The 57671-nt window shown below is 47.2% G+C and carries 36 protein-coding genes, 1 pseudogene and 1 riboswitch (2 of these 38 only partly in view); of the genes and pseudogenes, 18 read left to right on the forward strand and 19 right to left on the reverse strand.

Going from position 1 to position 57671, the window contains the following annotated elements; translation table 11 throughout:
- Window positions 1–106, forward strand: the end of a protein-coding gene (locus tag FIU95_RS11230; protein ID WP_152453856.1) for a helix-turn-helix domain-containing protein. The gene continues 248 nt to the left of window position 1, outside the view; the window shows 106 of its 354 coding nt (coding positions 249–354); the start codon falls outside the window, past its left edge; the stop codon is at window positions 104–106.
- Between the two features lie 73 nt (window positions 107–179).
- Here FIU95_RS11230 and FIU95_RS11235 read toward each other — a convergent pair whose 3' ends face one another.
- Window positions 180–530, reverse strand: coding sequence for an ankyrin repeat domain-containing protein (locus FIU95_RS11235; protein ID WP_253869109.1), 351 nt, complete (start codon window positions 528–530; stop codon window positions 180–182).
- Window positions 531–561: 31 nt separating this feature from the next.
- A complete protein-coding gene (locus FIU95_RS11240) occupies window positions 562–9663 on the reverse strand; it encodes an RHS repeat-associated core domain-containing protein (RefSeq protein ID WP_152453858.1) in 9102 nt (3033 codons plus the stop codon).
- 1858 nt (window positions 9664–11521) lie between these two features.
- Here FIU95_RS11240 and FIU95_RS11245 point away from each other — a divergent pair.
- Both FIU95_RS11245 and FIU95_RS11250 read left to right on the forward strand, forming a co-directional pair.
- Entirely contained in the window at window positions 11522–13183 is a 1662-nt protein-coding gene (locus tag FIU95_RS11245; RefSeq protein WP_152453859.1) for a nitrite/sulfite reductase, read from the forward strand.
- Window positions 13167–13715, forward strand: coding sequence for a DUF934 domain-containing protein (locus FIU95_RS11250; protein WP_152453860.1), 549 nt, complete (start codon window positions 13167–13169; stop codon window positions 13713–13715). Before FIU95_RS11245 ends, FIU95_RS11250 begins: the two co-directional genes overlap by 17 nt.
- 157 nt (window positions 13716–13872) lie before the next feature.
- Here the strand turns inward: FIU95_RS11250 and FIU95_RS11255 are convergent, their stop codons facing one another.
- The 3 genes from FIU95_RS11255 to FIU95_RS11265 all read right to left on the reverse strand — a co-directional run bounded on the left by FIU95_RS11255 (window position 13873) and on the right by FIU95_RS11265 (window position 16051).
- Entirely contained in the window at window positions 13873–14379 is a 507-nt protein-coding gene (locus tag FIU95_RS11255; protein ID WP_152453861.1) for a hypothetical protein, read from the reverse strand.
- A gap of 362 nt (window positions 14380–14741) precedes the next feature.
- Window positions 14742–15533: a nucleotidyltransferase domain-containing protein gene (locus tag FIU95_RS11260; protein ID WP_152453862.1), complete on the reverse strand. Its 792-nt coding sequence runs from the start codon at window positions 15531–15533 to the stop codon at window positions 14742–14744.
- Between the two features lie 50 nt (window positions 15534–15583).
- A complete protein-coding gene (locus tag FIU95_RS11265) occupies window positions 15584–16051 on the reverse strand; it encodes a hypothetical protein (protein ID WP_152453863.1) in 468 nt (155 codons plus the stop codon).
- 120 nt (window positions 16052–16171) lie between these two features.
- Window positions 16172–16288: riboswitch (TPP riboswitch) on the forward strand.
- 57 nt (window positions 16289–16345) lie between these two features.
- Here FIU95_RS11265 and FIU95_RS11270 point away from each other — a divergent pair.
- The 4 genes from FIU95_RS11270 (at window position 16346) to FIU95_RS11285 (ending at window position 20509) form a co-directional block, all read left to right on the forward strand.
- Window positions 16346–18523 carry a TonB-dependent receptor gene (locus tag FIU95_RS11270; RefSeq protein WP_152453864.1) on the forward strand — a complete coding sequence of 726 codons (2178 nt, stop codon included), beginning with the start codon at window positions 16346–16348 and terminating at the stop codon, window positions 18521–18523.
- Window positions 18524–18683: 160 nt separating this feature from the next.
- Complete coding sequence (locus FIU95_RS11275) at window positions 18684–18947, forward strand: hypothetical protein (RefSeq protein ID WP_152453865.1); 264 nt, start codon at window positions 18684–18686, stop codon at window positions 18945–18947.
- Window positions 18940–19605, forward strand: a complete 666-nt coding sequence (gene pnuC, locus FIU95_RS11280) for a nicotinamide riboside transporter PnuC (protein ID WP_152453866.1) — start codon at window positions 18940–18942, stop codon at window positions 19603–19605. The genes FIU95_RS11275 and pnuC overlap by 8 nt, the downstream gene beginning before the upstream one ends.
- Before the next feature lie 28 nt (window positions 19606–19633).
- Complete coding sequence (locus FIU95_RS11285) at window positions 19634–20509, forward strand: choline/ethanolamine kinase family protein (protein WP_152453867.1); 876 nt, start codon at window positions 19634–19636, stop codon at window positions 20507–20509.
- A 118-nt stretch (window positions 20510–20627) separates the two neighbouring features.
- On the opposite strand, the gene ltrA is transcribed toward FIU95_RS11285, so the two are convergent.
- Complete coding sequence (gene ltrA / locus FIU95_RS11290) at window positions 20628–21899, reverse strand: group II intron reverse transcriptase/maturase (RefSeq protein ID WP_152452240.1); 1272 nt, start codon at window positions 21897–21899, stop codon at window positions 20628–20630.
- Between the two features lie 642 nt (window positions 21900–22541).
- Here ltrA and FIU95_RS11295 point away from each other — a divergent pair.
- Window positions 22542–23003 (forward strand): nuclear transport factor 2 family protein, encoded by a 462-nt coding sequence (locus FIU95_RS11295; RefSeq protein WP_152453868.1) that lies wholly within the window; start codon window positions 22542–22544, stop codon window positions 23001–23003.
- Between the two features lie 182 nt (window positions 23004–23185).
- Window positions 23186–23629 (forward strand): YtoQ family protein, encoded by a 444-nt coding sequence (locus FIU95_RS11300; protein ID WP_152453869.1) that lies wholly within the window; start codon window positions 23186–23188, stop codon window positions 23627–23629.
- Window positions 23630–23722: 93 nt separating this feature from the next.
- Here FIU95_RS11300 and FIU95_RS11305 read toward each other — a convergent pair whose 3' ends face one another.
- On the reverse strand, window positions 23723–26371 hold the full coding sequence (locus FIU95_RS11305) for a putative Ig domain-containing protein (protein ID WP_152453870.1): 2649 nt from the start codon (window positions 26369–26371) through the stop codon (window positions 23723–23725).
- A 999-nt stretch (window positions 26372–27370) separates the two neighbouring features.
- On the opposite strand from FIU95_RS11305, the gene FIU95_RS11310 reads away from it, so the two are divergent.
- Window positions 27371–28033 (forward strand): class I SAM-dependent methyltransferase, encoded by a 663-nt coding sequence (locus FIU95_RS11310; RefSeq protein WP_152453871.1) that lies wholly within the window; start codon window positions 27371–27373, stop codon window positions 28031–28033.
- 34 nt (window positions 28034–28067) lie between these two features.
- Here FIU95_RS11310 and FIU95_RS11315 read toward each other — a convergent pair whose 3' ends face one another.
- Entirely contained in the window at window positions 28068–29246 is a 1179-nt protein-coding gene (locus tag FIU95_RS11315) for a hypothetical protein (protein WP_152453872.1), read from the reverse strand.
- 1090 nt (window positions 29247–30336) lie between these two features.
- On the opposite strand from FIU95_RS11315, the gene FIU95_RS11320 reads away from it, so the two are divergent.
- Together FIU95_RS11320 and FIU95_RS11325 are read left to right on the forward strand one after the other, a co-directional pair.
- Window positions 30337–31467, forward strand: coding sequence for a hypothetical protein (locus tag FIU95_RS11320; RefSeq protein WP_152453873.1), 1131 nt, complete (start codon window positions 30337–30339; stop codon window positions 31465–31467).
- 2 nt (window positions 31468–31469) lie between these two features.
- A complete protein-coding gene (locus FIU95_RS11325; RefSeq protein ID WP_152453874.1) occupies window positions 31470–32297 on the forward strand; it encodes a hypothetical protein in 828 nt (275 codons plus the stop codon).
- A 237-nt stretch (window positions 32298–32534) separates the two neighbouring features.
- Here FIU95_RS11325 and FIU95_RS11330 read toward each other — a convergent pair whose 3' ends face one another.
- Window positions 32535–33542 (reverse strand): zinc-dependent alcohol dehydrogenase family protein, encoded by a 1008-nt coding sequence (locus tag FIU95_RS11330; RefSeq protein WP_152453875.1) that lies wholly within the window; start codon window positions 33540–33542, stop codon window positions 32535–32537.
- A gap of 1019 nt (window positions 33543–34561) precedes the next feature.
- Between FIU95_RS11330 and FIU95_RS11335 the strand changes: the two genes are divergently transcribed.
- Window positions 34562–35434, forward strand: coding sequence for a M91 family zinc metallopeptidase (locus FIU95_RS11335; RefSeq protein WP_152453876.1), 873 nt, complete (start codon window positions 34562–34564; stop codon window positions 35432–35434).
- 272 nt (window positions 35435–35706) lie between these two features.
- The gene (locus FIU95_RS11340) at window positions 35707–36081 is read left to right on the forward strand and encodes a SirB2 family protein (RefSeq protein WP_152453877.1); all 375 of its coding nucleotides are present in this window, start codon (window positions 35707–35709) and stop codon (window positions 36079–36081) included.
- 56 nt (window positions 36082–36137) lie between these two features.
- Here the strand turns inward: FIU95_RS11340 and FIU95_RS11345 are convergent, their stop codons facing one another.
- The 3 genes from FIU95_RS11345 to FIU95_RS21155 all read right to left on the reverse strand — a co-directional run bounded on the left by FIU95_RS11345 (window position 36138) and on the right by FIU95_RS21155 (window position 38988).
- Window positions 36138–37610, reverse strand: coding sequence for a sodium:alanine symporter family protein (locus FIU95_RS11345; RefSeq protein WP_152453878.1), 1473 nt, complete (start codon window positions 37608–37610; stop codon window positions 36138–36140).
- A gap of 317 nt (window positions 37611–37927) precedes the next feature.
- Window positions 37928–38782, reverse strand: a complete 855-nt coding sequence (locus FIU95_RS11350) for a 3-keto-5-aminohexanoate cleavage protein (RefSeq protein ID WP_152453879.1) — start codon at window positions 38780–38782, stop codon at window positions 37928–37930.
- Between the two features lie 50 nt (window positions 38783–38832).
- Window positions 38833–38988, reverse strand: a complete 156-nt coding sequence (locus FIU95_RS21155) for a hypothetical protein (protein ID WP_172975383.1) — start codon at window positions 38986–38988, stop codon at window positions 38833–38835.
- An 87-nt stretch (window positions 38989–39075) separates the two neighbouring features.
- Between FIU95_RS21155 and FIU95_RS11355 the strand changes: the two genes are divergently transcribed.
- Both FIU95_RS11355 and greB read left to right on the forward strand, forming a co-directional pair.
- Complete coding sequence (locus tag FIU95_RS11355) at window positions 39076–41022, forward strand: S9 family peptidase (RefSeq protein ID WP_152453880.1); 1947 nt, start codon at window positions 39076–39078, stop codon at window positions 41020–41022.
- 38 nt (window positions 41023–41060) lie between these two features.
- On the forward strand, window positions 41061–41561 hold the full coding sequence (gene greB / locus FIU95_RS11360; RefSeq protein ID WP_152453881.1) for a transcription elongation factor GreB: 501 nt from the start codon (window positions 41061–41063) through the stop codon (window positions 41559–41561).
- 410 nt (window positions 41562–41971) lie between these two features.
- Here greB and FIU95_RS11365 read toward each other — a convergent pair whose 3' ends face one another.
- Entirely contained in the window at window positions 41972–42883 is a 912-nt protein-coding gene (locus FIU95_RS11365; RefSeq protein WP_152453882.1) for a helix-turn-helix transcriptional regulator, read from the reverse strand.
- A 581-nt stretch (window positions 42884–43464) separates the two neighbouring features.
- Here FIU95_RS11365 and FIU95_RS21465 point away from each other — a divergent pair.
- Window positions 43465–43748: pseudogene (locus FIU95_RS21465) on the forward strand (IS5/IS1182 family transposase); the annotation flags it as partial.
- Between the two features lie 322 nt (window positions 43749–44070).
- Here FIU95_RS21465 and FIU95_RS11370 read toward each other — a convergent pair.
- The 6 genes from FIU95_RS11370 to FIU95_RS11395 all read right to left on the reverse strand — a co-directional run bounded on the left by FIU95_RS11370 (window position 44071) and on the right by FIU95_RS11395 (window position 56178).
- Window positions 44071–45657, reverse strand: coding sequence for an alpha/beta hydrolase (locus tag FIU95_RS11370; protein WP_253868575.1), 1587 nt, complete (start codon window positions 45655–45657; stop codon window positions 44071–44073).
- Between the two features lie 458 nt (window positions 45658–46115).
- A complete protein-coding gene (locus tag FIU95_RS11375) occupies window positions 46116–49628 on the reverse strand; it encodes an amino acid adenylation domain-containing protein (protein WP_253868577.1) in 3513 nt (1170 codons plus the stop codon).
- 1172 nt (window positions 49629–50800) lie between these two features.
- Window positions 50801–52051, reverse strand: coding sequence for an anthrax toxin-like adenylyl cyclase domain-containing protein (locus FIU95_RS11380; RefSeq protein WP_152453884.1), 1251 nt, complete (start codon window positions 52049–52051; stop codon window positions 50801–50803).
- Window positions 52052–52753: 702 nt separating this feature from the next.
- On the reverse strand, window positions 52754–53494 hold the full coding sequence (locus FIU95_RS11385) for a YopT-type cysteine protease domain-containing protein (RefSeq protein WP_152453885.1): 741 nt from the start codon (window positions 53492–53494) through the stop codon (window positions 52754–52756).
- Window positions 53495–54130: 636 nt separating this feature from the next.
- Complete coding sequence (locus FIU95_RS11390) at window positions 54131–55324, reverse strand: enterotoxin (HBL) (RefSeq protein WP_253868579.1); 1194 nt, start codon at window positions 55322–55324, stop codon at window positions 54131–54133.
- A gap of 419 nt (window positions 55325–55743) precedes the next feature.
- A complete protein-coding gene (locus FIU95_RS11395; protein ID WP_152453886.1) occupies window positions 55744–56178 on the reverse strand; it encodes a hypothetical protein in 435 nt (144 codons plus the stop codon).
- Window positions 56179–56505: 327 nt separating this feature from the next.
- On the opposite strand from FIU95_RS11395, the gene FIU95_RS11400 reads away from it, so the two are divergent.
- Window positions 56506–57671: the 5' portion of a hypothetical protein gene (locus FIU95_RS11400; protein WP_152453887.1), read on the forward strand. It continues 415 nt past the right edge of the window; the window shows 1166 of its 1581 coding nt (coding positions 1–1166); its start codon is at window positions 56506–56508; the stop codon falls past the right edge of the window.

Consider the following 57671-nt stretch of genomic DNA (forward strand, 5'->3'; position numbering starts at 1 on the left):
GCCGAAGCTTCTGCGGGAGATCGAGCAAGTGGCCTTGCTCCCCAAGGCCAATCAGAAGTTTGTTAGTGAGATGTTGGAGACTGTGATTCAGCAGGCTAGTCACTGACAAACACCGTCAGATATGGCAAAGCCCCAGCAGATTGCTCTGCCGGGGCTTTGATCGTTTACTGGGACTCTCGTTACTCTTTTATATTGGAAATATATTTTTCTATATCATACTGCTTATATTTTCTTGCTGTTTCCATGGCTGAGAGCCCATAAGAATCCTTTAAGCTGGGCTTAGCTCCTTGCTTAATCAAAAACTTAACTACTTCAAAATTTCCATTTGCTACAGCTGCATTTAAAGGAGTATCCCCTTTAATACTGACAAAGTTAACAGTACCCAATCTGTTGCTATACAGCTCAGCCTCACTTAACGATCCATTGGTGCATGCAATAATCAAATTTATCTCATCATTAATTCTTTTCATTTCAGCACTTTCATCATTTTTAAAGCATCCTACAGCAACAAGAGACATGCCTAGCAACACTACTAGCAAATTGAAACACCTATAAAAGCAATTAAAAATCATAAATAACCTCAGGGATTACTGCGTTTTCATCTCGAGTATTATAAAGGCGGTAAGAAGAGTCAGCCCTGAATCGAGCAGCGTTATCCAGCGCAGCAGGGGTATTAACCTTTTCAAGCAAATTAAAAGGGAAACCATAGCCACCGTTTTTCATTGCGACAAAACATGCCGTTGCACAATTATTATTAAGAAGATCATAACCGGCAGAACTCACCTGCTTAAATGAAGAAATCATCTTCTGAATGTTGTCAGCAGATATTCCCTCGAAAATATAAACATTAACAGGGCTTAATTTAAGCCTATCATTAATATATTCCGCGGTAGAGGAACCGAAAGCATGCTTAGTACCATATGAATAAACACCTTCACCTTCTGCAGCAAATGCTGAATGTCCAAAAGGGTTACCTTTATGGCCAGTATCAATTATCAGCGCGACAGATTTTCCCTTTTGTGCAGAAGGGTGAAGATCATCATTAAAAGCCCTAGCAAAAGCAGCTGTTATAGCCCCATTGGCAAACTTACCACCCGATACCACAGAGGCTGTGCCACCTACGATCGCGGCTGCGATCACCCTCGCCACACTAAAACCAGTATTTCCTGCATCAATCAAGTCGATAGCTCCTGAAAATGCTTGAGCCACACCCGCTGCAGCAAAGCCGTGCTTAAACTTTCCTCCCTGGGCTTCAGACAACAGGCCACCGGCCACTGAGTGGGCAAATACTTTTGCGGCATAACCATACCCATTTAAGCCAGTACCCATAATACCTTTACCAACTACGCCTTTAGTTGCCCAGCTCGCTCCTTGAAAGGCATTACCAATTCCCATAAATGCTACTGCGCTGAAGGCACCAAAGAAGGCCCCCTTAACTGTACCGCTTTGGACTGCTCCAGCGGCAGCACCGCCGGCAGCGGCCCAACCCACGGCTGCAGCACTGTTTCCAGCTTGTAGCGCGGCAAAAGCCTGCCCCCCGGTATAAACGGCAATTACTACCGCAACTACCGGTTTTACTACCGAATCTCTCCACTTATTCCAGGAGCTATACCCTGAAGGATCCGTATAGATCAGCGGATTATTGTGCACATAGGCGTAGCGGTTGTAGCCATGGACCGAGGTGATCCCATCAATCATTGGATCCGCGGAGACAAAACGGGCCAGGGTCGGGTCATAGACCCGTCCATTCATATGGATTAGGCCTACCCCATCCAACATTTCATGGCCGGTATAACCGCGGTTGCTACTCAGGTGATTAAAGGCTCCCACACTGAGGGCGCTAACCGTATTTGCAGGCGCGCCGGCAATCTGCTCCCAGCTTAGGGCATTGCGACGCTTACCCCAGGCATCAAAACTGTAAACCAGTTTGTTACCTGCAGCATCTTTGGCAACCTGACCGGTGCTATCGGTAATAACATCCAGGGAGCCCTGCAAGTCTTTGTGTAAATACTGGGTGTTGGTACTGGCAATTTCATCCGATGCATTCAGCTCGACACGCTCGATAGCAACGCCTGCGATATTACGGCGATAGAAGCTCTTGATATGAGCACCGGAGGCACTGCGCTCAATCACTTTCTCAACGCTGCCAATCTGCAGGGTGGTCACAGTGCCTTTGCCATTGTCGTCCACTCGCTTGTAACGGCTGCGGTCCGGGCCGTAGGTGAAGCGTGTATCGTGGCTGCCCTTAGTGACCAGGCTGGGTTTATCAAAGACGGTATAGTCCAGCGTACGGCTGCTTGAGTCGCTACTCATGTTGCCGTTGTTGTCGTAGTGATAGCTGGTATTACCGGCTTTGGTTACGGCATGAGGGCGTGGGCCATTGTATTCATAGCTACCAACGCCTGTTTTATAGGTGATATTACCGGCATCATCATAGCGAACCTCCTGGGTGGCAGCTTGACTGCCGACTTGATAGAGGCGCGCGTAGCGAAGGCGGTTGAGGCCGTCGTACTCAAAACGTTCCTGAAGGTCCTTACGGTAGCTACCATCACCACTGAGGTCGGTTTTAGAAAGCAGATTGCCGATGGCATTCCAGTCGTAATGCAGATTCTGCACTTGACCCACACCGGGATTGATATCGGTGAGGATACTGGTGAGGCGGTGATGTTGTGGATCGTAGGCATAGGTGGTGGTGAGGCCATTGCCGAGCAATACTTCTTCCACCTGGCCGCGCAGGTTCATGCGCTTAACCCGGTAATAATAACCACTATCTGCGGGGGCGGTTACATCACGCACACCCACTTTAAAACCAAATGGGTTGTAAACCGTTTCTACACCGCGCAAATAGTCCTCATCATTACCCACCTGCTGATTACTGGCATCAAAGCTTCGCTTAGCACGGCTGTATTGGTCGTAGGTGACTTTTTCATAAAAGTCCCCTTCGCCATCCAGTACGCCAAGCACGGTGGTGGTCTCGCCCAGACGACCGTAGATATCGTAGTGCAGCAACTTGAAGTAGCTGACATCCTCCATATTGGCATTGCAGCCTGCAGCAATAGCGACAGGGGCCTGGGCTACAGCGACCAACTTTCCATCGAAACGGTATTTGGAATCACAGCCGGGGTCCTGGTCATAGTACCAGCGGCTGAAGTTCTGCAGAGTGCCCGTTTGGCTGTTACTGTCGAAGCTGGTGTAGTCTGCGCGAGTCACCATGCGGCCGAGGGCATCATAGCTCATGGCGGTGCCCTGCCCCTTGGCGTCCTTCTGCCAGGCCAGCTCACCAAATCCTGTGTAACCGTAAGTCCAGGTGCCCTTATCCGGATCTACCATACGGGTCTTGCGGCCGAGATTATCGTACTCAACAAAAGTTGCTGATGTTTCACCGCCGCCGCTGTTTAGGGTGCGCACCTGTTTGAGATTGCCATCGGCGTAGTAGCTGTATTGCAGTTTACCGCCGATATTATCGGTAACCTGAGCCAACTCACCGAGGACATTCTTCTGGGTAACCTTGGCTTGCTGAGCACAGTTCTTAATAGTTTCCGTCAGACCATTAAAGGTAATCGTACTATCGCACTGGCCACTGGGGGCATCCACTTTGGTGGTGCGCCCGAGAATATCGTAGGAGTATGTAGTCCAGCGTGGAGAGCCGCCACTACTATAAGGTTCGGAGACCCTTTTAACGCGGGACTGTTCATCGTACTGGGTATCGACAAATACCCAATTACCGTGGAAGTCCTGAGTTTGCTTGCGAAGCTCACGGCCCAGGCGATCGTGGTACGTCACGCTCTTGGCCTGCTCTATCCCGCTAGTGGTCACTTTAAAGTGAGACGGCACTCCGGCTATTGTGGGGCAGCCGCCGCTATCAGCGCAGAGTGTGCTCAAGGTAGTAGCATAGCTGCCAGTCTCGTGGTGTTCAAAATAGCGATTGCCGAATGGGGAATAGGCGTAATGCGTTTCCACACCGCCGATATCCAGTACGCGCTGCGGCTGGCCGAAAGGGTCCATCTCCAGAGCTTGTTCGGCGGTCTGTTTAAGTCCGTTCACCCGATTTAATGCGTAGCGGCCATAGCCGTCAAAACCCGTGCGACTGGTACGGTTTTCGCCCTGCGCATTGGTTACCGTGGATGCAACGCGATTGCCGAAGCGGTCGTGCTCATAATGGGTATGTAACTCTTGTGCGCTACCTTTAGCTACCCATTCATCGGTTAACAGGCCAGTCAGGTTATCGTAATCGAAATGCGCGGTTCGCTGGATTTGCGGTGCCGCTAGGGCTCCATACCTCTGAGTACTAACACTACTCTCACGCAAGCGCGCCAAGTGCCAGCGATCACTGTTCACCACATTGTCGTAGGTATTACTTGTGGTTTTGCTCTGCACTAATTTATTAGAAGCATCATAGTGCTTCACCGTTACCGAGCTGACATTGCCATATTTAATATCATTGGCTGCGGTGTAGTTGGTGGTTGTTACCACCTTACCCAGATAACTCCCGCTCAGGCTGTAGGATTTATCCTCTGCCTGACTGATATAGGGCATTACCGTTTTGCCCGATACCGGTACTATGGATTCCAAGGTGTTAATAGAGCAGCTGATCAGGGTGAGCCCACTACCCTCACAGGTAGCCGGGGTTTTGATATTACTGGCATTGGACTCAATCACCTTGGCCGTCTGTGAGGGCATACCAATAAAAGGATAATCCTGGCGGTAGTGGGTAGTGGTCTTCACCTCATTTTGCGGGTCATAAGTAGTGACCGACTCAAAACCGAGGAAACCTCGCCCACCACTCTGCATACGCGCGCCGGCGTAGTGGTAATGGGCCTCGACCGTATTGTTATTGTCATTGGCCGCCGGTGCATCGGAGATTACTTTTTGCACCACGTACATCGGTGAGTACAAATCAAATACCGGCGAGCCGCGTCCGTAGTTCAGCTTAAAGGAGCCCTTCTTACGGGTGTAAACATTCACACTGTCATCATTCAGGCGCGCGTAACGGATTTCTGTTTTTACCCCGAAGCCATTCTCTACAGACTCAAGCACATCCACCGGTTTATCAGTATGCTTGGGCTTGAACACACGTACATACTTGTCTGTAAGGCCCGAACCACTAAAGAAGCCTGAGCGGGTGCGCATATCATCGCAGTGGTTTTCTTGCTCATCGCGGTTCGCACAGTTCTCAACAATTTCAGGGCGACCATCACCAGTCACATCCATCACCAAGTGACTGTGATCATTCGCATCGGCGCCGAACAACAGGCCAGTATCGATAGGACTACCAAAGCCATTGGATTGATTGGGCAGTACATAGAGATACTGGTATTCATTGTTTTCTTTGTCGTTGGCATTGGGGTAGAGAATGTCCACCAGGCCATCCATATCCCAGTCATACAACTGGATATCTTCATCTACTTGCTTAGGCAGGAAACCTGCGGAGACAAATTTTTCTCCGTTAAAGTGCAGCACCCCCCAATCCCAGTTTGCATTGGGGCGGAACAAAAGGTCGGGTAAGCCATCGCCATTTAGATCTGTGATCCGGTGTTCGGCGTCAACCACCTCTCCATTGAGTTCACGCTTGAATACCGCCTCGTGGCGGTTATCACTCTCGGACATCAGCACAACAAAGTGATTGTCAGTTACATGGCTAAGGTTGTTACAATCACTCGCCGCCTCTGTACAAACCCAATCCGTTTGCATAATCGCGGTGAGATCGGCAATACCGTCCCCATTGAAATCGGCCACCATATCCGTATCGCGTAATTTTACCAAGGTAGTGCGCTTAAATAATCCCAAGGGTAAGCCCCCCGGGGCACTAACAGAAGGCAGCGATAGGGTGCGAGTAACCTCAGAGTTTTTGAAAGAAAGCGTTCCATTGTTACTGCGCTGTAGCTCGCGGATTTTCATGGTGGGCGAGTCGCTAACTGAGTGGAGACCGACGGCCGAAGTAAATTTAAGAAAATCCGGCAAACCATCAGCATTAAAGTCGTGCATCTGGCCCAGCTGATCCTTTTGATAGCTGATTGTCGTGGGGCTATCGGTGCTACTAAACCCGCTACCATTAGACAAATTCACGGCCCAATGTGTGCCTACATCATCTATCGGCGCATGCAGTAGGTCGTCCTTGCCATCATTGTTGTAATCCAGCAAGTGCCATTCCCTACGCTCATTGGCACGGATTCGCATTTGTCCCGATTGCAGTGACAATTCACCCCCGGCTGTGCCCAAGGCAACACGAATATAGCGTTTTCCATGACTGCCGTCGTAACGGATAAATACCAGGTCTGTGAGCCCATCGCCATTGACATCCCCGTATTTACCGCCCTCATAACCTGAATGGAAAATATTAGGATTAGCAGCAGTACTCACCATGCCTGATCCAGCCGATTGAGCATAGATAAATACCGTGGGTCTGCGACAGTTACCCTGGACACACTCCTCAACTTCTTCGAGGAGCAAACGTCCTGTAGCGCTTTTTTGGTAGCTGAAGTTGTAGCGGCGCAATTCCACCGAGTCCGCACTGGAAGTAATGGCGGTGAGACGGCGGGTTGCGGCGGTCTTCTGACCGAAGAGGTAGCCATAGCGTTTATCGCTGCGGTTCGTATCGTAGTAGAATTGAATCCGATTCAGCGCTGCATCGTGACCGTTCGCGGAGTAATCGACCGTTTCAATCAGGTGTTCACCGAGTGCGGTGTCTTTCAGGTAATTGTATTCAATACGGTTACCAACACTGTCTTCTTGGGTATTTAAATACCAGCTCTTCTCCTGCTGCGCATCTGCGTTCATACCGTAATAAGAGACAGAGCCATCCTTACGGTACACTTCAAAGCCCTGACCGCTGCCAGTGGCACTCGAGACCAAGCGTACACGCACGAAGCTATCCACACTTGTACGGTACTCACTGCCGAGACTGCCATACTGACCAGACACGAGTTTCAAACGTTGGCCATCCAAACAGAACCGATCAAAGGCACTGCCATTGGTACCGTCTTCTTCAAGCGTTCTACGACAGGCAGTAATGACGGACAGCCCACTGATACCCCAGCCAACCCCTAGAGGGCCGTTATTACCGGAACTGCTGTATGTCACACTGAGCGCCGGTGTACTGCCACCGGATGAAGGACCCACCTGGAGCGGAATGGTATAAGTCGCCGCGCCAGATTCAGTCACGCGGAATTCCCCCGGCAATATGCCGACACGATCGGAGGCCAACACTCGAGGGTCGGTAGTAGACAGTACCGTGGCCTTATAGGGAGGCACCTCCACCGTTACCGGTGGCGGAGTTTGGTCAACCTGAACAATATCTGTTGCAACCGTATTTGAGCAGCTACTGAAACTCGATACCTGGTTGCAGGCACGGACCTGATAGGCGAAGAAGCCGTTATCCAGCGACAGTGATTTGCTCAAATGCTTGAGATCTGTGTGCTTAATTGGGGCGGCTTTACTCCAACTTACTGACCCCTCCGCCGAAGATGCGCTACCGGCAATAATTTCATAGCGCACGATCGCGCCACTGGCACTACCCCAAGTGAGATCAACCTCACCGGAACGCGAGAAACTTGCCGATAGGTTGGGAGATTTGGGCGCACTTGGGGTTTTGGCGACGATGACAGATTGGGCACTGCCGGCCGTGGAACAGGTACGTAAATTACAAGCTATCAAATGGTAGCTGTAGCTGCCGTCATCGCGCTTGAGCGTGGTACCGGTGAGGGGCGCGGGCTTGGTAGAGCTGGTGGTCAACTCTTTAAGGAGCTTGCCGTTCTCGTAAAGTTTGTACTTGTAAACCTGCTGGCTGGAGCGATCGCTCCAGTTCAAATTAAGAGAACCTATAGCACTATTCCCTATGGCATCCAGCGTCGGGGCCGTGGGTACCGGTTGGTTCCGGACAGAAACCCCAACAGGTGTGCTCCAGCTTGCGCTGCAGCCGGAAGAATTACAGTTTTTAGTGCGAAGTTCCCAGCTGCCATCGGCGAGACCGGTGACAGTAAAGGTACTGCTAGTTGCTGTGCTGTAGCTATTATCCGCAGGCCAGCTACTATTTGCTTTACGCTTCTGCCAGTGCACCGAATCTATTGGGCCGGAGCTATTGGAACTCAAACTGACAGAACCGGTGTACGATTTTGCGCTGACGCTAGTAAGAGCAGGTTTATCAGGTGCAATAATGACTGTGGCTAATACCGATACTTTTGCAACAGGATTTGGCTCTGAGCACTTCGGAAAATTACCTTGTAAGCATTCATCGCAGGCGTAATGGTAGTCATAAGTACCACTTTTAGAAAGTGTCTCTGTAAAGGTAGCGCCAGGGTCGAACATTTTACTGCTAACATTAGTATTTCCACGCTTTAATGTGCAACGCTCTGCATCTTGCCAGTTTCCATTAAACAGCAGGGTAACCCTTCCACTCTTAGTAACCGACTGTACCATCAGGTCAGGAAATTTTACACTGACACTCTTCTTTCCTGTCCAGCTACTACAAGACTCAACACCGCTATAAGTTTTACAGGCCCTTACGCGATATGAGTAACTGCTGTTCTTACTTTGACTAAAGGACTTGCTAGTGCCAGCCAAGCTCCAGCTACCAGAGGCGTCACCTGACTGCTCCAATATATACCTGGCCGCCCCAGAAACCGCACTCCAGCTCACAGCATAGTTACCACTGCTACTGGCTGGTACGGCTAGGTTTCCAGGTATACCCGGAGCTCTGGATACTGTGACAGTAGAGGAGGTTTTAAAAGATCCTACTGAAGTGCCTTCGACAGCGGCAACTCGATAGCGATAAGTTCCCGTCCCTCTCCCACTAAAATTACGGCTGATCGAAGTTCCGCTGTAAATCTCGTTCCAGGAACCATTATTCTTTTGTTCCTGCAAAACATACTTATCAGCCCCCGAAACAGAGTTCCAAGAAATATTGACACTACCATTGGTGCTTGAGGCGGGAACCGAAATTGAACCTGGAGTGCGGATAACAGTAATTTTTTTAACTGGGTTAAAGTTAAAACATGCCGTTTTAGAGCTGTAGGCGCTACGATTACAAGCTCTAACTCGATATTCATAGTCTGCAGTCAATTTACCGCTTAAATTCTTACTTTTGGAAGAGGAACTGTGAATAGAGGACCAAGAACCCGAGTCTTTTCGTTCTTGCAGTTCGTAATAATCTACGCTCCCACTGGCTGTACCCCAGCTGATGGAATAGCTACCATCAGTGTCTCTACTCGCAAGACTAATGCCTCCGGGAACGCCGGGGTTCCTGAGCATCTCCACCTCTACCGAACCTAAATATTTAGCGGCATATGCAGAGGGTGCCAGGAAAAACAAGGGGTTTCTTTTGATTTTTTCTAAAAAAGCAAATGGACAGATGGGGTTACATCCACCACCTCCTGGACCTCCTACATTCTCACCAGAGACAACATATTTCCACATGCCATCGGTTCGCCCGGTAACTCGGTAGTTGCCCTTTATCCCTGTGACCTTGATCGATCTTTGCCAAACACCGTTCTTATACTCAATGATTGATACATCTGCATATGAACCCGGCCAATCTATATTGATCGATCCATCACCATATGCATAGGCATTAACACTTGCGTCAGCATTACTGGAAGCCACCATACCCAATAAAAGTATTGGGAAAAGGTTAAAAATTGATATCAAACCTTTTATCGACGAGCTCATCAGAAGAAATAACCCCGTCAGCCTGGTATGAGACAGCGAACCACAACCCTTGAACACAGCGGAAATTCCCTTTTCGTTTTTATGGCTAAACCCTCCCCCCAGTTATACAGCCAGGAATAGGGCGCGCCAGTATACTTACGCGTCAACATTAATCCAAGAATGATTATTAATGTGAACATTTATGTCATAAACGTCAGATAAGGGAGGTGAATATATCCAACTATTAGGTTACTTTTTCAAGTGCCAGACTCCCCTCGCCATCCTTGCTAGGCTACGAATGATTCGAGGCTTAATACAAACACACAAAACGTATCTGCATAGCTTATTCATCAGGGCTTACCCGGTTGACTACAAGCTATTTAGATAACCATCCAGCCCCACTGCAAAAAAGTTTTAAATAGCACGAAGACAAATTGTCTAATTATGGGTACCTCCACACTTTCTATGTGTCTCCGCCATACTCCAGCTAAAAAACATCCCCCAAGGAAAGCCTGCCCCTTCCCACACCTGTAGAACTTTTTGCCTCTAATGACAGTGAAAGGTTTTTTCAGTTAAAGACCTCAACGCCAGCGACTCAAAACTATTGTTGATTTCATAAAATGAAAATAAATGAAAACAGTAAAAAGAATTCTTCAACGAAAAACACTGATGAAAACTTGATATGGAGGGCTCTTTAAGCTGGACTGACAAAACGACCAACCGGGTAAAACCCCAATATTGTAACAATAGTGGATTAGCGGAAACCGCGATTAAAACGTAGGTGCTAATAACACAAGCAAGAATTGGAAAGAAATACTGAAGGAAGTAAAGACTGACGTGTTATGGAGAAGCCAGACCGAGAGGGCTCGGGCGAGTTCTTCACAACCTTTCCTTTCCGGCCGAATGCCAGGAGGGGCCTCAATGGCAGCTTCGAGACTTTTTAAGAATTCTCTAAACTGAATTTCTTTGGTAACAACGGTGAGCCTGTAAGGGCCCCACCTAATCAGAGTCAGTACCAACTGCGGTTGAACCCACTCCGCCATATATACAGCCAACACAGGCTTCCCCCTCCGCTAAAGCCCTCACCAAATACTGATCAGCCAACGCTTTGAACATGGCAAGGGAAATAGGGAGCACTAACGAGAGCGTAGGAATGAAGGGCTAGCATTATCAGCATACCACCCTGCAAGAATCCCATGAGTGGCCCTCATACAACACCCCGGTTTGGCATGCATTATTAAGGGGCCCGCATGTGCTGGAAACTCAAATCAGGGGCGAAGATGCACTCATAATCTATGCTCTTACAAGCGCAGAACAGCTGCGTCAATTTCATACCAATTCTCTCCCTGCCAGTGAGGATGGAATTACTTTCACAGTGAATACGCCGGGGAACCACTTGTAATGCGATCCCCAGTGAGGCGCCATCTTAGCTTCCTGGCCAACAAGATCAGATTCACAGAAATCCCAAACCGGCATATGTGAGTGAACTACTCCCCATAGAAACTTATTGTCAACGGCTTCTATAGCAAATGCCCATTAACAAAGACTATCAGGTGGGTATCCCGGCACACTCACCCCCAGCGGTATCCCTGAGTTCAACGCGAGATAGCCTAGCCACCTTCCAGAAAAGTGATGTCTCTATACTCAACAGAGACGGCCGCAATCAAATGTGATCAGTGGAAAGGGAAAGCACTTCCCTGCAGCTCAGCAAGCCAACAACTCAACAGCGAACTGCTTATAACTGTTGGTTACAGACATAGCGAAAAATATTGTTATTTATTGCATAAGCGTGCTGGTATGTTAGGCGCCAGCGGAGAACCATCCGGGGCTTGCCCATTTCTCCACCATCCGCGCACAAAGGCAATGGAATCAAGCTGTTATGTATCGATACGACGACCGGGATCGCGCCATCATTAACGATCGCGTTGCCCAGTTCCGCGGCCAGACGGAACGTTACCTCGCCGGCGAGTTGAGTGAGGAACAATTCCTGCCACTGCGCCTGCAAAATGGCCTCTATATTCAGCGACTGGCCCCCATGTTGCGCATCGCCGTGCCCTACGGCCTGCTCAACAGCAGCCAGCTGCGCCGTCTCGCGCGCGTCAGCCGGGACTACGACAAAGGATACGCGCACTTCACCACGCGTCAGAACCTGCAGTACAACTGGCCCCAACTGGAAGATGTACCCGCTATTCTGGCCGAGCTGGCCGAAGTGGAAATGCACGCAGTTCAAACCAGCGGCAACTGTATCCGCAACACCACCTCTGACCCCTATGCGGGCATCGCTCTCGACGAGATTGCCGATCCCCGCCCCTACTGCGAACTGATTCGCCAGTGGTCCACCTTCCACCCGGAATTCGCCTTCCTGCCGCGCAAGTTCAAGATCGCGGTGAGTGGCTCCGAGCAGGACCGCGCCGCGATTCGTGTACACGATATCGGCGTGCAGATTGTGAAGCGCGGCGAGGAAATTGGATTCCAGGTGCTGGTTGGCGGCGGCCAGGGCCGCACACCGGTTATTGCCGAGACGATCCGCGACTTCCTGCCGGAAGAAGATCTGCTCTCCTACCTGGAAGCGATTGTGCGCGTGTACAACCAGCTGGGCCGCCGCGACAACAAGTACAAGGCGCGTATCAAGATTCTGGTGAAAGCCCTCGGCCCCGAAGAATTTGGTCGCCGTGTGGAAGAGGAATGGCAGCACATTAAAGACGGGGTAGAGAAATTGACCCCAGAAGCTCTGCAGTGGGCCAAATCCTTCTTCACCGCGCCCGACTACAAGACCTTTGATGGCGCCGCCAGTGAAGCTGCCCTACAGCAACAGGCCGATAGCGACAAGGCTTTCGCGCGCTGGTTGGATCGCAACACCTACCCTCACCGGGTACCGGGTTACCGCGCCATCAAGCTCTCCACCAAACCTACCGGTGTGCCCCCCGGTGATGTCACCGACCGACAGCTGGAGGCCATTGCCGATCTCGCCGATGCCTTTAGTTTCGGCGAAGCCCGCGCTACCCACGATCAAAACGTGGTTCTGGCCGATGTGGAGCAAGGCGAGCTTTACGAGCTGTGGCAACAGGCGCGCAAACACGGCTTTGCCACGCCGAATATTGGCACCCTTACCGATATGATCTGCTGTCCCGGTGGCGATTACTGCTCCCTGGCCAATGCTAAGTCGATCCCTGTTGCCGAGGCGATCCAGCGTCGATTCGACGACATGGATTACCTCTACGACCTTGGCGACCTGAACCTGAATATTTCCGGCTGTATGAATGCCTGTGGCCACCACCATGTGGGCCATATCGGCATCCTCGGTGTGGACAAGAAGGGCGAGGAGTTCTACCAGATCCAATTGGGCGGCAGCGCCTCCAACGAAGCCAGCCTGGCCAAGGTACTGGGCCCCAGTTTCTCACGGGCTGAAGTTCCCGAAGTAATCGGCAAGATCCTCGATCTCTACGTCGAACAACGCCAGGCCGAAGAGCCCTTTATCGACACCTACAACCGCATCGGCCTGCAGCCCTTCAAGGAGAGAGTCTATGCCAAAGCCAGTTAAGCTGGGCCCACAGCCGGGCAACCCCACCGAGTTGATTCTCAATGGTGAAGTGGTCACTAATGAGTGGAAGATACTGCCGCAGCTGGAAGAAGGGGAAACGTTTGATATAAACGCTTTGCCCTCCGGCAAAGTGATTCTGCCGTTGCATCAGTGGCAGGCACACCGGGAGGCCCTGACCAAGCGCGGTGCTGAAGTGGGCGTCTGGCTAGACAGTGACGAAGGTGCAGAGCTTATCGGCAGCGAAGCCGCAAATTTACCCTTGATTGCGATTCACTTCCCCGCCTTCGCCGATGGCCGCGGATTTTCTGCCGGTCGTTTGCTTCGCGAACGCTTTGGCTTCAAAGGAGAGCTCCGCGCGGTGGGCGGCTTTATGCGTGACCAGCTCACTTACCTTCAGCGCTGCGGCTTTAATGCCTACGCTTTCGAAGGCGAGCAGCCTCTCACCAGCCTGAAAGAGTCCTTACACGATTTCGGGGATAGCTATCAATCTGGTGTGGACCAACCTCTGCCGATGTTCCGCAGACGCTTCTAAAGCCTACGCCACGTTAAGTGTGCCCTACCTTCATTGACTAGGGCACACTGTTCTCCCCTACCACTCTTCTATGCCAATACCCGACGTCAAAGCCCCACGTCAACCCGCTCTCAAACTAGCACCTTCTCCTCTCAAAGAAACTACTGCCCTCAATTATTTAAACCGCCGCATCCAGAAGCGCCAACCCATTCCCATAAACAACATCGGGCCCCGCCCCCGATACACGAAATGGTATCTGATTCAAATCCCCACCGAGCGTGCTAATAGCAAGCGCCACCCGCTTTAATTCCCGAGCACCTGGCCGGTAGTGGCCACTGTGGTTGTTGACCTCGAGTATTTGATAACCGGCGCCCAGCACAATGGTTCCTGCACCCAAGACCGGCCCACCTGCCATAAATGAGGAATGATGAAAATGACCTAAATTTTTTCTTCCGACATAGAAATTTCGCTGTGAATCCACAACATAAATAATATTGCCCGCCGTATTTTGCATGATACCCAGCTCAAACCTTCTTTGCGGAGGAATAACCAGCGTGTTTCCTGTAAATGTTGCGCGGTGTTTCAGCCTGTCCCGGTCAGAGAGATAACGGACATTGCCATTGCGGCCATGGGTCGCCTGATGGTTGGGATGATGCACTTCCGGCCAATAAGGAGTGGCTACCATTTTTGCCCCTCTTGAGCGGCCTAAAAGCCCTAGCGTTGCCAAAGTGGAACGCAGGTGCCTCCAGCGTCTTCTAGCTCTCTCCCTTTTTTCTTCCTCAGTCATTAGATGCTTCCTTCCATGAAGTGATTAAGATTAATAGGGGCACCCTAGCCCCAAACATCACTCAAAAGAATATTGAAAGCAGCATGAACAGCTAATGAATAATAAGAGTTAAAAAATGCCTCGTAAGGGTTTTTCTATGACTTGGCAAAGTTCTGGATAGAGATAGGCAATGAGCGCTCGACGAAAAGTCCAATATTTTAGACACTTTCACCGAGCACAAACTATGGATCAATATTTAACGTTAGATACGTCACCCAATATTAAATGCCTAACACCCGATGAAAAAGCCTATCAAAATCCGCTATATCCAGCTTAGGTCGCTCCTCAATTGAGTTGGCTACCCCGCGGTCCAAATTTTCTTGAATCCAGTTATCAAGGCGGGCATCCAGAACGACAAGACTGCCTTCGTCCAGCCCTTTCTTCTTCTCAATCAAACTGGATATCAACTGCAGCAACCATTCCTCTTGTGCATTCACCAGCAGCTCTTTGCACATCTGCATAAAATCGACCGGGGGAATAGCCATAAATCTTTTTATATAAAGTGCATTTAGGATAGAACGCATTACATAAAGCAGTTTTTTGACTTGAATTTCTTTGGAACCCTCATCATTTTTTCGAGCAAATTTGGAGTAACAATTAAACCCCATACTTATATAATGGTGCGCCAAGGCTCTTGGCTGCCAGCATTTTTTGGCAAGGCTGCGAAGCTCATCCAAAACCTCTTGCTGACTGAGATAAACTTTTGGAGAGAACAACCATTCAATCAATGTCGGGTTACTTCCCCGCAACAAACCCAATGCTTTGCTGATATCCCAACCGACCAGATCAAGCTCATCACCTAGCGCTTTATCAAAGGGCACCTCCACAACATCTCTTGGGTTTCCAAGAGTCAGATAGTGGTTAAGATCTCGCTTGTAAATAAAACGCACATCCCAGTCACTATCTGGTGACTCAAAGCCCCATGCACGGCTTCCAGATTCACAGGCATACAAAGTTTCTATGCCCTTCTCAGCCTCAAGTGTTTTTAATCTATCCTGTATCACCAATTCCATAGAATGCTATCTACCAATTTGCCACTTTAGAGAAGTAAAACCTAAACTGCTCACTGGAGGCTCCTTCCCTTTACTTTATAGCCACCAACCAAGTATCCCAGCAATGACCCAATAAGAACTGGAATAGAGATCAAACCCATTAACAACCAGCGATCCTGTTTAAAATGCACATCGAAGTGAATCAATGAAACATAAGCTACTGCGCACATCGCGACAACAATGGCAATCAGCACTCCCCAAGTCACAAGATTCGCCGACAGGACCGCACCACAACTTTTACAAATGCACTGTATCGAGTTGAAACCACTACACCAGCCAATCAAAGCTATGGGCTTCTCATTACAACCAGGGCAATTTTTCATTTTTACACCAACCTCTAAATCTAAGCTAAAACCAGCTATAGCCTCGCACCTTCGGCCTGAAATTATATTTAATATTCTTCTATGCAGAAACGTCCCCTCTACATTAGCCAGAGCTTTGGAAGAGAGGGAGTAACCAGGAGGAAAACTGCTTATCACGCCCCTCCAATCCCTATAACACTGCTACCAATCCCCAAAACGTCCCATAGAAACCCAAGCTCGAAGGTTAAGAGTGCCTTCTTCCCATAATGAGTGAAACATCTGCTATCATCGCGCCCGCAAAAACCTAAGGGGTGGCCAAGGCCTGAGATGCTGCGAGATCAAGAAGATCTTTTGCAGCAAACCCTTGAACCTGATCCGGTTAATACCGGCGTAGGAATAGGTAGGCATGCCAAAGCCCTTCCCTCGTCGCGCTCCGGGTCTCTTTCATTAGTGTTGATCCGAGAGAGAACCATGAAGAAACTGTTCACAATCCACCCGATTGCTTTATCCATCGGCCTTATTGCGGGCTCGCCTAGTGGATTGGCTTTAGCTGCAGAGCCCATGGACAGGGGGCTTGAAGAGGTGGTAGTGACGGCTCAACTGCGCGATACCAACCTGCTGGACCTACCAGGCAGCGTCAGTGTAATGGACGCTAGCAGTATTGAGGCGCGAGGTGCTGGCAACTTGGACCAGCTGTTGAATATGGCACCAAATGTCAACTTCTCTACTGGCGCTTCACGGGGACGCTTTATTCAAATTCGCGGTATTGGTGAGCGCAGCCAGTTTATCGACCCAGTAAATCCTTCCGTAGGTTTGGTCATAGATGGGATCGACTTCACTGGTCTTGGCCTGGCTGCCAGCACCCTGGATATCGAACAGGTAGAGATCCTCCGAGGCCCTCAAGGCACCCTGTATGGTGCTAATGCCCTGGCGGGCCTCGTCAACATGCGCAGCGCGGCACCCACTTCAGAAACTACAGGCAAGGTCTCTGCCGAACTGAGTGAATATGGTGGCCGCAGCCTCTCAGCCATTGGCAGCGGCAGCCTGACCGAGCAGCTTGGCTTCCGTATTGCTGCCAGCGAGCGAAAGTCCGATGGCTATATGGAAAACCAGTACCTGGGCCGCGATGACACCAACAATATTGATGAGTCCGTGCTGCGTGGCAAACTGGCTTACTCACCTATTGATGACTTACATCTCGGCCTGACACTCTTCTACCTTGATGCCGATAACGGCTACGATGCCTTCTCTTTATACAATACCCGCGAAACCCTCTCCGACAAGCCCGGTCGGGACCAGCAGGAAAGCTGGGCAGGCGCTTTAACTGGGCAGTGGTCGGGTAACGAAAAATTCACTCTTGAATCCACCCTAAGCCTCGCCAACTCCGATACCGAATACGGATACGATGAGGACTGGAGTTATATAGATTTTCATCCCTGGGGTTACAGTCAAACCGATAATTACAAGCGGGACAAAGACAATACCAGCCTGGATTTACGCCTGCTTTCCACCGAGACCTCCAAACTCTTTGCAGGACACACTAGCTGGGTACTGGGGGTTTATCATCGCCATGAACAAGAAGACCTCTTACAGGTTTCAGGAGCAACTGAAGGCACAACCACTGAATACAGCTTTTTTAGCAGTGAATTTGATACCAAAAACAGCGCAGTTTATGGGCAACTGAGCACCACACTGAGCGACACCCTCAGCCTGATTAGCGGGCTTCGCCTGGAAAGGCGTAGTGCGGATTATTCTGATTCCTATACCACCAAGGCAGATAGCAGTGAGGACTTGTGGGGTGGAAATATAACTTTAGAATATCATTATTCCGAAGGCACTTTACTGTACGCCACTGTTTCACGTGGCTATAAGGCAGGGGGGGTGAACGGGGCGATCATCGCAGAGTTTGCGGATAATGTAGAAGCTTACCGTGAGATGTTCGAGTTCGATACAGAGCATTTGCTTAACTACGAACTTGGAGCCAAAGGCAATTGGCTAGATAACCGCCTACAGGCCCAGCTAGCGGCCTTCTACCAGGACCGCAACGACGTCCAAGCCAAACAATCACTTTTCAACCCTGAGAGTAAAAAGTTTAGAGAGTATCTGGGCAACGCAGCAGGTGGTAAAACTTTCGGCTTTGAGGCAGAAATAAATTTCCAGGCTACGGAAACTGTACGCCTCTTCGCTTCTGCAGGCTGGCTGAACGCCGAGTTTGAAAACTTTATTAGTAGCACCCACGTAGATACGAAGAAGGACAAAGAAACCGGTATAGTGCTACCGGTAAATCTGGATGGCCGTGATGTAGCTCATGCACCAAGCTATCAATTCTTCACTGGCACCGAGATTGATCTCAGTGCCCACTGGGTACTGCGTCTGGAATTGGAGGGCAAAGATGAGTTTTACTTCTCCAATAGTCACAATGAGAAATCCACTGCCTACGAATTGCTCAACGCCCGCCTCACTTATCGGGCTGACAACTGGGAAGTCTCGCTGTGGGGCAGAAACCTGACCGACGAGGACTACTACACCAGGGGTTTCTATTTCAGCAATGAGTATGGTAACAATCCAGCCAATTTCTATGCTCCTGAACCTTACTATCAGCAGGGTGAGCCTCGTATTGCTGGGGTAACCGGTACTTATACTTTCTAACAGGGCACCTTGTAATTTAGCGAATATCCAATGGTTAATGCCCGTGAAACACTGTTTCAGATACATAACCTATCTGACTTTTCATGGGCTCAATCTGGTTGGATAGCTAAGGAGTCAAGGATGGTTACCTCCTGAATCTCGGCGAATAATGGGAAAAACTATGCAGCTCTCAGCAGAAATCAGCATGTACCCACTAAAAGATGAATACATCCCCAGTATTCAAGCTTTTATTGAGCGCCTGAATAGTCATTCAGACCTAAGAGTGATCACCAATACCATGAGCACTCAGATATTTGGTGAGTATGATTTACTAATGGATATCCTAAAAATAGAAATGCGTAAATCCTACGAGCAGTTTGGACGCGCCATTTTTGTTTGTAAATTTATCGATGGCGACCTAGCCCCGGCAGAACCCCATGCTTGACCCCGAGTTTCTTGAAATTATTCGCACCTCAATTGCGGCCATGTCCCTGTGGGAAGTTGCAGCAGTTATTCTGGCCCTCGCCTACCTGCTACTGGCGATGCGCGAGAAAATCAGCTGCTGGTATGCCGCATTCGCCAGTACCACAATCTATTTGGTTTTATTCTGGGATGTCAGCCTGCTGATGGAGTCCGCACTTCAGATTTTCTATCTAGTCATGGCTGTTTATGGCTGGTGGCAATGGCGCCACCACAGGGACAAAAACAAAGATCTGAAGATTCACCGGTGGGAACTACAAACCCACTTAATGGTGTTCAGTGGTGTTGGTATACTAACCGTATTATTCGGTTATCTGCTAGATAACTTTACCAGCGCCGCGCTACCCTATCTCGATTCCTTCACCACCCTGGGAGCCGTGGTGACCACCTATATGGTGACACGTAAGGTCTTGGAAAACTGGATCTACTGGATTGTGGTGGATGGAGCCTCCATCTATCTCTACCTGGATAGAGGGCTCTACCTCACCGCGCTGTTGTTTTTGCTCTACGTGGTGTTGGTTGTTATTGGTTTTTTCCAATGGAAATCCATCTATAACAGGCAGAATCAAGCTGAGCAAACCCGGTTTACCCCTGCAAAAAGCGGCCAAGTTTCCAGCGCTTAACAGCGATGCAATCTAGCCCCCAGTGCCTATGAGCGATACTCAGAATGACATTATTCCCTGCGACTGGCATCAGTGGAGCCAGTCCAGGCCAATTTTTATACGGGCTTTGGCAGGCGGGCAAACCAATAGAACCTATCTAGTCTCATCAGGGGAAAAGCTTCTAGTTGTACGCCATAACTCTCCTCTCAGCCAGGCGATGGACCTGAACCGGGCAGCTGAAGCCCAAGTCCTCAGCAGAGCCAGTCATGCCGGGCTCTGTGCGCCTCTTGTTTACAGTGATCCTCAATACCAATATTTGGTAACAGAATTTATTCAGGGCCAGCCCTGGTACAAAGAGACCGCCGGTGCCTTGGAACGACTTGCCAAACTGCTCCGTAATATTCACGCTCTCCCGGCAATAGACAGTCAACTCGATATTGAACTGAAGATTGACCACTACTGGTCATCAATTGATACTCAAGCCGATTTCTATCAACTTCTGGAACAGTTAAGCGATGAAGTATCAACCAGTATTAACGCAACAAAGGCTATTCATGATAACCCCTGCCTTTGCCACAACGACCTGACCAAAGAAAACCTAATTGCAAGCAGTAGCGGGCAGCTTATCGCGATCGACTGGGAATATGCCTCCATGGGGGATCGGTTTTATGACCTTGCCGCACTGGTCGAAGAACACCATCTATTAACAGCACAGCAGCAACAATTACTGGCTACTTATCTTCAAAGAACACCAGACAGTAATGACTGGTGGCGGCTGCACCACTGGCGGTTAATTTACAAGTACCTATGTGTACTTTGGTATGCTCTGCAATGGAGCGCCAAAAAAGACTCCTGTGATTCAAGCGCCATTATCACTCAGTGCCAAGCTTTATTAACATTAGCTGCGTCCACTCCCGATCGCTAATTAAGAAATACCCTTTACAAACCAACATTGACTGGTTATTGCCCTAATCGGGTAGCCGGTAGTTTCTAGCTACCGGCCCCCACACCACCCATCGTGCGGGTCCGCAATGGGCGGTTCCCTATCCGTAATGAATCTCTACCCAACGATCTCGCAATGAAATCAACCCCATCTCTTCGAAGAACTCATTATTGAGCGCAATATGAATACCCTCAGTTTTTGCGCTTCGCCAGTAACTTTTACCGGTCGAGCCGCAGGTAACTGCCAGCGATTCACTCACACCCATACGCAGTAAATTTCGAACTTTCGTTCTCACTCTGCGCCAATTCTTCCAATAGCTCATTCTTAATCGCCGCCGTATCCAGCAGTCTAGATCAATACATTTTTGATAGCCTTGCGCTATTCCAAAATAGTTGATCCAGCCACGGAGGTATACGGTAAGTTCCTTCAGTTTCTTTTCCATCGAAATGCCACGGGACCGTCCTGTAATCTGACGGACGTGGTATTTAAATTGGCGCAGTGACTTATCATGCCAGACAAGCTTTGCTCCACGAAAAGAAAAACCCAGAAACTTACAACGACTAACGGGGGCTACTTGGCTTTTAGCATCGTTAACTTTGAGTTTAAGCTTGCGCTCAACAAAGCGTTTAATGCTCGCCATAAGCCGTTCGCCGGCACGTTTAGAGGAAACGACAATCACAAAATCATCCGCATAGCGGACAAAATCGTGCTGGCGTTTTTCCAGCTCTTTGTCGAGCAGGTCGAGTACAATATTGGAGAGCAGCGGCGATAAAGGGCCCCCTTGTGGCACCCCCTCATGACAGGCTTTCCAGCATCCATCTTCTACACTTCCTACACGCAAGTAACTTGCGATCAACTTGAGTAAACGCTTATCGCTGATTCTTTGGCCAAGTAAACTCATGAGGAAGTCATGGTTGACCCGGTCGAAGAACTTAGATAAATCGACATCTACGGCTATCCGCTTCCCGCCTTCGATATACTTCTGTAGCTTTTTCACCGCATGATGCTGTGATCGCTTTGGGCGGAACCCATAGCTGAACTCCGAAAAGGTTTTATCGAAACTGGGACCGATGATTTGGGCGATAGCCTGCTGTATAACACGATCAAAGATCGTAGGTATCCCGAGACCACGCTGGCCGCCATCTGGCTTGCGAATGTAGACGCGCCTGACGGGAAGCGGCTGGTAATGACCCTGTCGAATAGTCTCGATGAGGTCGTCGCCAACTGCCTTGAAGTGCTGCATAAAATTATCGACAGTAATCTCGTCAATGCCTGCGGCACCTTTGTTGCTTCGCACGTGTTTCCATGCAGCATTAAGATTTTCTTTGCTGAGGATGGTTTCAAGCAGATTTTCATTTGAGTTGAGTGTCATGGCAGTGCGCTACGTCAATTTTATATCCGGCTGGCAACATATCGGCAGGCTAGCCCTGTCTTTTAACTCGTGGATTTTGGGTTCAGGCCTTCACCGTATCCAAGGTATTAATCTTGGTATTAGGCTACTATGCCGTCGGCTGACTTCTGTTCAATCACCTTGGCCATTACTGGCCGAGGCGCCGCTGTGTTCCACCAATTTTGTTTACCCCCGCGATGGTGGCTAACGGGCTGGGCCTACTTATGAGTCAGCGGCCACGCTGACAGCTTTACAGCAGCAGGTTGAACAGATCTCCCCAGATAAGAACGTGAACTTTCACTACACAACTGCATCATTTACTCTACCCGTTAGACCACATGGCTTTGGTATCCTTGGCTACCTCGCCTCCAGGCTAAGCCTTATATGATGTTTCTGTCCGTCAGCTCGTAGTTTTGCTAGCGGCTTCCTCCCCACAAGACCTCGCGGTATTGCAGTTGCCATTCGCTAGTAGTTAGCATTTAATGGGAACCATTAAATGGTGATCCTCCTACAGGGGACTTTCACCCCATTAGTTCACGCCCATGCTGGGCGTACCAAATATATAATCGTTGCAATCCTGCACGGATTACCATCAACACCAACGAGTATAGGGAGATACCTGTTATGGCCAGAACGTTCTTTATCTTATTACTACTATTTGCGACAGCCAGTAGCCATGCCGAGAAGAGACCGGAAGCATTCAACACTATCGACAAGCTTTTCGCCGCTATGTCGAAGTTTGATCATCAGGTAATGAGAAGTACAGTTACCGATTCCTTTATTCTATTGGAGCACGGCGAAGTCTGGACCATAGAGGATCTGGTTAAAGTGGTTAAGCCTTCTAGCTATACCAGAACGAATTACTTCAGCATCATCAACTACGAGCAGCAAGGTGATTTACTCACTGTGAATTACTGGAACAAAGCCAACTTTACCCAGAAAAACAACAGCGAGGAGGTTATCTGGCTTGAGAGTGCAGTACTGGCGAAGGTAGATGGGAACTGGTTGCTCACCCAAATGCATTCCACTCGGCTGCCAGCGGGTAAAACTCCCGATAAGGTTACTTTTATCCAGCAAAAGCTCTAAGACAAAGCAAAAGCCAGTTCGAGTGGGCAGGCCTTACGGGCAGACATAAAGGCCTGCCCATTATCCATTGTAAGGATCACCGCCAGTACCACCACAACGTCTTCCCCTCCCCCCCATGGCATCATGTAAAATACGCAGCAACTATACGATGCAAAGTATTAATTACCCTAGGAGGCGGCTTTATGAAGCTAAGAGTGTACCTTTCCGGTGAAATTCATTCTGACTGGAGAACCCAAATCATCGAGGGTTGCAAGAAGCAAGGATTGGACATCACCTTCTCATCCGCAGTTACCGATCACGATGCCAGTGACGCTGCCGGAGATGGTCTTGGCCAGGAGTCCAACTCCTTCTGGCGGGATCATAAGTCGGCCAAAGTCAATGCCATTCGCATCAAACACTCGATTGAGAGCTGTGACCTGGCCATTATTCGCTTTGGTGAGAAGTACAAGCAATGGAACGCTGCATTTGATGCAGGCTACTGCGCGGCCCTGGGAAAACCATATATTACCCTGCATGATGAATCCCTGGTACACGCCTTAAAAGAGGTCGATGGTTCAGCGCAGGCCTGGGCCCGGAACCCTGCACAGATAGTCGATATCCTGCAATACCTCACTACCCAAGCCTAGACTCCAGTATTGCCACCGCCAGCCAATGACGGCGGTGGCTCGTTTATTATCAGTAGCCTATCCTATTTGTACCGATATTTAATGGAAAAATCCTTAATGGAAAAGAATATACCCGGCTCTTTCCGCAGAACCGTGTTTTCTTCCGGTTCCACTTTCATCCACTTTTAATGAAAGCGAACCCGTTGGGCTCCCAGGGCCTCCATTCAACACTAGCCAACCACCATCACGACCATCAACGCCCATAATTGAGGCAATGGCATGGCTACCCACTGCCGTGGGATACAAAGACTCTCCGCTATTACGCATGCCTTCTATGAGATCCGGCCCTACCGCTGCGGTGAACTGCACACCGGAAACCACATAGGTACCTGCTTCAACGACAATCATGCCAAGCTGCTCATTTAAACGGCTTCCGGAATTGATACTGATCCCCTTCCCCGCAACAAATGCCGTTTCAACCGGCAATCCCAGATCTTTTATGCCTGACTCACTGGCGCTCCAGAAATGAGAAAAATTGCTATCGTTATAGGTCATAACCTGCCCTATAACCACCGGTTCTACATAATCCTCCGCATTAAGCATTTGCCGATCCTCGGCTTCCCAGTTCCCCTTTTGCCCTGTAAGGCTGGAAGTCACTCGCTGTGCTTCCATTTTAACGCCATGCGCCTGCTCTGTATAAACCCCTTGCTCCACCACAATATAAGTTAAAGACACCGATACCGTACTGCCATTACCCATGACATCCTGAGCCATTACCTGAAACGTATTACCTTGTGCATTACGTATTCGTGGTACCGTCGCCACATGGGCAGAGGTATAAACTGGTGTTGCGACTACGACCATATTGTCATAGTGGTTTTCAAGCGTAACCGTTTGCCAGTTGCTGGTGACATTCGTTAAAACGCCATGCTCCATTTTTAAGCCGCACTGGGCTCCCTCAACCACCATCGAAAATACTTTGGAGTTATTCGTGGCAATGCCATCCGATATTTCAAAATGTATGCCGTTAGTGGCCCCCAAGTCCGAACAAGTGGGCGTACCAGAAATTTCTCCCGTTCTGCTATCAATCACCAACCATTCTGGCGCATTAACAATTGAAAAGACCATATTGACCGTATCCTGCTCGTCCCCGTCATGCCAGGAAGGAAAGAAGGAGAATGAATCGCCCACCTGTACTGTATGATCTTTTATGGAGGCATCTATAAAAACTGGAGCTTGATTGGCAACTAAAGCATCTTCAACATCCACATACCAAATGCCCGAACCAACAAGCCCTCCTCTCTCTCCCCGATGAGAGGCCATTAATAAATCCCCATTGTTATCAGAAAATATAGCAAGTATTCCATTTAAAAACTTGGTGCTTTGGGGTTGATGTGGGCCTGAGGAAATTAATTGATCCAATGCCCAGGTACCACCTGTTTGATTTAAAAGAAATACCGCATTTTGTTCACTCCAGCTCCCCATAACTACACTCTGAAAATAGCTTCCAGCCGCCGTCACAAAATCAATTCCACTGGGAGGTATCTTTTCTCCATTATATTCGAGCATCAAAACAGGCCTCCCCTGTTGAGAGGGATCTGGCTCTATCAGTCCCAACGATTGAGCCACAATCACATTCGGCTCCGCACTTTGTTCATCACGCCAGTCACCCACGGTACTATTCCGCTTAGGGCAACCATAATCGGTTCCCCGTATCAGCTGATAAAATTGATCCCTTGGGGTCCCATCCTCGGCAGTAGGGTTAGGACAGCGAAAATTGATTGAAGAAGCATCATTTACTGCATGCATTGTGGTATACAAGCTTCCTTGAGAATCTGCAGCCAATCCAAATGGATTGCGTAATCCCTGGGCGTAGCTACGTATCTTCCCGGTATCCTCGCTGGTAAACACCTGAATATCACGGTCATGCTCCTGACGCAGTGCCGATAGATATTCAGCATGACTACCAAAACTGTCAGGGGCCAAATCACCTCCAATATCGAACCAAGCAATATTTGAACTTGCGGTATCTTCCAGCTTCAGTAGATTTTCAATAAATAAAACGGCTGCCGTATAAGCATGCTCATTGGTTTGCGTATCACCTCTTGACCCCAGAGAAATAAAGAGAGAGTTACCACTGACATGCAAGTGTTGGATTTGGTGATGGGCGACACTTAAGGATTCGGCAATTACCTGGCGCACCTCATCGACCGCATTCCCCTCGGCCTGGGTTTCTCCCCAGATACGATCCCCATCATCATCACTGAGCCGGATAATATTCTGAAAGAAGTCACTACCACCACTATTGTGTAAGACCACGGTAGGGGCTAGGTACATAAAGACCTTTCCAGGAAGGCCCGTTTGTGAATTGATCGCATTGGGGTCATAGTGGAACGCCATACCAATCGCACCATGGCAACTATCTCCTGGAGACCGGCCTGGATTGCCCTCATTACACTTCCCGTTAAGGGGATTTCGGGTGCTCTCAAACACAGATCCAGATACGGCAGTCAAGAAATCATCCTCAAACCCTCCTTCCACTTTGTCTGCTACCTGGTAACGATAGGCAATAACCCCATGAGTTAATGTGGCGACGTAAACATACTCCGTATCTCCAGGCGCCATGGAAATTTGTGTATAGCTCGGCTGACTAAAAGACTCATCGGAAGTTGGGTATTCAATCAAAGTAAAGGTCTGCTCACCAAATACAGACTGCTTATCTTCATCTATAACAAAATACCTTGCATACAGCGGAGGACTCAAAAAAGAAAAAGTAGCCACTAGGACAAGACAAATACATCCAACATAAGATCTAAGTAAAATCATCTTTTCCTCAACAATTCATAAAATTTGAAAATTACAGTTAAACGCACTAGCAAACTGACAGCTAGGTACTGAGCATTAACCAGTAATGCAGATAAAAACCAGCCCTAGATATGAAAGTAAAAAAAGTGGAACTCAAATCTAAGAGGTAAAGAGATAAGCAATTTTTGCTGGACCGTTGCAAATAGGAACTAAATCCATCGAAAATCAACAGCCATCCGCCAGACTACATGCAGGCAATTACTGAATAGTAACTTTTTAGGTTTATAAACCTCACGCTTATCGATACTTACCGTTCAAACACCATCTTTTTAACTTTGGCAGAAATATTCACTGGGTCGGCGACCCCTAGAAGGTGGAAGCGTCTACAATGCATTCCTCTGGTACACGCTATGCCAATAGGCTTATCTTTCTTGATCTCATGATTCTATTTATGCTCACCCCGGATCAGAAGATTATCGCTATCTAGAGCAATATCACTTGGATCGAATCCAGGCACAGTTGCCTTTACAAGTAGGCGAGCATATTCTTCAACCACATCAATCGATGGCGCTCGCTCACGGGGCGCTACCCCCTCTTCTTCAAAAAAGGGCGGCTAGCGTACTGATCTCTTCATATATTGCATTCTCGAATTGGAGTTAACTAATCTATCAAGGGTTGGTACAGACGCAAGCTAGTATAGCCATGAGGATGTAAACCGAACAAAAATGGCGCTGAATTCAGGCTATAGATACTGTCATTAAAGAATACAAAGGCATAACGTTGATGAGTAAACTCAAAGAACCTACTCAGGAGAAGTCGAGATAACTTTAACGCCACTCTGACCCTACCTGATAGAAACGTTAAGGTTTAAAGATAAAAATTAGGCCAGAGTGAACACTGACCCAATTAATGATGAGCCCATCACAAATTATCTAATTAAATATCTTGGAGGGCATCGTGACAATTAGCAAAGAGGTCTGGCAAGGCCAAGCCGTATATTCCAAGACACATTTATGGCTCTATGATTTTTGGGTGCTTTATTTGTCAAATCGTTATATCTGGCACTGTCCAACCCCAATAATTCTTAAGCAATTCGATCAATGCGCCAGTGCAAACCATTTGGATGTGGGTGTTGGTACCGGCTACTTTATGGATAAATGTCGCTTCCCATCTTCTCAGGTTAGGCTGGGACTTATGGATTTGAACCAGAACTGTTTAGATGTTTCCGCCAAACGAGTGGAAAGATATAAGCCTATAAAGTTTCGCACAAATGTTCTCGATGAAATGCCTAGCAAAGTAGAGCCTTTTGACTCCATTTCTCTCAACTACTTGTTCCACTGCTTGCCGGGCAGACTTTCAGAAAAGCTTATAGCGATCGACCACCTTAATACACTACTTTCAGATCACGGCATCGTCTTCGGCTCTACACTATTACATGAGGGGGTACACAAAAGTGCTATCGCCAAAAAATTGATGGCCTTTTACAATAAGAAGGGAATATTCTCTAACACCCAAGACTGCAAGGAAGATTTAGAAGAATTTTTACAAAGTAGGTTTTCTGAACACTCTATTAGAATTCAGGGCTGTGTTGCACTTTTTATGGCAAAGAATAAAAAGTAATCACAGCCCTAATTATTGGCGATTAACTATTATATTATTTTTTAGAGCCTCGCTGCCATACACCTTCCTTGTTTTGGTCATGGTAAGCCAACCAAACCACAGAAACTCCGGCTGCTCTCTTGGCTTTCATAAGGCGTGCATTGTCATAACCATTGTAGGGAACATCAAAAACAGATCCTGGATACTCATAAGTACAGGCTGCCTCTCCTTGGGACCAGTCCGCCTCAGTGAAAGTAACTTTCCAATCGTTTCCATCACGACACGCAAAATGATAACTATTTAGGCAAGGGACATCATTAAAACGGCCATTAGCCTTAGAAACAGCACAATTCTCATTGCCACGCCAGTTATTAGGCTCTGTGCTCTCCCAAGACCAGAGCAAATCGTCAGGCTCAAGGTGCCCCGCACTACCATCTCCATTGAACCAGAACATCTCAAAAATGTTAAGGGCACAGGAGAGGTAGCCACTCACATTGGATTCGGTAATTTCTTTGTCTTGCGGCCCTTTACCACCGCTACCAATACCATAGAGGGTGCTTGGATCATGCAGCCGGGTCATTTGCTTCCTAACATCAGATGTTATCAGCTCACAGGCGTTAGAATCAGACGGCTTGCTAAATTTATCCTTATAGAAATTCCTATATTGCAGGCCCAAATGAACCACAGATCTAAACCTTCCAGACTGCGGGCATACGGAGTCCGTATTAATAGCAATTACATTCTTTCCGGCATCCAACACATCCTGCTTACTTATAGAATCCACCGGCAAACCCACACAGCTATTCGAGCCCCCACCTGAGCGATTAGCTTCATAAAGATAGTTGCCCAACTCACCACGTAACTGGTCTGCTATCTGGCCATAATGATCGGAGTTAATTTCAAGCTTTAGCATTATCACTGACTGAAGATTCCCCTCCTCCAACCACCGAACAATGCTTTCCAACCCCCTGCGAAATTTCTTTTCACCACCAGCACAGATACCATGACATAACCGTAATTGATTTTCCCCAAGGAATGTTCCGTAATCACCGACATCTAAGGTAAGCTCTCGCACACCGGAGTTTAGCTGGTCATAGATCGATATATCCTGATTGGGATCAGCCCAATAAGCACTATCCCACTCACGCGCATTGTAGGAGTTGTGGGTACCCACCCATTGGGAATGATTGAAAGGGACATCTTTATCCAACTGTTCTTGCAGGGATAATTGCATAACACCCTGAGTGGTAGTCGATTTAACAACTGAGGCCAGAAGCAGGCCTGTTATGAAAATCACTAACCGCCCAAAAGATGACACTTGGGCCATTTGGTTTTTTCTTATCATAATAGACCTGTGTCACTATCGTGACATTATTGTTAATATTTATTTTTATTTTGCCCTATAAAAGACCGCGGCCCCCAAGTCAGAGCTATTAGATATTAACCAAACCGACAATCAATTCATAGAGCCAAATCAAACCTGACTGACCGGTTATGAACACCAAAAATAAAATCCCATAATTAATACCAAAAGAAAACAAACCTCCAATAGAATCTTCTCAATTAGACCATATGAGCGATACTTAAATGATAACAGTGGCAACTCCTGCAAGCCGAATAACTGATCTGCACGTAAATCCATATTTTGAATCGCACCGGCAAGCAGAAGAAAACTACCCTGCCCTTAACGGGCCAAACTAATTTATTATTTTATTAGAATCTCAAACTAACAAGCCAAACAAAAACAGAATCTACATCTCAACAGAAAAACAAACTTAAACCTCGGATTTGCAAACCAGCCAAAAAAATCAGGTCAACAACTTCACCGATGAGCACCATCTTAATATACACCCTCATATTTTCCATAAAACCAGCTATGGGAAAGAAATAGAACTTAGATGAAGTAGCAAGCAACTGTTTACAGTAGATTCTCTACACAAAAAAATAATAGCAAACCATTTTCAAAACAATAAACACGTACCGAAAAATTACAAAAACAAATTACCAAGAAGGCGAGAAATTAAGAGTTTAAAAAATAAGCACAAGCCAGTAAAGACACAGACACCCTCCTCACAAATAACTATGTCAAGGTTATTCTCAACAATAAAAATTACAGCCACTTACACCTAAATAAGGCATTCAACTTGCCACCCTTAATCCAAATATTACATGCGTACCAGATTTTCCCTGTGTGAAGCAAATCACACAAAAACACTCTTGGGCGACAGTAAAAGCTGGCGGATATAAGATCTTTCTATGATATGATCACGTAATAGATTTAGTGCCTAAGCACTAAGGTGAACAATTATCAGGGATGAGAATATATGGCTAACCCTCACAATACGGATTACACAAGTTTTATCTTTTTCCACGAAAAAACTAAAGGTCAAAATGGAAAGCCTGTCTTTATCGATCCAAAGCTGCTTCCCCGGTTTATTGATTTAATCGACCTCAATTCGGAGGCAGGCATAAAAACGGCAAATCAAATGAATCTGCTCAAGGGTCCCGCTGCTGGGATTACCTCTGACAGCAACCAAAGTAATGGCTTTGAACATCGCGAATATATAGGAGGTGTACAGGTTACCTATATCGTATATCAAGAGGGCAATAGTCATAATAGAGGTCCTGGTGTTTATATCACTGAGCTCAAGCGAGCCAATGGAGAATCGGGTAGAGAATCTCTACCGGCAGGTTTTTATCTATCAAATTTTAAGAATAATGAATGGAGGCTAAGCTCGATTAAAGATGACAATATTCCTACAGTAATTGGGGCAATTGGCGCTTTCTTTGATGGTACTAAATATGATGCATTGTCTACCGCGAATGTATATGGTGACTACTTAAAGACCACAGGAAATGCGAAACCAAGTCAACTCAACAACAGTTTCTTTCTCCACTATGCCCCTAGCTATCTCATCGATGAATTCGGGGTATGGAAAACAGGAGTTCAGAAACTTTCTGGACCAGACGCCGGACCTCAAGAGCTTGCCCGTTTGCTATATAAATCGCTACCCTGGGATGAGAGAGATGAAACCTTAAAGCATCATTGGTATGTTTTCGGAGAAGGTGCCAAGATGCTACACCGCACCTTGAAGGAGTTTAAACAGTTAGCTGGGGGGAAAAAGCTACTACAGCACTGTTTTTATTTTGTCAACCCACGAGAAAACCTTGGGCTTTTGATGCGGGATGTTGAAGCTGTAGGTGCACAAACGCAAAAGACCAGTTATAGGCATAGCCTAGATGATATAGCCAGTAAAGTGCATCAAGTGAAGGATGGTAATAGCGCTGTAATTGGTCTACAGAAAATGGACGCCTCCTGGACTAAGTTTGACAAAATGATACAGGGGGGCAGCAATTATTATCAAAACAAATATATTAATAGCATTGACAATAATCGTACTTTTGCAGATGCGGCTATAAAATTTGCAAAAAACTTCAAAGATGGATGGGGTTAAGTATGGCTAAAGTAGATTCACTGGACTTAAGCCGCCCTGTTATTGAGCAACTTGATGATATTTATTGGTTACCCTTTGATGCGCCCCCCGTACACCACTACGACTTAGGCGACTGGCACCTTTCTTTTACGGGAAAGTTAGTTAAGCATATCTATGGAGCCAACTATTATGCCCCATACACTACGCCTATCTACAATGAAGACAGCTATCCAAGATTTTATGGTGGACAGCCACTTTGGGGCAATAAAAGTCCCTATATTTGGTTTAAGCTAAATTCTGTTAGCGCTGATTGCAGCGTAGACGTGGGGCCAGAGGATGCCTGGATTGTAGGAACCGCTTCATTCAAGCTCTTGGTGATTCAAGTCCGAGAATCTTCCAAATCTGGAATCTTTGACCTCACTGATCAAAATCAGTTGAAGCAATTTATATTCAACAAGCATAAAAGTGACCTAGATCACTTACAAGGACTAGGAAGCGAAGATTTCTTCAGTGCCTGGAGTCCCGATGAGATCCAAAGATATAGAATCAGGGGAAGGAACTGGTACGAAATAATTGATGGAAACTTAGGCGTAAATTGGTGCTTCAATCTATATACCCACTTATCAGACAAGCATCTTCTACATATTGCATACATCCCCAGCCAATTCTGGCCTCCATATCATATTCCCAGTGAAAAAGCCTTACGCGTTAGCAAATCTCCTTTGTGGGACTTTATGGATAATCTGGAGCTTTCCAAAATGGAAGAAGGCAGCCAGGTTGTTACCGGTACTATAGAGCGGGAGGCTACTAGCTCCTGGGAAGAGGACACAGAAGATCTGAGCAGCTGGTGAAGTATTTAATTTAGCGGGCTTTCTTAGCGCAAATAGCCTATTTACGCATTATTCATTTAGAAAGCTATACTTTATAGATTCTTGATTTCTTCGAAGAGATCTTAACCAGCCGGCTAGGATGTAAAGTTTGGATAACCTAAAGTGTTAGAGCTACCGCCGAAATTCCTGTTGTATGGTGCCCCCAAAGGGCACCAACAGGTAAGAGGGCGCTTTTACGTCCAGACAAATGCTCGTGATTTAAACGCTCAGCGACTCACCAGTTAAAAGAACCTTGCCATTGCGCTCACCCGCCGCAGCGACTTTAACTGCTTCCTTCACATCACTAAGGGGGTAAGTAGCATGTACCGGTGCTGCCAATTTACCTTCAGCGACCAACTTGGTAATCGTTCCAAAAACTTCCTGCTGTCGCTCAGGGGAAGCATTAGCAAACCACTTGGCCAGCCAAAATCCGCGTACAGTAATATCTTTAAAGATGATCACTCCTGGCGCGAGGAGACAGGGTTCACCACTCAGGGCGCCATAGTTTACCAGCGTGGCGCCGTCACTAAGGGCCTCGCCCAATCTAGCAGTAGCCATTCCCCCGACGGCATCTATGCCCAGGCGAATCTCAGCACCTCCGGTTGCAGCTTTAACCCTTTTAGCAAGGCTCTCCCCTTCCTGCTCACCATCCACCAGTACTACATCGGCACCAGCTTCCAGCATAGGCTCGATCAGTGAGGATCTGCGAACAACATTAACTACCTTAAGGCCTCGAGTTTTTGCCAAGCTGGTCAGATAGGTTCCCACTGCAGAGTTTGCTGCGTTTTGAATCACCCAATCCCCTTCTTTCAGGTCGACAAACTCACTGAGCAAGAGGTAAGCCGTGGGGGGGTTAATAGTGATCATAGAGAGCTGTATGGGATCTACCTCATTTGGCAGAGGGATAAGCCCTTTGGCATCCGCCACCATATGACTAGCCCAGGTGCCACTGCCAACAGGTAACAAGACAGTTTGACCTATTTCTGGCCCCGTCACATTTGGACCATGCTTGACGACCTTGGCAACCCCCTCATTCCCACCGACGGCAGGCAAAGGCGGCAACATGCCGTATTCACCTGTCAGCGTGAGTACATCTGAGGGGTTAATGGGTGTGGCCAGCATTTCCAACAATACCTGCCCCTCTTTCAGCTCCGGCTCACTAAATGAAACCGCTTCAATCACATCTTGGGGCACTGGGCCGCGCTCATGATATTCTGCCTTTAGCATGTCACCTTATCCTTTAATAAGCCTTGTATTCACTTGACCGTAAACAATCTCGTTTCACGGCCAGTCGAAGCGGTTAAGTCTACTTAACATGTGAGAGAGTTCAAGAATATCAATCGAGCACAGATAACCTGAGGCAACGGCTCAAAGTTACCTGCAAGTTTCACTTCAGCCTAGACAAAGGCTACTTATATTCATAAACGTCTTGTTTTTGTTAATTACATGACGCCATTAATTCAGGGTCATTATGTAAGAGAAGGAGATGCCACAAGAGCATTTTGTAAACCTGGAACAATTACGTAAGGCAAGCTGATTAACAAACAATTATATAGAGTCAAATTATAACCAACTCCTCTTCGCCACTATATTTTTACTAGCCCCTCACATTTTAAATGAACAACTTTATCTACCTCTTTTATCAACCCGCCCAACATCACAAGCTTAGCTTCAATTAAAAATCACTACCAAGAAAGCGCACTCACCGAGAACCGAAAGAAACAGCTGGCAATACCACGATGCAGCACTTCACATAGAAATAAAATTTCTAATCAAAATTTATTGAACAAAGAGCCCACCCGTCCAGATCAAGTATTACGCCTACAGTATCGCCCCCCTTAACCGACCACCCTGCCCACAAAAACATCAACCAACAATAAGAAAACCCAGCACTAAGCAAATATTTTTTGAATAAAAATAAAATTTTACAAAAGTATGGCAACTTGTACCAAATGTTAGTAAGGTTTGAATAAGTGCCAAATAAGTCTTGCTCTTGGTCAATTATCAATGGATGTACTGGCTAAGCTGTATTTTCTGCTCCAGAAGCAGAATCGTTTCTCCGCTCAGAGTGGTGGGATAACTGGGCATATAGAGCTCTCAATCCCCTTCCCGCCTTCGGCCCTCTGCTCTAAAACGGACACCCCTCACTCCCTCAGAAAATTCACAATGGGAATTTGTATTCCCAATTTTTCCACACCAAAAAGCTCTTATTTCAAGATCTGCCATGAAGTATAAGGAGAATAAAAATGGGACTCTGTATTGATTCAAATAACATCGTCTTTATTACCCAGGTGAGAACGGCGCTTAACACCCTGTTAGGCGGAGTTGGCACTGCTCTTGCCTACACCTCCGAGAAATATCGTACCGGTGGTCGCAATGTGTTACGGGTGAGTGAAGGCGCGGGCATTCTGACCGCTGCTGGTCTCAGGGCCAACAGCACAACACTGGTAAGACGCCTGATTGCCAGCCGCCACGATACACGAATTACCGAACATCATGCGCTGGGATTCAGGCCCGATAAATGGCTGAAAGACCAGATCTGGAGTGGATTCAAGAGTTATATTCCCTTGATAAGTGCCGACCAGGGCTTTATGGCGAAAGTGATGAGCACCGGCGCCAGTGGCGTAGTTATGTGGAATAACAATGTTTTTCAAACAGCCAATCTTACCAATAACGGAACTGTAGTTATGGGCAACTGCCCAAGCTATATTACGCTGGCCCATGAGCTGGTGCACGCCGACCGCTGTAACCGTGGCCTACATCTTTCAGGCGCTACCAATTCCACCTACCTTGCCGACCAAAGGCAAAATCCCATGAATAGTGTATTCCGTCAGCAAGGTAATGGACTGCTTATGGCCAGGGTTACCAATGGTGGCAACAACCTCGTATATAACAATACGACAGTGTCCAATCTCAATAATATGATCACAACCAGAACCGCAGGCTGGATTTGGGTTGGAGGGTCTATGGAGCCGAAAGAAGAGATAGCCACAGTAGGCCTGAGTGATGACCAGAATAATGTCCCCAATGACCTTTTAGCCATCAATGAGAATATGATACGTGCCGAGCACAATGTTCCCCGTAGGATGAAGTATGGGCGCATCGGCAACTTGAACTAACCCTGCCGTTAACATTAAAAGAATGGATCAGGCTAGCCCGGCACAAGGATGTGCAAATTTTTCCAGCTTTCGCTTTTAAACTTCCGCTGAATCAGTCATCCCCACCAAAAAAATCAGAGCGATGGGTTCGCCCTCTTAACTCACTATTGCATAGCATTGCGAAGGGCCGTTATCATCGGCAACGACTTGAACTGCGCTCTTAGCAAACCCAGTGATCTTTACACCGTTTCCAAGAACTGCATTTATTAGAATTTACTCATTAGCCGTATATAATGTTTACCTACACACTAATTAAGCATACCCATATCACCGCTGCAGTGCTTAGCATCTCCCTTTTTCTGTTGCGGATGGGAATGGAATTCTCTGGTAAGACGCATTGGCGAAAGACCTTCCTGCGATGGATGCCTCACGCCAATGATACTCTGCTGTTATCTGCTGCTATAGCTCTGGTTATTATTGGTAGCTGGAACCCGGCTGTTTTTCACTGGCTCGCAGTGAAGATCGGACTGGTTTTCGGTTATGTGATTGCCGGTTTCTTCGCACTTCGCCAGTCTGCGTCTCAGCGCACCCGTATGATTGCATCGGTTTTGGCAATAGTACAAGTTGGTTTTATCCTCTATCTAGCAATTCAAAAGCCTGCTCTCTAATATTAACTTTTTTTATTCAACCTGCCCGTGAGACCAGTACTCTGCGGGCAGTGCACTTAATCTCGATCCCACACTTCGTGGTCTATCCCCTTAATGTCGCATTTCCGGGCATCAAATATCGGCTCTTTCACCCCCCTGTTAAGTTGTGCCTCATAATCCCCCAATACTTTGAAGGCGACACCGGAAAGCAGGGTAATAGCCAATATATTGGTCGAAGCCATAAATCCCATAGCGACATCTGCCATCCGCCAAAGCAGGGTGAAATTCTCGGTGCTTCCACTGTAGGAAACCCAGGCTCCAAACAAGATAAACAATAAAAAAATTATCCGATAACAAAAGATAGAAACGGGGGTGTGGTAAAGATAAAAAATATTGGTCTCGCCGTAATAGTAGTTACCAATAATCGAGGTAAAGGCAAAGAACAGCAGTGCAAAGGCCACAAAACCAGTTCCCCAGGAACCCACCTCGCTCGCGAGGGAATCCTGAGCCAGCTTAACCCCCTCCACATTACCCACCATATAGACATCAGCAACTAAAATAATCGCCGCGGTACAGGTGCAGATAACAATGGTATCCAAAAAAACTGAGGCCATTTGCACATAGCCCTGCACCAAAGGATGCTTAACATCTGCTGCCGCGCCAACATTCGGTGAAGACCCAAGCCCAGCTTCATTGGCAAAGAGACCACGCTTAATCCCATTGGACACCACCGCCCCCAGGGCCCCCGCTCCGGCTTGCTCTAGGCCGAATGCATTTTTCAGGATCGCACCTAGAATCTTGGGCAAATCTCCCAGATTCATCAGTAAAACCACCATTGCCACAGTTAAGTAAGCGATGGCCATAAAAGGCACTACCACTCCAGCAAAGCGAGCGATGGAACGGATACCTCCAAATACAATAATGGCCGCGGTTACGGCCACTACAACCCCCACCAACATGGGGTTGATTTCCCAGGCGTCATTGAGGGCCGTAGCCATGGTATTCGACTGGATGGAGTTGAAAATAAAGCCGTAGCACAACAGCAAAAAGAGGGAAAAACTCACCGAGAGCCATTTCCAGTTAGGGCCTAGGCCTTTATTGATGTAGTACGCCGGCCCTCCTCGAAAGGTTCCCGGCTGCTCCCCTTTCTCTTTGTAAACCTGTGCAAGGGTGTTTTCGACCATACTGGTGGCCATGCCGAGCCAAGCCACCATCCACATCCAAAAAACCGACCCAGGCCCTCCAGCAGTAATGGCCACAGCAACGCCCGCCAGGCTGCCGGTGCCAATTCGAGCGGCGGCACTGGTGGCAAATGCCTGGAAAGCGGAAATTGAGCCCGGATGATCTTTGTGGATACCGCGCACCATTACCATGGTCATATGGCCAAAGTGACGGAATTGGATAAAACGGCTGCGGATAGAGAAGTAAAGGCCAATGGGCAGCAGCGCTATAATCAGGACACCGAGCCACCACTCCCCTTCAATCCCCCCCCACAAAAGCCGGTTGGCCCAATCAATCGCCCTGATTATTCGGTCCAACAACTCTTGCATCCACTGCTCCCTGCTTCAGACTGTTTTTTATTGATCGGCCAACGGCTGGAAACGGCTTTTCCCACTAAAGACTAGCAGCCACTGCCGTGCTAACTGGCGGATAACCATGCAGGCCAAGTACAGACATCGAGGAAAAAAAACGCCTTCTTTGCTAGCACCTGAGAAATCCAGGCAGGCTTAGAAGACTAAAGAAAAAAAGGCGCTCAAAACTCACTTTGAGCCCTAGAAAGCGATGGAGAACCGGAAGGAAAACAATTCCCGAGGGATAATTAGGCGACACCGATAGCGCCGCTCTAATTTGTGTACGGAATAATGCGCTAGCAGAAGATTTCCCGCACCCGCTCTGGAGAGACCACCTTGCGGCCACACTCTTCGGCGACCACAGCCAAAGCCTCAATCAGCTGGCCATTGCCAGAGGCGCGCTCGCCACCGGGCAAATAGAAAGTATCCTCCACCCCAGTGCGTAAATGGCCCCCCAATTCAGCGGTCTTGCGATGCACCGGCCAGATATCCTCACGCCCAATCACTGTGCTCTGCCACAAGCTGTCCGCATGCATATATTTAGGCAGCAATGCCAACAACTCCGGATCGGCAGGCATACCGGAAGCCACCCCCATCACCAGGTTGTAGTTGGGCTTATCCACCATCCCTACATCGGCATACATACCTACGGAACGGACGATACCCACATCAAAGCACTCGAACTCAGGCCTGGTACCCGTTTCGCGGCAGACCGCCAGCAGCTCCTCTACTTTGTCCACCGGATTATCAAATACCATCGGCGGCCAGGCCCAGCTGCCGTTGGAGCGGGCTTTCAAGTAATTCAAACTGCCAGCGTTACAGGCGGCGATTTCCGGCTTACCGGCACGCAAGCACTCAAGCGGGCCGCACTGGTCCCGGCCAATAGTGCCCGTGGAGAAATTTAAAAGTACGCCGGGGCACTTATCACGGATGGCATCGGCTATCTCCAACGCCACTTGCGGGTCCCAGCTGGGTAGATGCCCCTTGCCCGGCTCCTGAACCCGAAAGTGCACATGCATTACCGAAGCCCCGGCATCAAAGGCCTCGCGAGCCGAGTTTGCCATTTCTTCCGGCGTTACCGGAACCGGGTGTTGTTGCGGATTGGTGAGCACCCCGGTTAGGGCGCAGGTGATTACCACTTCATCGGACATCGCAGGCTCTCCTGAATTATCTTTATTTGGGCCGCTTTAGATTCGGCGCACTAAGCTTTGCCGAATTCCGCTGATTGCCATGCTCTCAGTATCTGCGCTTCAACCCTGCGCGAGATACCCAGAGCCGCATCCATACTTTGGGTTTGTTGTGGGGTGGTATCAAACCCCAACACCAAGCGCTTGCTTGGTTCCCTAGAGACTAACATAGGCCTCTTCCTGTAAAAAGGCACCTTGTGTCGTCAAAACAGGCCCGGCAGAATGCGAAAAAATCTAATTAAGGAAACTGGCAGCCGATGAGTAATAACCCCAAGACAATCTCCACCCCTTATGGCAGCTGGAAGTCCGCGATCAACGCAGAACTATTAGTAGAAGGCAGTGTGCGCCTTGCGGAAGCCAGCCTGGTGGATGGGCGTTACTACTGGCTAGAGTCGCGCCCCTCAGAAAAGGGGCGCAATGTTCTGGTGCAATATTGTCCGCAAAATGGACGGCGCGACCTCACGCCCGCCCCACTGAGTATTCGCTCTAAGGCGCACGAATACGGCGGTGGTAGCTACCTGGTTCACGGCGACACCCTGTATTTTGTGCTGGCGGAAGATCAGCGTATTTACCGTATGGAGATCGGCAGTAACTTGCCCGAAGCCATCACCCCAGTAAACGAATCCCGCTATGCGGATCTGCACCTCGATATAAAAAGAAATCGCCTCATTGGTATTGAAGAAGACGACAGTGGTCACGCTCAGGGTACGGAGGCACGAGCACGGATTATCTCTATCGACTTGCAGGCGCCTCTGTCTACAGCGCCCAAGGTATTGGTTGAGGGAGCAGACTTCTACTCAAACCCCACCCTGAACAGCAACGGGGATCAATTGGCTTTCTTACGCTGGCATCACCCCAACCTCCCCTGGGACGGCACCGAGCTGTGCCAGGCCAGTTTGAATGAACAGGGAGAAATCACCGAGATTACGCAAGTGGCTGGCGGAGATAACGAATCCATCTTCCAGCCCCAGTGGTCGCCGCAGGGAGAGCTTTACTATGTCTCCGACCGCAACAACTGGTGGAATTTATATAAGCTGGGACAAGATACGCCTCTGTGGAAAAAGGATGCTGAATTTGCCACCCCGCAGTGGGTGTTTGGCATGTCCACTTATGGCTTTATCAGTGCCGAGGAAATTCTCTGTACCTACACCGAGAATGGTCTTTGGTACCTAGCCATCCTGAATACCCGTACTGGCGAACACCAGCTGATCGAGCACGCCTACTGCGATATCGAGAGTCTGCGCTGTGAAAGTGGCAAAGCGATAATGATCGCCGCCGCAAGTGACAGCTTCCCTGCAATCGTCTCTTTTAACCAAGCAAGTGAGACGCTTGAGGTTATCGCCAGCAGTAACCACCGTGAATTGCCCGCTGAACTTTTCTCCCGTGCCCAAGCAATCAATTTCGATGTCAATGGGCGGGAGGTACACGGCTTTTACTATCCACCGCAGAACCCAGACTTCAAGGCACCTGAGGGAGAAAAACCCCCGCTTATTGTTTTTAGCCACGGCGGTCCTACAGGAGCCACCTCCGCCGGCCTCAATTTGAAAGTACAGTATTGGACCAGCCGAGGCTTCGCCATTCTGGATGTGAACTATTCCGGCAGCACTGGTTATGGCCGCAAATACCGCGATCGCCTTACCGATAAGTGGGGCATCTATGATGTGGAAGATGTCTGTGCCGGTGCCGAATACCTGGTCAATCAGGGCCTGGCAGATCCTGAGCGACTGCTGATCAAAGGTGGCAGCGCAGGCGGTTATACCGTATTAGCGGCGCTGACTTTTCACAACACTTTCAAAGCCGGAGCCAGCCATTATGGAATCGGTGAATTGAGTAGCCTCGCCAAAGACACCCACAAGTTTGAATCCCGCTACCTGGACAAGCTGGTAGGCCCCTGGCCATCTGCTGAGGAGATCTATCAGCAACGCTCTCCTATTCATCATGTAGAGCAGCTGAACTGCCCGGTGATTTTTTTCCAGGGCATGGAAGACAAGGTGGTACCACCAAACCAAGCGGAAACCATGGTTAAAGCCCTTAAAGAGCGCAGTATCCCGGTTGCCTATATCACCTTTGCCAATGAAGGGCACGGCTTCCGCAGTGGAGACAGCATTAAAATGGCCCTGGAGGGAGAACTGGAATTTTACAGCCGTATTTTCGGCTTTCCCCTGGCAGAAACCGGCCCCGGTATTACCATTGAAAACCTGTAATCAATCATCCCAGACCTTGAGAGGAAGCCAATAACACCATGGGAAGATGGAGACCGCCGCGCCCGCGCGGCTCCCGCTATATCACTGCGGAGGGCGCGCGTCGTATGCGCGCCGAAGTAAAGTTCCTTTGGGAGGAAGAGCGCCCCAGAGTCACCCAGGCGGTCAGTGACGCCGCCAAGCTGGGGGATCGATCAGAAAATGCCGACTATATCTACGGCAAGAAACGCCTGCGGGAAATTGACAGCCGTGTGCGGTTTTTGACCAAGCGCTTGGAAGAAATCACCGTAGTTGACCAGATCCCGGAAGACCGCGAAAAAGTCTTCTTCGGTGCCTGGGTCACGTTGGAAGATGAAGAAGGGGTAGTCGTAAGCTATAGAATCGTTGGGCCAGATGAGTTTGATGTAAAGGCCGGCCTGATTTCCATGGACTCTCCTGTGGCTCGTTCACTGCTAGGGCGCAGGCTTGATGATGAGATAGATATTCGTCTGGGAGAAAAGTGGCAGACTTATTTTATTACTGAAATCCGTTACGAGGAGTGAGGGATAGTGGTAAAGCTACGTTGCCAATACAAGTGGTAGTGCTATCTGACAAAAATCTCTAGAGACTTTGGTTATTTGGTTATTTGGTTATTTGGTTATTTGGTTATTTATCACTTTACCGTAGCCTGATGTTGCATTAGAGCATCGCCTCCTCAATAGGTATTTGAGGTAATTTGCCAAACTCCTTTATCCTCGGGAGGAAGTGTTGTAGTGGCACTCTGCGATCAATCAACAACTTGGAGGCTCGCCTAACCAGTGTCACCAGATGGCTCTGCGACCCTTAAACTGTAGCGTCTTCCCACCAATTAAGCCATCTGATCCAAGAATATATAGCAAAAGCTATTTCATAATTTAAATCGCATAATAACTACTGATGTTATTTACACTGCAATTCAGTGCGCAAAAAACATTTAAACCCATGAAACACACTCCTTCCTTACCAGAGAAGGTGAAATACGATATTTTGACTTATATAATTGTGTAAAATACGACTGACTAGAAAAACCACTCTCCAACGCAATATCCACTAACCGTTTACTTGTAGTGCGCAATTGAACATCCGCGTATCGGAGGCGCCTTTCGTTAACCCATGATTTTGGAGAGCCCCCCCTAAAAACCTGACTAAACATATTCTTAAATGAAGTCAGGCTCATACCAATCTGCTTAGCGTAATCAGCCAAAGACCAATTTTTAGTAACATTGACTTCCATAAACCTCCTAAAAGCTTCCTGCTCTGGGTTTACCTGATTAAGCAATTCATTAGCCAGTATCTTCCCATGATCACTATTCAATTTAAGCAGTAATAATTCCTCTAACTTCAGAGCATTTAATCCATCATTATCCAACTGACCAAACAATCTAAATGAATCTAACGTTAGCTTTGTCAACTTACAACTTGGGAAAATAATAGGTACTTCACCCCTAGGTTGAACTGATTTCATCATATTGGGTGCCTGTTTTTTATGAAGCAAGGCATTATCGTATCTTTCGTAGAATCTAGATAGCATTGCTGCACGAATACCAACACATATTACAACTGCATCCTGATCTTTGTGGATATTTCCTAACCGAAAACCTTCATCCGAACTTGATAGCCAAACTTGACCCATTTTCAATTCAAAATTCGATTGGTGATTCGTAATATTAGCAGTGCCGGACACCATCATAACTAAATTAACAAAAGGTGAAGATGTCAGAGCAATAGATTTACCGCATGGAATTGAGAATATCTTAAACTCAAACAGATCTCCACAATGCTGACACTCGATAACCACTTCTCCATTGGTGATATCATCTTGCCACTTGTAGGAGAGAATATTCATTTCTTTTATTACCCTTTATAGAATTACTATCCAATATTGAGAGACCGGAAGTTGTTCGCAATATCTTTAACATCATTTAATGCTTTCCCCACAACTTTTAAAATCCATTAATAGGTAACTGAATCAACCGGCCAAAACTTTTTGCTTATTATTACTAACTTCTAAGATAGCTCCACCTACTGCACATGACACCAAATAGGTAAACGCCACCTAAAATTAAAGTCCAGTTTGTTGGTGTTTCAATAAAAATTAATCAAAGGATGAGCGTTATATTTTTTACCTATAAACCACATAACAACAGAATATATTTTAAACAGAATGCCTTTATTACGGTTTAACTTGGAATACATATACTTAGGTTGAAAAATAAGGCTATCCATTGCCTTACTATTGTCGCTCTGAACTTCATACCCTCTGTCAACTCAGAATAATGTTATTAAAGCCTATTGCCGTTTGAACCATCGTTTGAACCACCGTTGTAATTGCCAGCTACCCTTACCCTTTCTTCATCACCTCGTCAGATTGGTGGTACTCCCGAGGGGCTTGGCCTACTGAGAGCGCTAGAAAACTGTCATTGAGTTGGTACTAAGGTCATAATGGATAAAGCTTATGAAGGAAATGACATACGGCAACTGGGGCTGAATCTAGGCATGATTCCGGTGGTTCCTCCTAAGGTTAACCGCTTGAGGCCGTGGGTGTATGATCGGGAGGTGTACAAGACGCAGAATGAGGCGGAGTGCTTATTTCGCCGATTAAAAGGAATCCGTAGAACTTCCATCGCTTTGTTAAATTGGATTTGACTTTTATATTATTTCGTAGCTTTTCACATATTGCAGGCAGATTTATTAGTGTAGACAGGCCCTAGTTAAAGCCGTGCAAAATATAAAGACGTCAGAAAAATGGCTTGGCGAAGCTTCTGTATACCCAGAACACTGGATATTATATGTAGGCAGCTATTCATCATCTTCCAGATTATAAGATAGTAATATACCGTTTATAGTTAGCTCTAATAATCCCCTTACACAAATCCCCTGACAACAACTCTTTCACACTGATCACACCTAATTTGAAACCTGGCCCGTTGAAGACAGGCCACATTTGGTTTCAATATAAGATTTTGGCCTCACTAGAGATCAAGAAGCCAGTAGCATTTCTAGCACTCAAAGCTCCGATAAAAAAGCCTTTTATCAAGTAGTCGAGATAAACTTACGCACTTCCTCAAGAAATTCTTTTGAAGCTGGTTCACGCCCCAATAACAAATGCCCATCACTATCTAGACCAACAAATCTAGCATTTGGAATGCTTGATGCGATATCGCATGCTGTTTTTACCGGAATCCGTTGATCTCCCAAAGAATGGATAACCAATGTAGGAACGGTGACTTTACTGAGTTTATCACGAACATCTATGCTGCTAAACACAGAAAGAAAGCGAACTGCATTTTCAGGAGAAGTTGTTAGGCGTTGAAATTCATTGAACCAAGCCAACTCACTAGTGTTAGCCCTTGGCATAAATGTTGAGGAGAATATCTGTCGGTATGCGGGGTTATCTTGCCCCCAGCCGGCTTTAGTTAGAGTCATTACCGCTTCTCTCTCTTTTATCACAGACTCCGTAGCCCCAATCCGCCAGCCCGCTGCGTAGCCACCAAACAAAATAAGTTGCTTTACCTTTTCCGGGTGTCTAACTGCATATTCGATAGAGACAGCCGCTCCTTGAGAAATACCAAGTAGCGTAAAGTTATCAACGTCGCAGGCATCAATAACAGTTTCAAGATCGGTTACGAATGATTCAAAAGAGATATTGTCAACATCCCAGTCGGAAAGACCATTTCCACGTTCATCATAGCGTATAAACCGATGGTCAATAGATAGTTCCCGGAACAAAGGGCTCCAAATTGGAGAGTCCCAATCATACTCCAAGTGACTCAACCAATTAGCGGCCTTTACGATTGGTGGGCCATCACCAATCGTTGCGTACGCGATGCGGGCGCCATCCGAGGCAGTACAAAATTCAATTTTCTGTTCGCTAAGAAGTTTTCTTTCGAGAAGTTGTTCATTGGTGTGAACATTGCAGGTCTCTACCTCCGCTGGCTTATACGGTGACCAAGCAATTCCAGCCTTTCTAAACCTTTCCACCAATTGTGGTCTAGTACTCGCCATTTCCCGTGTAAGCCCCAGCCTATCCATCTTTTCCAGTAGCTGAGTCGCCGCGAGGGGGTTGTAAGGCTCAAGACTTTCCCAGCAGCGCGCCCACCTCAATTGGTCAGGAGGTGAGATATCTGGGTGAGCTGAGAGGCGGGATAGTATTTTGCCACGCAAAAGCCCTACCTCCTCCCGCTCAGCAAGCAACCACTGCTGGAATAACTCTTGATCAGGCAAATCTATCCCTTCAAGAAACGGCTCCTGCAGGTCAGAATTGATAGTCTTGAGGTCATCTGCTGATAACTCAGATTCTTCGAGCCTAGACATAATTGACTTAATATCAATTTCAATGTCATCTGTCTTTAGGCTCACCCTCTCTCGATCCGCAATCAATCGTTCTGTCTCGGAGTGATTGACAATGGGGCGAATTTTACTTAATGACCACCTGAGGGATGCTCTAGGGTCATCAGGTAACTCCCAAAATATTTCACACAAACGATCACGACGATGCGGCCGGGCGGCCAAAACCAAGAACGCAAGAAGTGCACGTGTCCTTTTAGATCGGGGAAGACTAACTCGCTCTCCATCACGATAAACAGTCAGTTCTCCAAGCATTTGGATTGTAATACTCATAACCGAAATACTTACCCTTAAATACAGTAATGCTCTTAACCAAATGAATGAAGAAGATCTTGAGAAAAATCAATCAGACTCGTTTACAACTCTAATTACACTAACCAAAAATGACTATCGCAGTTCATCGGGCAGGAAAAATACCTATAATTTTCTCATTATCTGGATTACCTGCAAATAGACAGAAACATAGATGTTATGCAATGTATATTGAAGGACGAGGCATAATTTCAGCTATCAACCCATTAGAGTTGAGCCCATCTGGGACGGAAGTTTAGCACCTGCCTCGTTAACATGGTATTAACCGAAGAGATTAATATTTAACCAACCTTTAGGTCTAGCACAGACCACATCAGGATTCCTACTGAAGGGTGATGGAAAACCAGTAACCTACTTTCCATAATGGCCCCTCATAATTTAATGAAGGACCAATTAGGTAGGTTACTTCTACAACTCAACTAGCAAATAGACTCCTCTTGACATAGTTCAAAGTCTGCAGAGTGCGTTGAACCCTGCCGTAGATCAACCATGCGTGCGATAAACCAAATAAAAGGTTCTACTTGGCCATTTAATACACAGCTTCCAGTGGAAATACTACGGAGTAACCCCTGGACATTCGAAGAGTGCAGTGCAGAAACTGCCTCCTTATCTTTAAGCACCAGTGAACAGGAAGGCAAGCCAGAGATATTGTGATCACTCAGTGTGGCATGTCCGTCGTAACATAAAATTCTGACTGGCTCCGATGGCTCAGAGACATGTACGGCCAAGGTCAGATTTGGAGTTGGGCCAGAATGACTCACCATGAATTGTTTAAGATAGGCTGAGAAAATCGCTGCCCAGTCTTCCACTACAGACTGCGCCCAGCGTAAGTCCATAGGTTCTTTTTCCGTCTGCACCAACAGAGCATCTACTTCCCGCTCTGCCTCGATAAGCGCTTGAACGGTCTTATCGACATCCTCTTTCGTATGAGCCGCCGAGCAGATCAGCCTGAGGCGGCCACGCCCTGGCTCTACAATGGGATAAGTCACTGCCGATGTTTGAACACCGCGCTTGTATAGTTCCTGCACAATAGCAAACAGTTTATCTTTGTCGCCAAAATGCGGCGTGACAATGGGTCCATCTCCCGTGCCCAAATCATAGCCCGCCTCTTCAAACTTCTGGCGCATGTAGCGGGTGGTATCCCAAAGCCGCTCTCTCAATTGGTCGTCAGATCTCAAGCGGCGTAGTGCGGTGAGTGCTGCAGCAATATCGGCAGGGCTGACCGAAGCCTGGAAAATGTAGGCTCTGGATGATGATCGCAACAGATCGATATATTCCTGCTTCGCCGCCACAACACCTCCAAGGCTCCCAAGCGCCTTACTCAGGGTTGTCATAATGAAATCGACCTGATCCGTAATCCCCTGAGCGGCACAAATGCCAGCGCCTCCTTCGCCATAGAATCCGAACGAATGAGCCTCATCTACCAAAACGAGTGCATTATATTTCTTGGCCGTACGCACAATTTCAGCAACCGGTGCGGCGCCCTCCCCCATGCTGTAAACGCCTTCGAGAACCACAAGAACAGTACGGTAAGGAGACACTTCCGATTCGAGTACCGCTTCCAGGTCTGCGTCATTATTGTGTTGGAATGTTCTGATCGTTGCCCCGCAAAGGCGGGCACCGTCAACGATCGATGCGTGGCATAGCTGGTCGATAACTACCACATCATCTTTGCCAAGAAGCCCGGCAACCGCTCCGACATTTGCGGTATACCCAGTCGGGAAAAGGCAGGCACTGGGCTTTCCTACCAATTCAGCAAATTCCGTTTCGAACGCCAGGTGAAGATCCGTTAAACCTGACGCAGCGGCTGAGGTTCCCATGCCAGTACCAAAATGCTTCGCAGCAGCAATGGATTCCTCAATCACCTGCTGATCCCGATTCAGGCCAAGATATAAATTGGTCGTCCAGATAATGGCTTCCTGCTCTTCATCGTTATACACATCGCTAACCGTACCCCGAGTCGCACTGCCGGTACGCAACACTTTGCTGTAAGGGTTTCTGCGCTGGTCGTTAACCATGTGCATCACCTCCTGTACCAGCTTACTCTTATCCCTCGCAGACCAGGAAGGCGCTTTTGCGGCCTGGAATGTTGGGTGGCTGGACTGAATATGTGATTGGAAGTCGGCGAGAGAATCTGTTGCTACGGAGTGCGCTTTTTTTCTATGTCCCCTGCCAATACCACTACTCATCAAGTCAATAATATGACTCGCCAGAGCTTCAGGAGTGGCGTACTCGTTAACTGCCTGTGGAGGTAATGTAAGCCCAACATTGTTCGTCAAGCGACGCGCAAACTCCAATGTTGTTAGTGAATCGAGGCCCAGCCCCGTGAACGAGTGTTCTGACGATACCTGTTCGGCATCGCCGATATTAAGTAGAGCGGCTACTTCCCCCTGAATAATCGACAGTACCGTAGCTTCCTGCTCATGCCTTGAACCCATCAAACGCTGCATCAGGTTACTAGTGGAATCACTGCTATTATCGAGGCCTTGTTCCCGGTGGCTGCTCTTTTCCAACTCTATGAGCTGCTTTCGGTCGAGCTTGTCATTCGGTAAAAGTGGTAATTCCTCAAGATGCCTTACGATTTGAGGAACCATATATTTTGGCAGCCGCTCTGCCAAAAACTCTTTAATTGAAGTGTCTGTTGCTCTTTCATCCCGGCTCACAACAAAGACGGCGAGCATTTTCTGACCGATACCGCCCTCTACTGCCGCAGCTGCCGCTGCATCAATACCTGGCATAGATTCGAGTGTCGACTCGATCTCTTCAAGCTCTATCCGGTATCCTCTCACCTTCACCTGCTGATCGACCCGACCAAGAAATTCGATTTCTCCGTTCTCTGCCCACTGGCACAAATCCCCGGTTTTATATAAGCGTGAATCAGGGATTAAATCGGTAGGTTCCAGCTCAATAAAACGTTCTTTTGTTTTTTCCTCATCGTATAAGTACCCCCGTGCAAGCTTACTCCCTGCCAGATACAACTCTCCCGCGACGCCAGGAGAAACCGGCTGCATTTTGTCATCCAAAATATAAGCGCGGGAATTAGGTACGGACTTTCCGATTGTGACTATTTTTGAGCCAGGTGACACTTTAGCAATTGTGGAATACACCGTATCTTCTGTGGGTCCATAAGCATTGAAGACCTTTAATCCGGGAGCCATAGCCTGTACTTGCTCAACCAGTGATCGCTTCAGCGCCTCGCCACCAAAAACGAGACAACGCAGCCCCTCAGGTAATTTTTCTGTTGCCAGCAATGTCTGCATTGCCGAGGGCACGGTTACGCAGGTTCTCACTTGATTTGCTAAAGATAGCTTTGTCAGCTCAAGAATATTCTTGCCCAGTATTACCGTGCCCCCAAGTGACAGGGTGCCAAAAATTTCCATAACCGAAGTGTCAAAACAAACTGAAGCTCCAGCAAAAACACCCTTGAGCTCCTCCTCATTTAACAATTCGTCCATCGACTGGCACATAGCGACAATATTTTTATGTTCGACAGCAACACCTTTTGGCCGCCCGGTTGAGCCGGATGTGTAGATAACATAAGCCAAATCATTTTCGGACGGCTCTGCGCAGCGGATTGCCTTGGCACCCACTCTATCGATCCGTACCAACTCACGCACTCCCTCGCATAATTTTTCTGAAGTATCCCCATCCACAATGGCTGCCACCGCACCCGAATGTTCCAGCATATATCGAACCCGATCCCGCGGATATGCCGGATCTAAAGGCACATAGGCGCAACCTGCTCTCATCACACCAATTAAGGCAGCGACAAGTTCCCAGGAACGATTCATGCACACTCCGACCAAAGAGCCTGGTATTACACCACGAGCTTCAAGCTCACCCGCAATGACATTGGACCGGGTAAGTAATTGATTGAAATCAATTGTCGTATTGCCATCAACAATTGCCTTGCGACTGGGGTGATGTTGCATTTGCCTTTCGATCAAATGCCAAACTGTCTCTCCCGATGATGGAAGGTTTGAGCATAAAGTTACATCACACTGAGACTTTATCTGGGGGTTATCAGCAGAACTATTCACTAAATAATACCTTTTATTTTTATTCAAATATCTAAAGTTACTTATTATTTTAATCAGAAATATTTTAAACCTGGTTACAAACTCCTTACTTAACAGAATTGTAAAATGAAGGGCTTAAGCCAGATAGCGGGCGTAAACCGTTTATGGGGATTTCTCTCGATCTATACTTTAGCGATGCGGCGAGAAACACTCACCTCTATTATGCAGAAGAGACGCCTTCGTCGACTTTGAGACAATACCACCGATCGAAGTGGAACCGAATATTTTGGCCTCGACCTTCTTCAGGTTCAATACTGCATCTAGATAATTTATCCATCCCCCGCTAACCGAGTCGCAGGCAATCTTCAGCCTAGCCCCATCATGGTGTAGCACGCTAACCTAACCCCGCTGTTGATCGCAGGTAATATCAATACTGTCAAAGAACTGCCCTAGCACTAGCAACTACTCTTCCCCAACCTAGTCCACGATATTATCTCCGCAAGGAGTTGCGCAGAGTGTGATACATCCGCAATATCAATAATCCCAAGAGAAGCCGGATAGAAAAACACATCGTATTCCGTATCGTATCGCTGGCAGAGCAGCACTCAATCCAACAAATATCAGAACATCAGCCAGTGAAACCATAAGCGACAAAGATCATGCCGCAAAAGTTGGCAATTACCCCGCGCTATAGCGAGGGAATAGAGAGAGTAAAACGGGAAGAGTTGATGATTATATCATCTGAGTTAAAAAATATTATTCAGACTGCATCAATATTCATTTTTTGCTCACATTAACCATCCAATTCAGATATTGATTAAATCCATTGATAAAATCTATAACTGAACAAATAGAAACATAGGAAAGGTGAATAAATTGTTGAATCGGCGACAAGCCTTTCATTCGGTGCGTCATTGATTAATAGAGTCCTTTTCAAGAAGAACTACGTAATAACAAATGGTCTGCGAAGTGTACAGATAAGGATTTTCTTGATACTTTTGGTGAAAATTGAAAGTGAATTTGTCCAGCGTAAAAGCTAGTGGCCACCCGTTACGTGGCCACTCTCATTTCAAATCAATAATTGGCTAAGCATTGTACCATGGGGGGACGATCCACTGTCCGAAGTGCCAGTTACGAGGTACAAGCCCCCCGTAAGCCTGCCCTAAGCGGTCGGGCTTGTTATTGGTAGGGTTCATTGCCCACCCCTCAGCCAGAGTAACCTTGACACCATTGATTGTACACATCGCGATAAACTCTCTAAATCCCTGCAAACTTTGAATGACCACTTCACGGCGAGCAGGAGTAAATGCAATAAGAGGCAAATCGACATCGTTTACAAATGGGCGTGCGGCTTCGTCACTATGCCAGAGTACATTTCTTCTCGGGAATGGCCCCCAATGACCTCCCCCAGCTCTTGGAGTGTAGGCATTAGAGATTAAAGAGTTGACTGTCTGGCTTACTTCATAAATACGGTTAGTGATATTACCAAGTTTTGTACCCTGCCCTTGGGTTGTAAAATTTCTTTCTAGATGGGTTTCGATATGATGACGCTGCGACCAAGCTTGCACGGTACCAAGAACACGACGGTCATCTCTGTACCTATCATATTTTTTGGCACCCTGCTTAAATGGCCAAATAGCAAATAGATCATAGTCTCCCGTAATGGCATTAAGTGGGTGTTCATTTCGGAACTGTCGATGTTCGACGGGATTGGTCATTGCCAGCAGCGGTTCGTACATATCTTTGTATTTGGTGTCATATTGAACAACAATATTTCCTCGCTCCTGGATAAATCCTGACTGCCTACTCTTTTCCTTATCAACATAAACACCCCACATATCCCCTAAACATGTGTTAACTTTGATAAGTGAGTAATGGAAAGTAATACCGCTAGGATGACTGGCTACCCCTTCATAGCGATCATCCGTTTTTCTTCTAACATTAATTTTCCCATTGCGGATGAGCCAATCAACCCTGTCTTGATGTAAACGAAGAGGCGTTGTTGAGGCAGTCCAACCCGCAGCAGAGTGTGTGTCGGTAAAAGCCTCATGATGTTGATCTCGGTTATATCCTGCCTTTCCCATACCGTGTTTATTTAATCGGGGGTCGCGCAAAACAAAACCGGCCATAGGTCCCCAGTCACAAGACTTACCATGAATTCTAAAGCCTTTGGTGTCATATCCTTGCTCAAGCAACTGAGTACAGGTTGGCCCTGTTGCACGCACAATGATGACGCAACGATGCGATGCTGCAGTAACTTTAAAAGCCTCTGCATGAGTAGCTGGGCAGCCTATAAGATTTTCACGCAATATAGCATTGTTAAATATAAGTTCCATACGTCAGCTTCCTGCCTGTAGGCTACTAGTGATATATTTTGAATTGAAAAAATTGAGTCAAAAAATAGGAATGATCATACTCAGCATTAGTGCTTAGCGCATTTACACCACAGTATAAAATCCCAATCGCCAATAAGGCACCACTGAATCGCGTCATCATACCTTTACTGGACATTCGAAAATCTCACGGGTTACTCATAAACTCACCAACTGTAAATGTCAGAGAGAAGCAGGCAGGGCTCATCAGGGCTCTACCGATCATACCCCCGACGATATCGACTATTGGGGTGAAATATTTTGCAACCTTCCCTCTCCACTTCTCCAGCTTGAGGGCTATCCATTATCAGTCTCACACTGAAGACACCAGTATTTTATCCACCGTCAAGGAGGATTGCTTTAGATTTTCATCCACTCTTTTTAGAATTTGGCCATTATTTCATTTTTTTTTGGCTATTTGAGCCGCCGCGCTTTGAATAAGGACAAAAGAACACTCAATATCATGAGTGCCTGTTTGATAAGGAGGGAGGGATAGCCCAGAGTGGCAAAAATTCCGGCAGATCACTCTCTAGTCTGAGAGCGCGTCTAGAGACAGTGTAATCTACTGTTGACCAATCCTACCCCTCCATTTTACCACGAGCAAGGGAGTCGGTAACGCCCCTAGGAAGACCTTCGTCAATATCAACGGGGGCGCAAAAAAATAATTCACCAAACCCTATTTGTGTAAGCTTTAACCTCCCAACTATCCCTGAACTGAATCCACCCAGACATATAAGCATGCCGATAATATGCAGTAAAAAAGTCGAAGAAATCATCCCTCGTTGCAAATCGATATTCACCATAATTAGGATCAAAGAAAAGTGCACCAATATCTGAATTCACCCTGTCATCGGCTACCCAGGCAGCAACGGCATGCCCAGCCCGCGCTCCTGAAAAAGAAATATATGCATAAGCATCCTTCAAGCGACGCAATGCATTCACCAAGCTTACGTTAATCGGAGGAATGGCTCTAGGCGGCGGGGCCGGCTGTCCGGGCCGTATAACAACCATATTATTAACCGCCTCATCAATGGAGCTGTTACACCAACGTATCTCCTTATGCAATCCATGGTTTATAAGCCAATTTTCAATATTTATACACTGACGCCCATTTCCATGAGTCCACGTATGAAAATCTCTCCCCACCTTAATCAGCTCACCAACATTTAAGGATCGATAAGTACGTACAGAAAATGAACCCAACCGATGAATTCTGGGTGTCAGCCCTAATTTTGCCGGCAGACTTTCGTCATCTTTTGCATTTGTCTTTATCCAGTGAGCGGCTAATGCCGCACAAATCCCAAATGCACCAAACCTAAAGTAGAAAATATAGGTACGAGGCGATGACTGTGAAAATCCCCAGGTTTTCACACCATTATTCTGCCTGGCAATTCTATTAACACCCATGTCACTCTTACTCCCTATCTCAAATCACTTATTTTCAGAAAATCTAATACTGGAATCACATTCAAACCACGAAAGACTTAACTTAAATCAATCACGTATAAAGCTATGTACACACTTTACCCAAAATCTCAAATATCCACTTTCAATTTCAGGCATTTATTTTTAACTTTTTTATTAGTTGAGTAGTAAGTACTGGTGTACAGGGGGTGCAAAGACTCCACAGAAAGTAAACACAAAGCTATGAATTACCTTCTATAAAGTCCTCGAACATCAGTAAAAGAAAGCACTTTATTTGCCCTGATGCCTGAGCCAGATCAGAAAATGAAGAAGGTGTGACCGTAAGCCAATGAATTGTTATGCCCGTTGAGTTTCATAAAAGAGGAGGACTGATCCCCATGGACTCCCCCTTGGCTCGTTCGCTGCTAGGGTGCAGGCTTGATGATGAGATGGGTATTCGTCTGGGGAAAAATGGCAGACTTATATTATTACTGAAGTCCGTCACGAAGAGTAAGGATAAGTTCCTTCAACCCACATGAAAAGGGGCGGATCAAGTACAAGGAGGTTACTAACTTTAGAATCAAAAAAGGCTTATCTCCTTTGAAATAAGCCTTTGAAGTTTAAATGTTAGTCTATTTTCTAGAGGCTGTTGTAGTACTGAATCACACCAACCGTTTTTCCAGTGGCAAAGGCAGACTGAACCTGATCTGAACTCATGCCAATTGTTAGATCTGCATCGTTCACATTAAGATCAAGATACAAGCTTCCCGCCTGGGAGTAGGCATCATCCCATTCAGTAATCGCATCATTAAGATCATTGATTACCGCTGTGTAGTTAGCCCCTTCTTCATCTGCAATGGCTGTCTGAATATCACTAACAGCCGCTGCCACATCATTTTCAAGGGTTTGCCACTCTTGCAATACAGCCTGCAGATTTTCTTCAACTTGCTGAGTCTCGTCTGCTAGCTGCCCAAAGCTTTGCGACAACATCTGAAGAGTAGAGACATCCGCAGTAACCAGATCCATTTCTGCTTGCTTATCCTGGATACTCTTTTGGTCTGCAACAATTTTAGCGGCATCTAAAGCAATAAAGGTGGTTGCCACTGCAGCGACTGGCCCCATAACAAACCAGGTCAGTAGACCTTCTGGGAAGGCCACAATAGAGGCTACGGTTCCCAAAGAGATGGCTGTAGCATCTGCGATACCAAGCGCTACTATGCTAGCGGTTAGTGATTTGATATCTGCCTGTAGATTTTTGATGTCGTTTTTTAAATCAGCAATTTTTTGCTCATCAGCCTGTGCATCCTGAACAGACTTATCGGCAATGGACTGCAATTGCGACGCCATATCGGGCAGTTTATCTTGGAACCCCTGAATAGCCTGAATTGCTCCGCTAATAAAGGTCGAAACCAGACCCAATTGAGACGTTATCGAGTTCAGATCATTCTTCAGGATATTAAGAGCCGTTGTATTGCTGGGGTCGCTCTCGAGTGTATTCGCCTGGGTTAAGGCATCCTGCAATAGCTCACTGATAATCCCGTTGTAGCTCTGTACTTCACCGGGTACATCCAAGAGCCTGGCCAGTACATTATTCACCCAATCAAGTGCATCTGAATTGGCCTGAGTATAGGCCGCGACAAAGTCGCTCCAATCCGGCGGATTTTGATTTAAGGTAGGCAAGCTTGAGGACAAAACGCTGGTCACCAGAGTGTTTATCGCAACAACATTTTGCTTATAAGTATTCTGGGTATCGCGTATGGACTGAGCACTACGATTAAAAGCTTTAGCCAGTGAAAGTTTCACCACCACTGGATTAGAACCTTTTTCCGCCACCAAATCTACGTCATCACTTACCTGTGACATATTTATTTCTCTCTTAATGATTATTTAAGATGAAACCTGAGACCTCCAAGAAAAAAACCTTGACTTAGGCGCCACCCAATATAGCAAGGTTTTCTGGACATCAATATGCCACCACTTATAATGAATCGAAAATATAAAATTCTTTATATTCATATCGCGAATAAAGAGCACGACGCCAAGCAAGTCAACTTTAAAATAATCAACCAACTCGACAATAAGGAATAGATTCGCCTAAAGAAAGCTTTAAGAGTTTCACCCCTTATTCGATCCGATATAATCATGACTATTCACAGGATTAAGCTAATCTAATCAAAATTTTCTTCACACCAACAAAAGCAGGAGCCAAGAGCTATTGTAATTCTGGCTGTATTTCATAAATCGTCAGAAGTTTAAAACTTGATTAAACCGTTCCTAAATTTATATAAGGCTCTTTCCTCATCGTAACTGAGACGTCGACGTGAAACGGCTAAGCAACAAAGTACATTCAGCAGTGGCAACAAAAAAGTATATATAGAAATACCACCCAAACTGACCCAGAGAGAAACAATCAGCCCGCAGAACAACCCAGGAATAAGACGATACTTCACTGTCACCGGCCTTCCCATAAATTTCACTAAAATCCCTGCAACAAAACCAGGAATAACGTAAACGTACAAGGGAATAATCCCTCGCGCAAAAGATAGCGCGATCAAGGTCCCTAGGGCTCCCAGCAGAACGGCAAATAGTGAAAGCAACAGGCTTTGCTCTTTTAACAAGCGGCTGATCAGTGCGTGACTCGGACTGACCTCCAGATCACTTTTTGGGCTTTTATAATTTTCATTCATTTTTATTGATGCATCACTGTTAAAAAATCAGGCTGGATTATAAAGGACATTGTCGCTTTAACATACAGATAAGCCTTTATTTTACCAACAGCCTTAATACTGGCTTTAATCTTGGGCCGGATACGGTGCCCATATATCTAGTCCCATATATCCAGGGTTTTATATTGGCGGAATAAAAACCTGTGCCCACACAACCAATTAACCAAATATCCCTATAAACATACGACCTTGTGGCAATTTACTATCATTACTACCGTGCCATATAGAAAGGATTGCACTACCGCCAATAGTGAATATTGAGCCTACTCCCGCATCCAGGAGGCAAAGATGCCAATGGCCAATGATCGTCACAACACACTGACTGACTCTTTAAAGCGCGCCCGGTTTGACTGGCTGCCGGCCTATTCCACACAGCCGCTTGAGTTATTGCGACTCTATCGTGAGACCTTAGCGCTACAAAAGCCGATCCTGTCTCGCTCTTGGAGACAACTGGAGGGGCAGGCGCGCTTGTGTATGGGATTGGGCTATGCAGAGTATCGCAACCTCCAGAGCCAACTGGAAAGTTCAGCCCATATTAACAAGCTACATCACCGTATGGGTTCAGAGTTCCTTTTTGTGCTTCGAAGTATTGCTATTAGTGATGACCGGGATCAGTGGGCTAAAAATCTTAAGGACAGGCTTCGCAACAAAAACCCCGCTGAACGCTTGAACAAACTACTCGCAAAGGCGGAAGAACTGACCGGGAATAAACTCTCTGAACAAACGCTCACACGTTTGCACAAAAAAATCACCGGGCTGGAAGAAAGGCTAAACCCACAGGAATCAATGGTTGGCTTAGCCAATGGCGAGACAAAAAACATCGACCTGTTGAAGCCTTTCCTTCCTGAAAACGAGGCCTCAATGGCCATCAGGGTAAACAGCACAGCGGATGCCGTCATTATGTGTCTGTGCCGAGGAATGCAGGCCCTGGCACAGGCTCAATTCAATATTGCCCTTAATACAGACATCTCCGGTACCGAATTTTCCAAGCAGAGCATTTCCACGATTAAGGCAATTACAGAGAACTTTGCCAATCAGCTCACAATGGGACAAAAACGTATTTATAGCGCCCTGCTTTTAAATGAACCCAAAAGAATTACCCAGGCATGCCTGATATTTGCCGGCGATATTGAAAGACAGCTCCCCCAATTTGTGGGAGCCCAAGCTGTCATACACAATGCCATCGAAGAATTATTGCAACGCGGCAGTGGTGGCTTGGCGGAAAAGCTTGGAGATCTCGCAGTTGATGCGCACTTTCTCACCCGAACCGCCATCGCAAGCCATGCCGCCTGTTATCGGCTTGCCATCGGTTGCGAAGATTTTAATACCGATAAAGATATAAAAGCCCTCCTGAAAAATATTCCCTCTATGGCTTTCTCTACTCCCCTACCTAATGGCAAAAATGTAGAGCTATCAAAGCTTAAGAACAGCTCGGAGGGTGAGTTTGTTGAAAT

Source organism: Microbulbifer sp. THAF38, assembly GCF_009363535.1.
GTDB lineage: Bacteria > Pseudomonadota > Gammaproteobacteria > Pseudomonadales > Cellvibrionaceae > Microbulbifer.

What these genes read in the sequence shown, in the direction of transcription:
- FIU95_RS11240 (WP_152453858.1), bottom strand. Translation starts at nt 9,663, where the DNA reads ATGAGCTCGTCGATAAAAGGTTTGATATCAATTTTTAACCTTTTCCCA.
- FIU95_RS11245 (WP_152453859.1), top strand. Translation starts at nt 11,522, where the DNA reads ATGTATCGATACGACGACCGGGATCGCGCCATCATTAACGATCGCGTT.
- FIU95_RS11250 (WP_152453860.1), top strand. Translation starts at nt 13,167, where the DNA reads ATGCCAAAGCCAGTTAAGCTGGGCCCACAGCCGGGCAACCCCACCGAG.
- FIU95_RS11255 (WP_152453861.1), bottom strand. Translation starts at nt 14,379, where the DNA reads ATGGTAGCCACTCCTTATTGGCCGGAAGTGCATCATCCCAACCATCAG.
- FIU95_RS11260 (WP_152453862.1), bottom strand. Translation starts at nt 15,533, where the DNA reads ATGGAATTGGTGATACAGGATAGATTAAAAACACTTGAGGCTGAGAAG.
- FIU95_RS11270 (WP_152453864.1), top strand. Translation starts at nt 16,346, where the DNA reads ATGAAGAAACTGTTCACAATCCACCCGATTGCTTTATCCATCGGCCTT.
- FIU95_RS11275 (WP_152453865.1), top strand. Translation starts at nt 18,684, where the DNA reads ATGCAGCTCTCAGCAGAAATCAGCATGTACCCACTAAAAGATGAATAC.
- pnuC (WP_152453866.1), top strand. Translation starts at nt 18,940, where the DNA reads ATGCTTGACCCCGAGTTTCTTGAAATTATTCGCACCTCAATTGCGGCC.
- FIU95_RS11285 (WP_152453867.1), top strand. Translation starts at nt 19,634, where the DNA reads ATGAGCGATACTCAGAATGACATTATTCCCTGCGACTGGCATCAGTGG.
- ltrA (WP_152452240.1), bottom strand. Translation starts at nt 21,899, where the DNA reads ATGACACTCAACTCAAATGAAAATCTGCTTGAAACCATCCTCAGCAAA.
- FIU95_RS11295 (WP_152453868.1), top strand. Translation starts at nt 22,542, where the DNA reads ATGGCCAGAACGTTCTTTATCTTATTACTACTATTTGCGACAGCCAGT.
- FIU95_RS11300 (WP_152453869.1), top strand. Translation starts at nt 23,186, where the DNA reads ATGAAGCTAAGAGTGTACCTTTCCGGTGAAATTCATTCTGACTGGAGA.
- FIU95_RS11315 (WP_152453872.1), bottom strand. Translation starts at nt 29,246, where the DNA reads ATGCAATTATCCCTGCAAGAACAGTTGGATAAAGATGTCCCTTTCAAT.
- FIU95_RS11320 (WP_152453873.1), top strand. Translation starts at nt 30,337, where the DNA reads ATGGCTAACCCTCACAATACGGATTACACAAGTTTTATCTTTTTCCAC.
- FIU95_RS11325 (WP_152453874.1), top strand. Translation starts at nt 31,470, where the DNA reads ATGGCTAAAGTAGATTCACTGGACTTAAGCCGCCCTGTTATTGAGCAA.
- FIU95_RS11330 (WP_152453875.1), bottom strand. Translation starts at nt 33,542, where the DNA reads ATGCTAAAGGCAGAATATCATGAGCGCGGCCCAGTGCCCCAAGATGTG.
- FIU95_RS11335 (WP_152453876.1), top strand. Translation starts at nt 34,562, where the DNA reads ATGGGACTCTGTATTGATTCAAATAACATCGTCTTTATTACCCAGGTG.
- FIU95_RS11340 (WP_152453877.1), top strand. Translation starts at nt 35,707, where the DNA reads ATGTTTACCTACACACTAATTAAGCATACCCATATCACCGCTGCAGTG.
- FIU95_RS11345 (WP_152453878.1), bottom strand. Translation starts at nt 37,610, where the DNA reads ATGCAAGAGTTGTTGGACCGAATAATCAGGGCGATTGATTGGGCCAAC.
- FIU95_RS11350 (WP_152453879.1), bottom strand. Translation starts at nt 38,782, where the DNA reads ATGTCCGATGAAGTGGTAATCACCTGCGCCCTAACCGGGGTGCTCACC.
- FIU95_RS21155 (WP_172975383.1), bottom strand. Translation starts at nt 38,988, where the DNA reads ATGTTAGTCTCTAGGGAACCAAGCAAGCGCTTGGTGTTGGGGTTTGAT.
- FIU95_RS11355 (WP_152453880.1), top strand. Translation starts at nt 39,076, where the DNA reads ATGAGTAATAACCCCAAGACAATCTCCACCCCTTATGGCAGCTGGAAG.
- greB (WP_152453881.1), top strand. Translation starts at nt 41,061, where the DNA reads ATGGGAAGATGGAGACCGCCGCGCCCGCGCGGCTCCCGCTATATCACT.
- FIU95_RS11365 (WP_152453882.1), bottom strand. Translation starts at nt 42,883, where the DNA reads ATGAATATTCTCTCCTACAAGTGGCAAGATGATATCACCAATGGAGAA.
- FIU95_RS11370 (WP_253868575.1), bottom strand. Translation starts at nt 45,657, where the DNA reads ATGAGTATTACAATCCAAATGCTTGGAGAACTGACTGTTTATCGTGAT.
- FIU95_RS11375 (WP_253868577.1), bottom strand. Translation starts at nt 49,628, where the DNA reads ATGCAACATCACCCCAGTCGCAAGGCAATTGTTGATGGCAATACGACA.
- FIU95_RS11380 (WP_152453884.1), bottom strand. Translation starts at nt 52,051, where the DNA reads ATGGAACTTATATTTAACAATGCTATATTGCGTGAAAATCTTATAGGC.
- FIU95_RS11385 (WP_152453885.1), bottom strand. Translation starts at nt 53,494, where the DNA reads ATGGGTGTTAATAGAATTGCCAGGCAGAATAATGGTGTGAAAACCTGG.
- FIU95_RS11395 (WP_152453886.1), bottom strand. Translation starts at nt 56,178, where the DNA reads ATGAATGAAAATTATAAAAGCCCAAAAAGTGATCTGGAGGTCAGTCCG.